Source organism: Pseudoalteromonas phenolica (genome assembly GCF_005886345.1).
In the GTDB taxonomy this organism is placed as follows: domain Bacteria; phylum Pseudomonadota; class Gammaproteobacteria; order Enterobacterales; family Alteromonadaceae; genus Pseudoalteromonas; species Pseudoalteromonas phenolica_A.
Genome location: NZ_PNEC01000021.1, coordinates 288,358 through 346,028, shown reverse-complemented (window position 1 = coordinate 346,028; position 57,671 = coordinate 288,358). Strand labels below are relative to the sequence as shown.

At 40.0% G+C, this 57,671-nt stretch carries 50 protein-coding genes (1 of these 50 running past the window's edge); 22 read left to right on the top strand and 28 right to left on the bottom strand.

Going from position 1 to position 57,671, the window contains the following annotated elements:
• A protein-coding gene (locus CWB72_RS11210) for a serine hydrolase domain-containing protein (RefSeq protein ID WP_171037281.1) crosses the window boundary here: on the top strand, positions 1–196 show its end. Its footprint begins 602 nt before the window's first position; the window shows 196 of its 798 coding nt (coding positions 603–798); its start codon lies off the left edge, out of view; its stop codon occupies positions 194–196.
• Positions 197–313: 117 nt separating this feature from the next.
• Here the strand turns inward: CWB72_RS11210 and CWB72_RS11205 are convergent, their stop codons facing one another.
• The 3 genes from CWB72_RS11205 to CWB72_RS11195 all read right to left on the bottom strand — a co-directional run bounded on the left by CWB72_RS11205 (position 314) and on the right by CWB72_RS11195 (position 3,596).
• On the bottom strand, positions 314–1,765 hold the full coding sequence (locus CWB72_RS11205; protein ID WP_171037280.1) for an amidase family protein: 1,452 nt from the start codon (positions 1,763–1,765) through the stop codon (positions 314–316).
• 349 nt (positions 1,766–2,114) lie between these two features.
• Positions 2,115–2,870 carry a hypothetical protein gene (locus tag CWB72_RS11200; protein WP_138631415.1) on the bottom strand — a complete coding sequence of 252 codons (756 nt, stop codon included), beginning with the start codon at positions 2,868–2,870 and terminating at the stop codon, positions 2,115–2,117.
• 231 nt (positions 2,871–3,101) lie between these two features.
• On the bottom strand, positions 3,102–3,596 hold the full coding sequence (locus tag CWB72_RS11195) for a hypothetical protein (RefSeq protein ID WP_138631413.1): 495 nt from the start codon (positions 3,594–3,596) through the stop codon (positions 3,102–3,104).
• A 570-nt stretch (positions 3,597–4,166) separates the two neighbouring features.
• Here CWB72_RS11195 and CWB72_RS11190 point away from each other — a divergent pair.
• The gene (locus CWB72_RS11190; protein WP_138631411.1) at positions 4,167–5,453 is read left to right on the top strand and encodes a peroxidase, FMP-type; all 1,287 of its coding nucleotides are present in this window, start codon (positions 4,167–4,169) and stop codon (positions 5,451–5,453) included.
• A 42-nt stretch (positions 5,454–5,495) separates the two neighbouring features.
• On the opposite strand, the gene CWB72_RS11185 is transcribed toward CWB72_RS11190, so the two are convergent.
• Positions 5,496–6,212, bottom strand: coding sequence for a penicillin-insensitive murein endopeptidase (locus CWB72_RS11185; RefSeq protein ID WP_138631409.1), 717 nt, complete (start codon positions 6,210–6,212; stop codon positions 5,496–5,498).
• Positions 6,213–6,275: 63 nt separating this feature from the next.
• Positions 6,276–7,151 (bottom strand): LysR family transcriptional regulator, encoded by an 876-nt coding sequence (locus CWB72_RS11180; RefSeq protein WP_138631407.1) that lies wholly within the window; start codon positions 7,149–7,151, stop codon positions 6,276–6,278.
• Between the two features lie 200 nt (positions 7,152–7,351).
• Between CWB72_RS11180 and CWB72_RS11175 the strand changes: the two genes are divergently transcribed.
• The 3 genes from CWB72_RS11175 (at position 7,352) to CWB72_RS11165 (ending at position 10,113) form a co-directional block, all read left to right on the top strand.
• Positions 7,352–8,026, top strand: a complete 675-nt coding sequence (locus CWB72_RS11175) for a type 1 glutamine amidotransferase domain-containing protein (RefSeq protein WP_130256963.1) — start codon at positions 7,352–7,354, stop codon at positions 8,024–8,026.
• A 35-nt stretch (positions 8,027–8,061) separates the two neighbouring features.
• Entirely contained in the window at positions 8,062–8,670 is a 609-nt protein-coding gene (locus CWB72_RS11170; RefSeq protein ID WP_138631405.1) for a glutathione S-transferase family protein, read from the top strand.
• Between the two features lie 738 nt (positions 8,671–9,408).
• A complete protein-coding gene (locus CWB72_RS11165) occupies positions 9,409–10,113 on the top strand; it encodes a helix-turn-helix transcriptional regulator (RefSeq protein ID WP_138631403.1) in 705 nt (234 codons plus the stop codon).
• Between the two features lie 72 nt (positions 10,114–10,185).
• On the opposite strand, the gene CWB72_RS11160 is transcribed toward CWB72_RS11165, so the two are convergent.
• From CWB72_RS11160 to CWB72_RS11140, 5 genes are read right to left on the bottom strand one after another with little or no spacing between them, the layout of a single operon-like run.
• Entirely contained in the window at positions 10,186–10,956 is a 771-nt protein-coding gene (locus tag CWB72_RS11160; protein WP_138568145.1) for a CsgG/HfaB family protein, read from the bottom strand.
• Between the two features lies 1 nt (position 10,957).
• Complete coding sequence (locus CWB72_RS11155; protein ID WP_240700916.1) at positions 10,958–11,392, bottom strand: curli assembly protein CsgF; 435 nt, start codon at positions 11,390–11,392, stop codon at positions 10,958–10,960.
• Between the two features lie 2 nt (positions 11,393–11,394).
• Entirely contained in the window at positions 11,395–11,775 is a 381-nt protein-coding gene (locus tag CWB72_RS11150) for a CsgE family curli-type amyloid fiber assembly protein (protein WP_130254361.1), read from the bottom strand.
• Positions 11,776–11,817: 42 nt separating this feature from the next.
• A complete protein-coding gene (locus CWB72_RS11145) occupies positions 11,818–13,269 on the bottom strand; it encodes a curlin (protein WP_138568144.1) in 1,452 nt (483 codons plus the stop codon).
• A gap of 13 nt (positions 13,270–13,282) precedes the next feature.
• Positions 13,283–13,774: a curlin subunit CsgB gene (locus tag CWB72_RS11140; protein WP_138631401.1), complete on the bottom strand. Its 492-nt coding sequence runs from the start codon at positions 13,772–13,774 to the stop codon at positions 13,283–13,285.
• 368 nt (positions 13,775–14,142) lie between these two features.
• On the opposite strand from CWB72_RS11140, the gene CWB72_RS11135 reads away from it, so the two are divergent.
• Positions 14,143–16,638, top strand: a complete 2,496-nt coding sequence (locus tag CWB72_RS11135; RefSeq protein ID WP_138631399.1) for a S8 family serine peptidase — start codon at positions 14,143–14,145, stop codon at positions 16,636–16,638.
• 302 nt (positions 16,639–16,940) lie between these two features.
• Here the strand turns inward: CWB72_RS11135 and CWB72_RS11130 are convergent, their stop codons facing one another.
• Together CWB72_RS11130 and CWB72_RS11125 are read right to left on the bottom strand one after the other, a co-directional pair.
• Positions 16,941–17,750 carry a transporter substrate-binding domain-containing protein gene (locus CWB72_RS11130; RefSeq protein WP_138631397.1) on the bottom strand — a complete coding sequence of 270 codons (810 nt, stop codon included), beginning with the start codon at positions 17,748–17,750 and terminating at the stop codon, positions 16,941–16,943.
• A gap of 176 nt (positions 17,751–17,926) precedes the next feature.
• On the bottom strand, positions 17,927–18,850 hold the full coding sequence (locus tag CWB72_RS11125) for a histone deacetylase family protein (protein ID WP_138631395.1): 924 nt from the start codon (positions 18,848–18,850) through the stop codon (positions 17,927–17,929).
• 147 nt (positions 18,851–18,997) lie between these two features.
• Between CWB72_RS11125 and CWB72_RS11120 the strand changes: the two genes are divergently transcribed.
• On the top strand, positions 18,998–19,612 hold the full coding sequence (locus tag CWB72_RS11120) for a flavin reductase family protein (RefSeq protein ID WP_138631393.1): 615 nt from the start codon (positions 18,998–19,000) through the stop codon (positions 19,610–19,612).
• 102 nt (positions 19,613–19,714) lie between these two features.
• On the opposite strand, the gene CWB72_RS11115 is transcribed toward CWB72_RS11120, so the two are convergent.
• Complete coding sequence (locus tag CWB72_RS11115) at positions 19,715–20,296, bottom strand: DUF7010 family protein (protein ID WP_138631391.1); 582 nt, start codon at positions 20,294–20,296, stop codon at positions 19,715–19,717.
• Positions 20,297–20,450: 154 nt separating this feature from the next.
• Here CWB72_RS11115 and CWB72_RS11110 point away from each other — a divergent pair, with 154 nt between their 5' ends.
• Together CWB72_RS11110 and CWB72_RS11105 are read left to right on the top strand one after the other, a co-directional pair.
• On the top strand, positions 20,451–21,218 hold the full coding sequence (locus tag CWB72_RS11110; RefSeq protein ID WP_138631389.1) for a DUF3667 domain-containing protein: 768 nt from the start codon (positions 20,451–20,453) through the stop codon (positions 21,216–21,218).
• Positions 21,219–21,603: 385 nt separating this feature from the next.
• Positions 21,604–22,548 (top strand): alpha/beta fold hydrolase, encoded by a 945-nt coding sequence (locus CWB72_RS11105; protein WP_171037278.1) that lies wholly within the window; start codon positions 21,604–21,606, stop codon positions 22,546–22,548.
• A gap of 229 nt (positions 22,549–22,777) precedes the next feature.
• Here CWB72_RS11105 and CWB72_RS11100 read toward each other — a convergent pair whose 3' ends face one another.
• From CWB72_RS11100 to CWB72_RS11090, 3 genes are all read right to left on the bottom strand, one after another.
• Positions 22,778–24,334, bottom strand: coding sequence for an N-acyl-D-amino-acid deacylase family protein (locus CWB72_RS11100; RefSeq protein WP_138631385.1), 1,557 nt, complete (start codon positions 24,332–24,334; stop codon positions 22,778–22,780).
• A gap of 10 nt (positions 24,335–24,344) precedes the next feature.
• Positions 24,345–25,472, bottom strand: coding sequence for a M14 family metallopeptidase (locus CWB72_RS11095; RefSeq protein WP_138631382.1), 1,128 nt, complete (start codon positions 25,470–25,472; stop codon positions 24,345–24,347).
• 65 nt (positions 25,473–25,537) lie between these two features.
• Complete coding sequence (locus CWB72_RS11090; RefSeq protein WP_138631380.1) at positions 25,538–28,381, bottom strand: TonB-dependent receptor domain-containing protein; 2,844 nt, start codon at positions 28,379–28,381, stop codon at positions 25,538–25,540.
• 261 nt (positions 28,382–28,642) lie between these two features.
• On the opposite strand from CWB72_RS11090, the gene CWB72_RS11085 reads away from it, so the two are divergent.
• From CWB72_RS11085 to dgcA, 4 genes are all read left to right on the top strand, one after another.
• The gene (locus CWB72_RS11085; RefSeq protein ID WP_138631378.1) at positions 28,643–30,361 is read left to right on the top strand and encodes a Na+/H+ antiporter NhaC family protein; all 1,719 of its coding nucleotides are present in this window, start codon (positions 28,643–28,645) and stop codon (positions 30,359–30,361) included.
• A 14-nt stretch (positions 30,362–30,375) separates the two neighbouring features.
• Positions 30,376–31,260, top strand: coding sequence for a LysR family transcriptional regulator (locus tag CWB72_RS11080; RefSeq protein WP_138631376.1), 885 nt, complete (start codon positions 30,376–30,378; stop codon positions 31,258–31,260).
• Positions 31,261–31,374: 114 nt separating this feature from the next.
• Complete coding sequence (dgcN, locus tag CWB72_RS11075) at positions 31,375–32,388, top strand: N-acetyltransferase DgcN (RefSeq protein WP_138631374.1); 1,014 nt, start codon at positions 31,375–31,377, stop codon at positions 32,386–32,388.
• A complete protein-coding gene (gene dgcA, locus CWB72_RS11070; RefSeq protein WP_138631372.1) occupies positions 32,385–33,371 on the top strand; it encodes an N-acetyl-D-Glu racemase DgcA in 987 nt (328 codons plus the stop codon). Before dgcN ends, dgcA begins: the two co-directional genes overlap by 4 nt.
• A gap of 93 nt (positions 33,372–33,464) precedes the next feature.
• On the opposite strand, the gene ltaE is transcribed toward dgcA, so the two are convergent.
• Entirely contained in the window at positions 33,465–34,484 is a 1,020-nt protein-coding gene (ltaE, locus tag CWB72_RS11065; protein WP_138631370.1) for a low-specificity L-threonine aldolase, read from the bottom strand.
• 215 nt (positions 34,485–34,699) lie between these two features.
• Here ltaE and CWB72_RS11060 point away from each other — a divergent pair, with 215 nt between their 5' ends.
• Both CWB72_RS11060 and CWB72_RS11055 read left to right on the top strand, forming a co-directional pair.
• Positions 34,700–36,244, top strand: coding sequence for an FAD-binding oxidoreductase (locus tag CWB72_RS11060; protein ID WP_138631368.1), 1,545 nt, complete (start codon positions 34,700–34,702; stop codon positions 36,242–36,244).
• Positions 36,245–36,549: 305 nt separating this feature from the next.
• Positions 36,550–37,131 carry a hypothetical protein gene (locus CWB72_RS11055; RefSeq protein ID WP_165385498.1) on the top strand — a complete coding sequence of 194 codons (582 nt, stop codon included), beginning with the start codon at positions 36,550–36,552 and terminating at the stop codon, positions 37,129–37,131.
• A 340-nt stretch (positions 37,132–37,471) separates the two neighbouring features.
• Here CWB72_RS11055 and CWB72_RS11050 read toward each other — a convergent pair whose 3' ends face one another.
• Complete coding sequence (locus tag CWB72_RS11050) at positions 37,472–38,878, bottom strand: alanine/glycine:cation symporter family protein (protein WP_138631366.1); 1,407 nt, start codon at positions 38,876–38,878, stop codon at positions 37,472–37,474.
• Positions 38,879–39,017: 139 nt separating this feature from the next.
• On the opposite strand from CWB72_RS11050, the gene CWB72_RS20570 reads away from it, so the two are divergent.
• Positions 39,018–39,194, top strand: a complete 177-nt coding sequence (locus tag CWB72_RS20570) for a hypothetical protein (RefSeq protein WP_171037277.1) — start codon at positions 39,018–39,020, stop codon at positions 39,192–39,194.
• A 95-nt stretch (positions 39,195–39,289) separates the two neighbouring features.
• On the opposite strand, the gene CWB72_RS11045 is transcribed toward CWB72_RS20570, so the two are convergent.
• The 5 genes from CWB72_RS11045 to CWB72_RS11025 all read right to left on the bottom strand — a co-directional run bounded on the left by CWB72_RS11045 (position 39,290) and on the right by CWB72_RS11025 (position 44,510).
• A complete protein-coding gene (locus tag CWB72_RS11045; protein WP_171037276.1) occupies positions 39,290–39,820 on the bottom strand; it encodes a GGDEF domain-containing protein in 531 nt (176 codons plus the stop codon).
• A 105-nt stretch (positions 39,821–39,925) separates the two neighbouring features.
• The gene (locus tag CWB72_RS11040) at positions 39,926–40,222 is read right to left on the bottom strand and encodes a PAS domain S-box protein (RefSeq protein WP_138631362.1); all 297 of its coding nucleotides are present in this window, start codon (positions 40,220–40,222) and stop codon (positions 39,926–39,928) included.
• A 171-nt stretch (positions 40,223–40,393) separates the two neighbouring features.
• Positions 40,394–40,621 carry a hypothetical protein gene (locus CWB72_RS11035; RefSeq protein ID WP_138631360.1) on the bottom strand — a complete coding sequence of 76 codons (228 nt, stop codon included), beginning with the start codon at positions 40,619–40,621 and terminating at the stop codon, positions 40,394–40,396.
• 242 nt (positions 40,622–40,863) lie between these two features.
• The gene (locus tag CWB72_RS11030) at positions 40,864–42,126 is read right to left on the bottom strand and encodes a hypothetical protein (protein ID WP_138631358.1); all 1,263 of its coding nucleotides are present in this window, start codon (positions 42,124–42,126) and stop codon (positions 40,864–40,866) included.
• 167 nt (positions 42,127–42,293) lie between these two features.
• Positions 42,294–44,510 carry a TonB-dependent receptor gene (locus CWB72_RS11025; RefSeq protein ID WP_138631356.1) on the bottom strand — a complete coding sequence of 739 codons (2,217 nt, stop codon included), beginning with the start codon at positions 44,508–44,510 and terminating at the stop codon, positions 42,294–42,296.
• A gap of 434 nt (positions 44,511–44,944) precedes the next feature.
• Between CWB72_RS11025 and CWB72_RS11020 the strand changes: the two genes are divergently transcribed.
• The 3 genes from CWB72_RS11020 (at position 44,945) to CWB72_RS11010 (ending at position 50,640) form a co-directional block, all read left to right on the top strand.
• The gene (locus tag CWB72_RS11020; RefSeq protein WP_138631354.1) at positions 44,945–46,219 is read left to right on the top strand and encodes a Xaa-Pro dipeptidase; all 1,275 of its coding nucleotides are present in this window, start codon (positions 44,945–44,947) and stop codon (positions 46,217–46,219) included.
• 298 nt (positions 46,220–46,517) lie between these two features.
• The gene (locus tag CWB72_RS11015) at positions 46,518–48,962 is read left to right on the top strand and encodes a TonB-dependent receptor (RefSeq protein ID WP_138631352.1); all 2,445 of its coding nucleotides are present in this window, start codon (positions 46,518–46,520) and stop codon (positions 48,960–48,962) included.
• 403 nt (positions 48,963–49,365) lie between these two features.
• Positions 49,366–50,640, top strand: coding sequence for a carbohydrate porin (locus tag CWB72_RS11010; RefSeq protein ID WP_252371529.1), 1,275 nt, complete (start codon positions 49,366–49,368; stop codon positions 50,638–50,640).
• A gap of 56 nt (positions 50,641–50,696) precedes the next feature.
• Here the strand turns inward: CWB72_RS11010 and CWB72_RS11005 are convergent, their stop codons facing one another.
• The 3 genes from CWB72_RS11005 to CWB72_RS10995 all read right to left on the bottom strand — a co-directional run bounded on the left by CWB72_RS11005 (position 50,697) and on the right by CWB72_RS10995 (position 52,037).
• Positions 50,697–50,852 (bottom strand): DUF4177 domain-containing protein, encoded by a 156-nt coding sequence (locus CWB72_RS11005; protein ID WP_289508449.1) that lies wholly within the window; start codon positions 50,850–50,852, stop codon positions 50,697–50,699.
• Positions 50,853–50,905: 53 nt separating this feature from the next.
• Entirely contained in the window at positions 50,906–51,571 is a 666-nt protein-coding gene (locus CWB72_RS11000) for a DUF1826 domain-containing protein (RefSeq protein WP_138631350.1), read from the bottom strand.
• 118 nt (positions 51,572–51,689) lie between these two features.
• Entirely contained in the window at positions 51,690–52,037 is a 348-nt protein-coding gene (locus CWB72_RS10995) for a winged helix-turn-helix transcriptional regulator (RefSeq protein ID WP_138631348.1), read from the bottom strand.
• A gap of 104 nt (positions 52,038–52,141) precedes the next feature.
• Between CWB72_RS10995 and CWB72_RS10990 the strand changes: the two genes are divergently transcribed.
• Positions 52,142–52,909, top strand: coding sequence for an SDR family NAD(P)-dependent oxidoreductase (locus CWB72_RS10990; RefSeq protein ID WP_138631347.1), 768 nt, complete (start codon positions 52,142–52,144; stop codon positions 52,907–52,909).
• Positions 52,910–53,205: 296 nt separating this feature from the next.
• The gene (locus CWB72_RS10985; RefSeq protein ID WP_138631346.1) at positions 53,206–54,765 is read left to right on the top strand and encodes a leukocidin family pore-forming toxin; all 1,560 of its coding nucleotides are present in this window, start codon (positions 53,206–53,208) and stop codon (positions 54,763–54,765) included.
• An 85-nt stretch (positions 54,766–54,850) separates the two neighbouring features.
• Here CWB72_RS10985 and CWB72_RS10980 read toward each other — a convergent pair whose 3' ends face one another.
• Positions 54,851–55,798: a LysR family transcriptional regulator gene (locus tag CWB72_RS10980; protein ID WP_138631345.1), complete on the bottom strand. Its 948-nt coding sequence runs from the start codon at positions 55,796–55,798 to the stop codon at positions 54,851–54,853.
• A 253-nt stretch (positions 55,799–56,051) separates the two neighbouring features.
• Between CWB72_RS10980 and CWB72_RS10975 the strand changes: the two genes are divergently transcribed.
• Positions 56,052–57,053, top strand: a complete 1,002-nt coding sequence (locus tag CWB72_RS10975; RefSeq protein WP_138631343.1) for a zinc-binding dehydrogenase — start codon at positions 56,052–56,054, stop codon at positions 57,051–57,053.
• 70 nt (positions 57,054–57,123) lie between these two features.
• Here CWB72_RS10975 and CWB72_RS10970 read toward each other — a convergent pair whose 3' ends face one another.
• A complete protein-coding gene (locus CWB72_RS10970; protein WP_138631341.1) occupies positions 57,124–57,666 on the bottom strand; it encodes an acyloxyacyl hydrolase in 543 nt (180 codons plus the stop codon).
• Between the last annotated feature and the right edge of the window lie 5 nt (positions 57,667–57,671).

Sequence of the window (57,671 nt, the reverse complement as noted above, 5' to 3'; positions counted from 1 at the left end):
CTGGGCGATCGATAGTAACAGTAGAGGTGATAAACGCATTACACATAATGGTTCTAATGGTTACTCTTTTGCTGTGTTTAATTATTATCCAGAGTTAGACGGCTTTGTCTTTATAGGAAGTAATAATATTGATGATTTTCCTGAACAGTTAATGGCAAAGTTAGATGAGCTGGTGATTACACCACTAATAAATTAGACGGTCATTTTAAACCGCCATTTAGCTCTCTACTTAGGTTATTTATTTTAAAGTTAAACCTAACACATTTTAAAAGTGTCAGATTTAACTTTGGATTTTTTCAAATCTGTCTAGAGTTTATAACTTCGGTGGCACGCGTCCTTTGGTCAACTGCTCAATGGCTTGCGATATTGCTAATACTTTTGCATCGCTATTGAGGTTACCAATGATACTTACGGCAAAAGGCAGGTGATTTCTCATCCCTATTGGAATTGTGATACTGGGTGAGCCAGTCACAGCAGCGAGTGTTGAACTACTGCCACTGAACTTATCTCCCCGAATGGGATCAATAGGCCATGCTGGGCCTGTGGTTGGTGCAATTATGGCATCGAGATGATGTAACTTAAATAAGCCATCTAATTGTTGCCTTGCATATTTATCTATGATGTTTAATGCATTTTGATATTTTTCTTTATCAGTCGCTTGTACAGCTGAAAGTAACAAAGCTTGTTTGTTGTCTCCCAGAGCTTTATTGAATTCAGTAAGCGCTTGTAAAGATTTGACCGACACATTATTACCTGTAGACGATAAATATGCTGTCATGCCTTGGTTAAATTCATACAGTAAAACATCAAATTCAGCAGGAAATACCTTATCAAGATGTTTTAACTTAATATCATCCACAATGATTGCGCCTGCATTTTTAAGTTCTAGTAAAGTCTGATTAAATTCATTTTGGTGACGCTCATTAAAGCGGTTAAGCAGAGGGATAACACCGATTCTTTTATTTTTAAGGCCTGGCTTAGGTTTGCTAAATGGCACTTTACTGATTGCGTTATAAGTTAGCTGCACGTCTTCCACAGTTCTCGCAATGGGTCCTGCTGTGTCTTGAGAGTGTGCAATTGGCACTATACCTTGTTGAGAAATATGATGAATGCTGGGTTTGAAACCGACAACACCATTCATAGCGCTTGGACAATGAATTGAACCGTCGGTTTCGGTACCGAGACTGATTAACGTTAAGTTACTTGAAACGGCAACAGCTGAACCAGAGCTAGAGCCACATGGGGTGATATTTAGGTCATAAGGGTTCTTAGTTTGCCCGCCAATGGCACTATACCCGCTGACGCTGGTGGTTGATTTAAAGTTGGCCAGCTCACTGAGATTTGCTTTACCCAAAATAATTGCGCCTTCAGACAGAAGCTTTTCAACAATAGGGGCATTATTTTTAGGAACATGGTTTTTTAAGGCGACACTACCAGCAGTCGTTGGTAAAAAATTGGTATCTATGTTGTCTTTAAGAAGAACGGGTACGCCATATAAAATGCCCTTTTGGTCTATCTTATATTCGCTGTCTTTGATGGCTGCTTCTTTTAAGGCATTTGGGTTTATTGAGATAACCGCATTTAGTGTAGGGTTCTGTTTTTTTATATTATTTAAGTAGTATTGGGTAACCTCTTTAAAGGTAAACTCGCCCTTAGCAACTCCTTCATGTAACTGGTTGATGGTTAGTTCATCAAATTGTTGTTGCTGCGCTACAGCAAAGGCTGAAGCGCACAATAATAGTGGTGTGAGTACTTTTTTTATCATCGTTTTATATCTCATGGGTGTATCTGAGATACTATCTGGTGTCTTCTTGGGCCTGTCAATAAATTTAGAGGCTTGTCTGATTTGAGGCTATGAAATAAACACGGTTTAGAAAGTTTTACGGTTATAGAGAAAGAATACTGGAGGCTAGAAACAGAAAAAGCGCACTGTAGGGTAGTGCGCTTAATTTCTGCGAATGGTGAAGGGGTTTACTAAATGCAAGGACTAGTTATTGGTGAATGCAACACCGTTTCGACCCTTCACACAATTAAACGTATATCTCTATAAAAAAGATCAAAACAAATTAAAAGTTTTAGTTATTTCTTTTTGAGAGCGTTGAACTGTGTGTAGGTCACAACACGGCTTTAGAAACCAAGGCATAAAAGAAAGTGCCATGCTCTGCATTATTTTGTGTTGTTGAATGTGAGTTTTTAAAAGTCCACCAAGGTTGAGCCATCATATCTGACATAACGGTTTCCCATGCTTTTTCTTCTAACTCAAAACCCCTAATTTCACAGAGGGTTTGCTTACATGTAACTGCATCTAACAGCACTTGGCCAGCTAAATCATGAGTGATAAAAAAATCAGAAATATGCTGTTCGGTAATTATTGACCACGATTCATCACGAGGCTCTTCGTGTAGCTTTTTAAATTGTTTGTGCATTAATTTATGGGAATGTAAAAGAGCCGCATCAAAAGGGGATGATAAATGCGTTTTTACTTCATCCTTGCTGACAATTTCCGTTGTGTCAGGGTTTTCTATCGACTTATCGAGAGCTTGTAATTTAGTTTCAGCCAAGGTTAGTTGTTGTCTTACTTTGTTTAATTCATTAATTAGCGCTTGTTTTTCTTGCTGAATTGTTTGTATGTGAGCATCTAAGTGACTCGACTCAGCGTGAGAAGTAGATGCTACTTGCTGACTGCCAGTATCGGAGAGTGCAGTATCGACAAGAAAAGGCTCGTCAGTTTTATCTGTGTTGGCTGCAGTATTGCTGTCCAGAGATATTGAGCTTTCTAGATAAGCTTTATTAGATCCTGCATTTTTACCTAGACAAAACACTACGAAGAGTGAAATTAACCAAAAAATTGCCACGATTAACTTATTCAAATTACACCTATGTATTTGTTGTTTTAATTAAATAGATATGTTTTTGAGCTTTATTTAGCGTGTAAGTTAACATAAGGGTTAATGAAAATAATCATTAGTCACCCTTATAGCTCTTTGCGAGTAATTTGATTGAGAATTGTTAGTTAAACTAAGTATTAAGCCCACATTTTTGCCAAAGAACTTGTTTGTGCATAGTCACAGTTGATGGCTGCAAAATGGCTTGGTCGCAAATTAACGGCTTATGTGAAATAAAATAACAACGAGAAATATCACACTGATTAAACACAATACAACAAATGTCGAATACTGCTCAGCAAGTTGGTTTATTTGATATATCAAGCTGGATTCTCTTTTCTCTTTGCGATACTCATTTGATAGCTCAATAATTTCTTGCGGAACCTCATAGAGTTCATCATCTTCCCCTCTCACTTCTGCTTGAAGTGCTCTTGCAAGCAAATGCATTTTCAATATGGCCTTATCGCTAGGGTTCGAAACTTCTAATTCACCGTTAAGCAGCCTAATGTAAAAGGCATTATCGTTATTACCCCAACGAATGTAGTCATTGAGGTCTATTTCAATTGTATCGTTATCGTGATTGCGTGCTTTGAGCTTCGAGGCACACACCATGTCGGGCATATTAGTTACAATTGATGCCCATTCTTGTTGTGAAATAGGAGAGGCATTATTAGCTAAAAACCTTCGAGTAATAAAAAGCGAATAAGACATAACTGTTTTTTATAATTTCCTTTATAGGCTTCTTTGTGAAGCTATATGAATTGAATATCTATATGCAAGAGTTTTCAACGTGCTCTGCAAGCCAATATATATTAGAGCTCCGTTATTAACTTTTTCTTTTTGATATTGTCAATACTCCGGGTACGTTTACGCTATTAATTTCCCTTCACTCATTTTATAGCGATCACTTAGCAAACCACTGCAATAAAAGGCTTATGTCAAGGCGTGTTGTGAATGGTAAAAGGTATTGGTTTTAGTGGTTAAGCATTTGACTCTCTTATTTGTAGGCGCTGTTCAAGCGCTTTTTATAATTTATTCTCCTTCATATTTTCTTGATCTAAAAAGAGTCAAGAGAGTCTACCGTGTAAGCTAATGTAATTGAATTGTTAACAGGAGTGGGCCATTTTAATTGAGTCACATAGATTGTGTGAGCGAAAGCTCATTAATCAACACGCGATTTCAACACCAAACTCAAGGGCGAATTGTTTGGCTTGAAAGCTAACTTTGTAGCAGTTTAATCAATGAGGCATTCATAGGAAGAATGTGTTAAGGAGAGTTACTATGAGTAAGGAACCACAAGTTTCATCAGTAAAACCCTACCTAGAGTGGGAAGAGGGGCAACCCGCATTACCTCAGTTTGGTATTTTATCCGAGCTTACAGGTACTTGGGTAAATTGGAAAGATGGGCCTAGAGGCTTACATACCACCTGTATGCCGTCACCAGGTACATCGGCTGAAACCATTTTTGGGGTGTTTCATTTTAAGTCTCAAGAATATAGAGAAGAACTAAAATTCACCCAAGTGAATGAACCGGTTCGAAATAGAGCGGGCTCAAACGAGCAGTTTAATGCAGCATTAAAGTACGAAACAGCTATCATTGACAATGAAGATAATTTGCAACATTTTGAAAATGGGATGTATTTGTGGCTGGGTGATAATCAAATGCCTTGGAAAGCCGATAGCCCATATCAAAACCCGCCAACCATGTTTAAGCACACATCGACAGAAGCCTCGGTTAAAGAAGATGATGCCGAGCCAGTAATGGGGGCTGGAGAGTTGGGTCCACAGTTTGTGCCACCACACTCTATTTCACGTTCTGGTGTTATTCCACATGGTACAACTATACATATCACGGGTAACATCACTGAGACCAAGCAACCAAAAAAGCCTTATACGGAAATAAGAGCGCCGCATATCGCTGATCTATGGGAGCAGCAATACTTAGCGATTTCACCGACAATGGGAATAGATCCGCAAAAAGATTTGGTCGAAGGTTCACTTGAGAAACCGCCTTGGACTGAATTACCTCGAGAAGAGCAAGAAGGTGGCGGTGTTAATAGTGCTAGAGCTTATTTTCAGAGGATTTTTAATTACAATCAATTTGGGGCCCAATTTCCTTACACAGTGCAACCAAACCTAAAATTAAGCGACGCAAATAAAGGACTAAAGTTTAGAAAGTTTGCGAAAATTGAATTAGATTCACAACATGATACAGGTGAGCAGGGCGGTACGATTAACAATGTTATGATCCAACGTTTTTGCCGTGTTGCTAGAATGCGTCATCGAATGTGGCTTGAAGAAATTGAGCTGGATGAATTGGATCGTAATGGATATCCGAAGGTAATCCAACAACTGCAGTATGAGCAAATTGTTGATTTTGAGTTTATGTTTGGCTCAAGTGGTGGCACAACACTATGGCCACATATTCAGGTGAATACGTTGCGTCGTTTAGAAGATATTCCTGAAGAAGACAGGCTGCCGCCAATCAAAGTTGACGAGCAATCTGATAAAACGCCAGTGCTTAAAGCTTCATCCCAATATAATAAGATGAATCATTCTAAAGGTTAAAATTCGAGAAGTTGATGAGCCTAGATAAGCAAATCTAGGCTTTTATGCATCACAAGGCACTGCAAAATCCACATGATAGTGCTCATCATGCCTTACCCATGAGCGCTTCTTTGAAAACTGTATATGTGTTTTAAGGTAATCTCCATATTTGGTTTTAAATAAATTGGGTTGTAGTTTTGGATCAAAAATAACTCGCCATAAATCCACGCCATGTTTTTTTGAAGATTTGTGCAATGTAGCTAGATGTGCTGAAAGCGCGTCATAATCAATTTGATATTCATCAAATTGACCTACACTATCAAACTCAATGTTATAACCGAATTTGTTAAAAGGGTGGGTAGGAAGATGGACTGATTCACCATTCTCATTTAATACAGGTGTCATGAAATCTACAGATAAACCATTTTGATGTGTTTTATGAGGTCGAAACTTTCCACCATCAACAAAACCTGTTTCGGCATACTTGAATACTTTATCAGGTTCTGACTTTTCTAAACGAGAATAAGCATCAAGGATGATATCTTTGACTTTTGAATGCACGTATGTGCGCCCAGCTAATCTTGCTATTTCACTATAACCAACAAAGTTATTGCCTTCCTTTGGTAGCTGAACACCGTTTTGCAAACTTCCGTTTGATGTCGTGCCATAGCAAGTGCTTGAACTGGCCAAAGACGAAAAGGTGCTCAAGAGAAAAATAGCGTACACTGACAGCGTTCTGAGTTTATGCAAAGCAAGTAAAAAGAGAGTGTATAAATCCATTTGTATGTAGTTGTTTGAAGACTTACCAATAGTTTAAACACCTAATCTGAATGCATCTTTAATTTACCACTTTGCAAACCGCTCTAGTAAAAAGTCTATGGCTAGGCGTGCCCTGAGTGGCATAAATTGCTTGTTTTGATAAACAACCCAGCTGGTTGCGCCTTTAATGCAATATGAGTCTAAAAGCGGTACCAGCTTTTTCTGTTCGATTGATTCTGCGAAGGTACTTTCAGGCATATAGGCGATACCAAGACCTTGTTCGCAGGCTTCGAGCACCACGTTGGCGTTATTGCTGCGCCAGTTACCTGTGACCTTAACACTTTGTTTAGTTCCGTCGATATGAAACGCCCATTGGTCGTTATTAGCGATAATACAGCGATGGCTTTTTAGTTGGTTGGGGTGGTTTGGCATGCCATAGTTTTTTAGGTACTCAGGGCTGGCAACCACCATCATAGAGCGGCTGATTAATTTACGAGCGATGAGGTTTGAATCATTCAATTCGCCATAGCGAATGGCAAAGTCGATACCATCTTCAACAAAATTAACCAGTCGAGAATTGAAATCTATTTCAATACTGAGCTCGGGGTGCTGTTTGGCAAATTCCATCAGAGCAGGGGCGATATAACTTTCGGCAAAGCCACCTGCCGCACTGACTCTGAGCGTGCCAGATAACTGATATTGCTGCTGGCTTAATTGTTCGTTGGCTTGTTGTAAACCAGTGACGAGTTGCTTGCACTGTTGGTAGTAAAATTCGCCATTTTCAGTCAGGCTAATTTGGCGTGTGGTACGTGCTAAAAGACGTGAGCCTAAGCGTTCTTCTAAGCGAGAAACTTGTCGGCTGACATGGCTGGTGGAGCAGTTTAACTTTTTTGCAGCCGCCGAAAAGCCACTGCTTTCAGCAACAGCCACAAATTCAAAAATGCCTTCAAAACTGTCCATATAGACCTATCTCTCTTTTTTTGCGTACTAACATATAATTTTAAGAGTGTATCTATTATTGCTAAATAGCAAAAGAGTTTCACTGAATTAGCTAATTGTCATTTTTTGGGAAACAATATACAGTGTCCTTAATGTCTTTTTAGCAGTTTGCACAAAGGCATCAAGCAACTTTATGACAACACTGAGTTAAGGTAATCATCATGAAAAAAGTACTTATTCCAGTCACTAATCACGCAACACTAGGTAGTACAGATCAAGCTAATGGTACCTATGCACCAGAGCTGACACATGTTGTTGATGTATTAAATGCGCAAAACATTGGATTCGATATTGTCTCTATTCAAGGCGGTAAAGCGCCACTGTATGGCACCGACATTGAGGGGGACGAGGTGAATAATAAGGTATTAGGTGACGCGTCATTCCAAACGCAGATCAACAATACCGTGCCTGTTTCTCAGGTTAACGTAGACGATTACGATGCTATTTTCTACCCAGGTGGCTTTGGTTTACTGTCAGATTTAGCAAGCAACGAAGAAGTCGCAGCAATGGCAGCCAAGCATTATGAAGCGGGCGGGATCATTGCGGCAGTGTGTCACGGTCCGGCTGCATTATTGCCAATTACACTCAGCAATGGCGAATTGTTAATTGCGGACAAAGAAGTCACTGCATTCACCCGAGAAGAAGAAGTCGACTTTGGCACCATCAATGATATTCCTTTCTTACTAGAAGAAGCGTTAACGCGAAAAGCGGCTCAATATAGCAAGGTACAACCTTGGAATGAATTTGTGATTCAAGACGACCGTTTAGTGACAGGTCAAAACCCAGCAAGTGCCCATGCGGTAGGTGAATTTTTGGTGAAATTGTTAGCTGAGTAATGGTCTAACAACATCTATTAAATAAGGAATGATTTATGATTAAAGTACATCATCTCAATCAATCGCGTTCAACCCGCGTATTATGGCTATTAGAAGAATTAGGTATGCCATATGAAGTTGAGAAACATGAACGCGATGCGGCTACGCGTTTAGCGCCAGCAAGTCTTGGCAAAGTACATCCATTAAATAAAGCGCCGATCATTGAGCACAATGACATAGTGATCTGTGAATCAGGTGCAATTATGGAGTACATTCTTGACCAAGACACAGAGCAGCGTTTACGTCCAAAAAAAGGCAGCAAGGCCTACTATCAATATGTTGAATGGTCGCACTTTGCAGAAGGCTCTTTGGGCTTACCTGTGATCACAAGCTTACTGATGCAAATGGAAGAGCGCAGTGGCACTAACCCGATGGACGGGTATATTGCGAAAGAATTAAATCTAGATTTCTCATATATAGATTCTGTACTAGCTCAGCAAACCTACTTTGCTGGCGATGAGTTCTCAGTGGCCGACATTATGATGACCATTACACTTGAAATTGCAGGTAGCCTAAACTTGCTACAAGGCCGTGAAAATATTGCCCGTTATCTGGCTAATGTACAGAGTCGTGAAGCGTATTTGAAAGCGCGTTCATTCGGTTAAATCGCAGTCAGTTAATTTTTTAAACGTGCGTTGACTTGTTTGTTTCGTACGTTCTTATCCTAGTTGTTTTATGCATCTCTTTTTGAGGCAAAAATGATTTTCATATTTAATATTTAGAATTATTTTTCTTAAAGCTAAGGGGGATGCTTTGGACTATTCTTCGTTGCTTTATTTATGATGGACTTTAAATTCACAGAGGCATAATAAGCATCTATGCTCAAAATTTAGGCTTATCTCTAAGGTACTTTTTATCTTGTTCTTCAAATAATCCTCATGAGGATGTTGAAAAAGATTATTTTTGTAAAAATGAAAGTCAAATATTAGTGATATGCCCTAGACAGAGCGTGTTTATAAGACTCAAATATTTTGTTAACTTTAGAGGTGTTTTTAACACTGCGTTTACACTTGAATTAAAAAACACTCAAATAATACTAATGTTTATTATAATAAACATTGTCCGCTTTGTATCCAAAATTTATGATAAGGTTTCTCTTTAAACATTGAATTTTATATACATCACAATGCTTTAAATTAGAAAAGCAACTCTTTCAAATAGCATGTACTACATGCATAATTTTTGTTTTAATTAAATTCTAAAAAACCATTCTAAATAAGCAAAAGCCCTATTTTATAACAATCAAACAATAGCTTGTATCAAAGTATAGACACAAAATAATTTAATGGTTACATTTGTGTCTTAAAAGTTAACTTTAAGTAAAGGGGTTGAAAAGGAAATTTATGAACTCTAAATTAGCATCTATGAATGCAAAGGTACTTACTTCGAATGACACTATCCAAAACAACTCACACAAAGTTGCTTTAGATAGTTTTGTAAGTTTAATGAAAGTGTGTTCACTTAACATAACATTACAAAGTAGACACTCCGAACAACAGTTAAATGAGTATTATGATATATATTTTATCGACCTGTTTCATTGCGATTGGAGTGAGGCAATTCCAAATAATATTTTACAATTAGCCAAACATAATAAAGTTGTTTTATTTAACGTACATAACGAGCAGTTATGCGAGAGGCAGCTATTACTATCTGGCTTTCAGGGTATCTTTTATTTATCAGATAGGTCAGACATTATATTGAAAGGGTTAAATGAAGTTAAAAATAACGAACGCTGGTTTAAACGCTCATCAATGAATCAAGCGTTTTCTTATTTGCTAAAGAAAAACAAATCCAGTATATCAACGCTTGATAAATTAACTGATAAGGTTATTTTCCCAACATTGACAAAACGTGAAAACACTATTATTGATTTAGTTACCAAAGGGTCGAAAAATCATGAAATTGCTGATCAACTTAATATCAGCACTAACACAGTAAAAACACATATTTATAGTATTTTTAGAAAAACTAACTCAAGAAATCGAATAGAGTTGATTACTTGGTCGTTACAATCAACTAAGCACATAGATCCAACATTAAACTGATGACAGAAAGTAGCACCTACCGTGCTACTTTATAATTCTCTTACTCACATCGCTTGTCTAAAATAGTTTAGCCTATTGAGCTTTCCATACACGCTTTTGTAACCCTTTTTTTACCAGCTCTGTGATTGCCTTTTCTAATGCTTGTTTAACGCAGATATGCATGGGTTCATTGCTTGTATAGCCTGCTTCAGCCTCGGCTAAACGCTTAAAACTAACATAGCGAAAAAAACCGGCTCGAGCTTCTGTACTTAGTACAGTCTTACTTGTTGAAACAGAAACCAGAACTTGCCCTGTTCTAACATCAATCGCACGCATATACACAGATATGACATCTTCTCTGTAAAGCTCAGAGGAGCCAATACCGAAATATTCGGCACCAAATCCACCCGTTTTGATATTTGAATCATAACTAATAATACCGCCCTCTAAAATAATCTTCGCGGTTGTTAAAGGGGGTAATTCAGCTTGAGCGTTATTTTTATTTGAAGCCCGTGTTATCTTTCGCTCAGTTAATATGTTTTGAAGACCCTCTCTCTCAACGGGTAAAAACCAATCTGAGTCGCTCAAAGCTTGCATCAAGATTGATGTTGCTCCTTGAGTGACCGCGGTTGAGAATGAACTAATATTTGCTTGTGGCTTATACTGTCCGGTTTGGTCTCTAAATGCGTATACTGAAACAGGAATGGCGCCTATCGGTTTAGGTAATGCTTTAAGCTCTTTAAAAGTTTCAGATTCTTCTATTTTTATTGCCGTATTAATACTTGGTGGGATGAGACGTTCAATGCTACTACATGCAGATATCATCAAAAGCATTAATAATAGGATTGTTATTCTAAAATTCATGCTAGCCACCGTACCTTGGTACCTCAATAACGGTGACTTCACCAGTAATCGTATTGGTAATTTGAACCGTTATGGCATCGCTATTACTTGTTAACACCAATATCTCATAATCACCACTACTAAAAATAGAGTCTTCTCCAAAAAAATTACTGTCAGCGTCTTCTCCAAATGCCATATCAGTTATTTCTCTCACCATTTTACTGATGTAAGCGCGTTCAAGTGATTCCTGAAATTTTTCAGCATATGATTTATTTGCGACTGGCGCTTTATGCTTATTTTGTGCATTTGCTTTGCCCAAAAGAAAGCTACCATTCATAGGGTTACCACCAAAACTTGGGTTTAGCGGTTTGTAAACAAGTTCAGATGCTTGGGTATTAATTGATATTGTTTGTAATAGCATCAGTGCTACGAAAGTGGTGATATTGACTTTATTCATTACTACCATCCATTTGTTGCTAAGTCGGGATTGTTTTGATCTAATTGTGATTGTGCTAAGGCCTCTATCAGAATTAAAACGGATTGTTCTACGCGAGGCTTTACAGGTGTTTGTCGTCTGCCCAAATGGGTCACATAAATCTTCTTATTATTTAAATTAACGGTTAGCCGAGTTCCAGAACGAGGAATTACGATTTCATTGATAACAACGATATGTCCATTTGTATTTGGTACATCTCGCCATAATTGACTAAATGCAGTGAAGAATTCGTGGCCTTGACGACTTCTTGTGTTGTCTAAAAGTATTCCACCAATTTCAACTTCACTACAAAGTAGCGAAAATGGCAGATTTAAAAGTATTAATAGAAATAATTTATACAGCATACACAAAAAGGGGAGTGGACTCCCCTTAATTACATTACAGTTTTATTTTTGCGTTATGGTTGCGCTATTCCAATCACCAACTTGAGTAATTGACACACTGCCAGAAGCATTAGTGATAGATCCTTCAACGATATTACCTAAACCGGTTTGACTAATACTTAAAGAAATGTCAGAACCTTCAATTAACATAGCTTCGCCATTGCTGCCAGTCACTATGTTATCATCGCCTATTTGAGCGATATCGATAGAGTGATTATTACCTTCGACCAAAATATCTAGGGCGTTCAAATCACCATCTTGATTGACATTGATGATATTATCATTTGTATCAAAAGTTGTGCTCAAATTGATGACAGTGTCATTCATGCTACCTGATTGAGTAACATTAATATCGTTGTTATCGGCAGTTAACGCGTTGTTATCTACCGAGGCTTGTGCGATTGCAACATTCTCGTCACCTGACTGAATGATGTCGATATCGTTATTATCGCCGTTAAAGTTGACAATATGACCTTCATTTGAATCACCAGCTTGGAAAATCGAGAATGAATTAGACTCACCTAATCCACCTACATATGCAGAGTTTAACATACCTGCTTGAGTTGTATTAAAGTCATTGTCTTCGCCAATAACATCAAATGTAGCACTGTTTTCGTCACCAGTTTGGTTAACAGATACTTCATTGTCAGAACCAATAAAGATATTAGACACAGCCGCGTTACTATTGCCGTCTTGATCAATTTCTATGTCGTTTTGGTCACCGCTAACGTCTTCAATCGAAATACTGTTGCGATCACCATTTTGAACAAAGTCTAACTCGTTTGAGCTACCTTGCAGTGCGGTCACTCGAGTAGTGTTCCAATACCCATCTTGCTCAACTTCGATAGTATTGTCATCGCCAATAATGTTGTCTAAATATATTTCATTCCATTGACCATTTTGTGATGTTTCGACAGTATTGCCGCTACCATTTAGGTTTGTATTATAAGACCAATGACCGCCTTCACCTTGTTCAACAGTAATGCTGTTATCGTTACCGTTCACAGAATTAATAGATTCATTACCAAAACCCAAATACCCTTCACCTGACTGTGTTAAAGTAATTGTATTCTCAGTCCCCTCAACAGTGCTCTGCGAGATATTATTTGAACCATCTTGACTGATTATTTGAGTATTCGATTGACCTAAAGAAGTAGTGATAGCGATATTGTTTGCTCCAATTTGAGCAACTTCAGTGATATTATTCTCACCGTTGACGGTTGCACTGATACCGTTTAAATCACCTTCTTGTGATAGCAAGGCTTCATTACCAAGTACAGCTGATGAATCAGATGTTTGAGACAATTCGATCACGTTGCCAGCTGCATTTGCCATTAGTTGGGTATTGATAGGTTTTGCTTCACCTTTAGTGTCTTTATCGGCTGCAATGGCATAGTTGCTTGCGCCGAGAGCTAAAAGTACAGCTGCTGTGATAATTGATTTCTGTAATTTCACTGTATTCTCCGTTCTAGTTTTTATATTGGGTTATATTTACTAGCATTTCGTTACCAATTTGATGAACAACAAAAGTTTGCTCACCTGTCTGTGTTACGTTGACGGTATTAGCATCACCTTCTTGGAAAACGTCAACTAAATTACCGTAACCTTGTTGCAAGAGGTTAACTGTATTATTAGCACCCGATTGAGTAACGTTAGCCAGGTTATGTGTGCCATTTTGAGTAATCTTGACGCCGTTAACCATATCCGCCGTTTGGTTAACAATTACTTGGTTATTAATTCCGTATTGATTTATAGCTAAGTGTTGAACAGTATTGTTCATTGTGACGACTAAGCTAGTTGCTAGACTTAATGACAAAGGAGAGTTTTGTAAATCAGTACCAGAAACAAGATCATCAGCATGACAAGCAAATGTCTTAGTAAGCAAAAGAGGGGCAATGAACAAACTGCAGTTGAATTGCTTTTTAAGTTTAATAAGACGGTTTTTTTTGTCAGTAGTCATATCTTTTTATCAAGTACTAAAATTCAGATAAAACTTTAATATCTTAGAACAATTATAAATATCACCTATTTTTTGTATTTGAAAAAATCAATTAATATCATTGTCTTGCTTTTATATTTGCTTCTTTAATTAATGAGAAAGGGTGGTTTTTGGTTGGTTCCGAATGCTAAATAATTATGGTTTTAGTTCTTTATGAAAAAATTCATACAAAAAAAGTTGTGTTTTATGTTTCGTCGCTAGATTGGTGAATTTGAATCTGTTTATAGTATAGATGTTGCTTAATTCCAATTGAAAAAATTTGTTAGTCATTAAACAAAGGGTCTATTAAACGGGTCAAAATTTTGGCCATGATAAATATGGATTCATAAATGAAATTTAAACTTTCTGCGCTGTCTTTAGCGTTTATTCCTGCTCTTGCAAACGCTTCTGTTGAAATAAGCGCATCAAACAAAGATGCTTACAAAGACGATTCTGTGATTGTTGTCTATAAAAAAGATTCGACATTATCTAACCGCCGAGCAGTTAGAAACTTAGTTTTAGCTAAGATCTCTGATAAGAACAATGACGAAGTTGATGATAAATACAGCAATATCCTAGACGGTCGAATGGCTAAATTTGAGTTAGACAAAATGTCTGTCAAAGATGCATTGTCTAAGATCCGAAACAATTCTGCTGTCTTATATGCAGAGCCAGACTATATTGTGCAAGCAAATGTGATGCCCGACGATACAAGCTTTTCTGAGTTATGGGGCTTACACAATACAGGACAAACTGGCGGCGTTGATGATGCAGATATCGATGCGCCAGAAGCATGGGATATTTCTACAGGTGATCGAGGCATTGTTGTAGGTGTTATTGATACGGGTGTTGACTATACACACCCAGATCTTATTGCAAATGCATGGGTAAACCCAGGTGAAATAGCAGATGATGGTATTGATAATGACGGCAATGGCTATATTGATGATGTTTATGGTATTGATGCCATTTCTGGCTCAGGTGATCCAATGGATGACAATGGTCACGGCACACACGTAGCTGGTACGATTGGTGCTTCAGGTAATAATGGCTTGGGTGTTGTTGGTGTTAACCATGATGTGGCAATTGCAGGTTGTAAGTTCTTGAGTGCATCGGGCTCTGGTTCTACATCTGATGCCATTGAATGTATCGATTACATGGTTGATCTGAAAAACAGTGGTGTAAACCTTCGTGTTCTGAATAACAGCTGGGGTGGCGGTGGTTACAGCCAAGCATTAGCGGATGCCATTACTGCATCAGAGCAAGCGGATATCTTATTTGTTGCTGCTGCAGGTAATAGCGCTGTGGATAACGATGTAAATGACTCATACCCATCAGGCTATGATCATGAAAGCATTTTAGCAGTAGCCAGTACAACATCTAACGATACAATGTCTGGCTTCTCGCAATGGGGCCTGACAACAGTTGATATGGGTGCACCGGGGTCAGCGATTTTGTCTACGGTGCCAGGTGGTGGATATGACTCTTTCTCTGGTACATCAATGGCGACTCCTCATGTTGCAGGTGCAGCTGCATTAGTATTATCAGTAAATTCAGAGCTAACAGCTGTTGAACTTAAATCACTTTTAATGAACAGTGGTGATGATAACGCTGCTTTGTCTGGTAAAACAGTTTCTGGCAAACGTCTGAATGTTCATAATGCGTTATTAGACGCAGATCCCACACCTGGATTTAAATTATCAGTGGCGCCTACTAATGTAACTTTAACAGCCGGTGATACCGCGACTTATACATTTGAAGTAGGTTCAATCGCGGATTGGGATGGCGTTGTTTCGTTAACGCTTACTGGCAACCTAGATGGAGCATCACTTTCTAAAGAGACTGTCAGTCCTGGAGAGAGCTTCCAAGTAAACGTGCCTACATTTGCTGACACTCAATGGGGTGCTTATGAGTTTGAAGTAACTGCAACAAGCGGTGATCTTCTCAAATCTCAAACATTAGGTTTATATGTTAATCCTCAAGGGTTGAATGAATTTACTTACACCAATGACACGCCAGTGGCTATTCCTGATGATTCACCTGAAGGTATATCGTCAGTCATTAATGTTCAAGATGATCTAACTATATTCGACTCAGAGACATATTTGAACATTACGCACTCTTATATTGGTGACTTAGTTGTTACTTTAACCTCACCAGCAGGTACAACTGCCACATTGCACAACCAAGCAGGTGGCAGCAACGATGATATTGATCAAAGTTTCTCTTCTTCAGCATTTAATGGCGAATCTACTTTAGGTGATTGGACATTAAAAATTGTTGATACATACGCGGCTGATACTGGTGATCTTAATAATTGGTCTGTGTCATTTTTAGCTTTAGGCGAAGTAGGTCCAGTTGCACCAAACGCTGATTTTGAAGCAGAGATTAACGATTTAGAGGTCAACTTTACTGACACAAGTACCGATGCAAACAATGACATCGTAAGCTGGAGTTGGGATTTTGGAGATGCTAATTCATCAACGGAGCAAAACCCAACACATACGTATGCTAATGCAGGTACTTATACTGTGACACTGACGGCAACAGACTCAGAAGGATTGAGTGATACTAAAACTATGACTGTCACTGTAACGGATGTAAATATTGAACTTGAAGTGAAACGAGCTTATAAATCGCGTTTAGGAAAATTACGAGTTGATATCGCTTATCAAGGCAGTTCATCTGAAATGGTCGATATTTACCGAAACGGTGAAAAAATAGCGACAGTAGAAAATACGGGGATCTATCGTGATAGAGAACGTCGTGTTGCTGGCACACAATTTGTTTATAAAGTGTGTGATACATCAACGGCATGTTCTAATGAAGTAACCGTTAACTTCTAAGCAGCACTCATTTAATGTAAGTCAAAGCCAGTTGATTCTGGCTTTTTCATACGCTTTGTTCAGCAGCACAAGCCGTAAGTAATCTTGACAGAATTATAATAAGACATCGACCCACCTCAGAGCTTCAATCAAATATGAGATGCCACATACTAAACTGTTGGCATGTTTAAAAAGTGGTAGCTGAAGCCAATTACTCACCATTGTTCGTATTTGACAAATTCATACAGATAAGAATCATTAACCATAGTAGTTTTAATCGCACAAATAATGAATGAGCAGCTTTTTGTTGGCACGACGTTATATTATTTGAAATCAGATTTACTGAGTAGTTTGTACTTCAAAAATAAGTCACTGATCCTGCGAGTTAACAAGCTTTGCTCTGTATTTGGAACGTGATGTAAGTGCATAGAAAGATATTCATCCGAATGGTATAAATCGAGCAAAGCACGGTTAATTTGCTTAATGATTTCTTGGGAATAGGCAGTGTTACTGCAGGCAATATGGCCGGCAATAAACAGGGGGTGTTTTGCAATAGAAACTGACCCAATGTTATCGTTTTGCCCAGTCGCATATTCTTTAAATACAGTTGGATATGTGATCAGGAGATCAACACGCTGGCGCTGGAATAATGCAATCATTGATTGATAAGCGTCACTGCCTGCGCGTCTGAGTATATTTTTTTCTTTGATTTTACTCAGTTGTTTATCTAATGCTTTACCATATGAACGGCCAGATTCAATGCCAATCGTTGCATTTGGGTATTTTGTAATGAGCTTCTGAATGCTTATTAAATCATGCTCTTCTGTTAAAAGATCATCAGTTAAAGGGGTTTTATTATTAAAATAATACAGTCTGTGGCTAGGGTATAGATGAACGGGGTAAGAATAGATATTATATAATTCGCGCTCGGGTGTTTTTATGCGATTCACCGCACACATGGTTCTGTCTTCTTTCAATAGCGCATCGATGCGTGCTGTCGGGGCTATTTCTAGCTCAACTTTAATATCAGGTAGATTTTTTAATAACAGGCGATATGAATCACTGGCAATATCGTGATTACCAGTTGTGTAAAAAAGCTCTAAGTCTTTTGGATCATCACTTAATAATGTCACAGTTTGAGCCTGCGAAATAAATGATGACAACAAAAGTATACACAGTGAAAAAAGAGGCTTCATAAATACCACTAGGCGTTAACTTATTTCATTATAGTCAATAACAGATTAACTGATGTAATTGATTATCTCACGAATAAAGTGGTAGGTGGTGTATTTGCACTATTTTACGCTTATTACAGCTGTGCAGCCTGTTTAACCACAATAGCATGGCGTTTTGCCAATCTTAAATGGTCTTTGTCATAACCGCCACCGATAACAGTGGCCACAGGTACACCTTTGCTTTGGCAAGTTGTTAGTACTAAGGCATCGCGTTTTTCTAATCCTTGCCATGAAATATTGAGCTTTCCGAGAGTATCTTGCTCCCACACATCAACGCCTGCATCGTACAATACTAAATCGGGGTTCAGATCTTCAATTAAGCCCGTTAAGGTTTCTCGCACAATATGCAAATACGCAGCGTCTTCTAAATGGTTTTCAAGACCGACATCTAAATCACTGTCATGTTTTCTAAATGGGAAGTTTTTTTCACAATGAATAGAGCAGGTAAACACATAAGGGTTGTGTTTTAACATAGCAGCAGTGCCATCACCTTGGTGTACGTCTAAATCAAAAATCAGTACATTATTTACCTTACCTTGCTGAATAAGTGTTGTAGACGTAAATGCGAGGTCATTCACCATGCAATATCCAGAGCCAAAATCATAATGGGCGTGATGGGTGCCACCGGCAAGGTGGCAGGCTATGCCATGTTCAAGAGCTAGTTCTGCGGTCTTTAATGTGCCAAGTGGTGCAGTAAAAGTTCGCGCCATTAGTTTTTCAGACCACGGTAAACCAATCCGACGCATCGCTTTGACATCGAGTTGGTTACGCCATAAGTCCCAAATATAGTCTTCGCAATGAACTAACTCGAGTGGCGTAGGCGAGCCAATTTCAGGTTGAACTAAGTTCTCGCCAACTAAGCCCATGTTTTTTACTTCATTGAATAAATTAGCGAATTTACTCATCACAAAGCGGTGTTTAGGATCAAAACTAAACGAGTAATTTGGATGATAAACAAGCGGTAAACGGGTGTTGAGCGGGCTGTGATTTGAGAGCATTAAAGACGGTACTTAGTTTAAATTGCGATAATTTTAACTGATATACGTATTACGTAATAGTTGAGATTATTATCTGCACCTACAGGTTTTTTTACACCTTGGTTTATGCAATCATGTTGGCCTTATTTTTCAAAGTGCTGAAGACAAATGGAACTGAATTTCTCTGACTTTTCTGGAAATCAAATATATCACTTAATGACGCAAACCATTATTCCGCGTCCTATCGCTTGGGTGTTAACCGACTCGGGCGAGCAAAGCTACAATCTTGCGCCATTTTCTTATTTCACAGCTGTATCGAGTGCGCCGCCTTTGATGATGTTTTCGGCTGGCAAAAAGCCAACAGGCGAGATTAAAGACACAGTTAAAAATGTGATTAATACCAAACAGTGCGTTATTCACATTGCCTCAGAGCAAGACGCTGATTTAGTCACAGCCACCGCTGCAACTCTCGAGCATGGCGAGTCTGAAATCACCGCCAACGACATTGAGCTGGTGGAGTTCGCAGGCTTTGGTCTACCTCGCATTAAAAGCTGCCATATCGCTTATGGTTGTGAGTTATATGAGGTGCAACAAATGGGCGAAGCGCCACAGTCATTAGTGTTTGTGAAGGTAAAAACCTTATATGTGAATGATGAAGTCATTTCTTTGGATGCGAAGCAACGTTTAAAAATTCATGCCGATAAAGTTGCCCCGCTGGCGCGTTTAGGCGGTGGGGAATATTCGGGTATTACCAGCCCTTTTGCAATGGCGAGACCTAAATAGAGCTTAGTTTAAATAAAGTTGCTAACTCAGTTATGAGAACAAACAAGCGCAGCATCATGCTGCGCTTTTTTATTGAGAATTTTTTGTTTAGAGAGCTGGTATTCAAGCTGCTTGAGGTTTTAACGCTTTTTGCATTTGTAAGTTTGCCCATCTCTTTTCAAGTACTAAGATAGTAAATAAGTAACACAGCACCACAATAATCGGTTGTAATACAAAGCTGTTCTCAGGGCTTATGATAAAAGCAGCGGTACATAAAACTGTTCTGACAACTGCGTGCGCTACACATACCTTAATCTTACAAATTGCACCATGTACTAACCACATTAAGCCCGACTGTACAGCAATCGCAAATGGCAGGGCGTAAGGATTTTGCATTGCAAAGGTAATGCTGATTGAAAAGGTCAAAAATGTCATCGCAACCGCGGCTAAAAAGATGGTATCGAATGGATTGCGTTCAGCGCCTTTTTTAAACTGAACATCTTCACCAGTTAATTTAGATAGGCCTAAACCTAAATATACAATTGAACCAGTACCAATATAAATCGCCCAAGTTTGCATGTGTAACGACAAAGACATGCCAGTTATAATCAGTAAACTCCAAACAATCATGCCAGCCAGTGGTACAGCCAAAAAGCGGCGGTTTTTATAGTTATGTAAATGTGTGTCTAAATTAATGGTGCTCATGGCAATCTCCGTCTGTTGATGGAGTAAGTATGACTTGAATAGTTGGCGAAGATCAGTGAGCTTTGTCACTTCGTTGCATGACAAATGTCATTGCTGCACTATACATATATAACTCTAAAAGTGATTGACGCTCTCAAAGGACACGATAAGAAAAATGGTAGCTCAAAATACAGCAACAGCATCTAAATGTATGAATTGCAATACACCTATTTCAGGTAATTACTGCTCTCATTGCGGACAGAAACATATTGTAGGTGAACTCACTGTTGGTTTTTTTATCAATACCTTTATTGATGCGTTGACCAATACTGATACGCGCATTTTTAGAACATTCAGAGACTTATTGATTCGACCTGGACATGTCGCAAAGCTATATGTTTCAGGAAAACGTAAGCAGTACGTCAATCCGTTGAGACTATGTTTTGTGATTATTGGTATTTACCTTGCACTTTTAGCTTTGACAGGAGGTATCGCTGCTCTAAATGAACATGCAGTGAATCAACAGCAAGCTGGTATCAGTGAATTCGCGAAGGTTTGGCAAGAGATTTATATTAATCATCGCATTTTAATTTACCTTGGCGCTTTACCATTTGCAGCATTAGTTGTCCGATTTTCCTTTTATAAGTCAGGTTATAACTATATCTCAACTCTGATTATGTTGCTTTACAGTAGTGCACTCTATTGCTTGTATGGCATTGTTATGGTGTCTGTTTTTAAATTATTTAGCTTAGATTACTTTTCTGAATATAGAAGATTGGTAGAAAGTGCTATTGGCTTAACCGTATTTTACCAGTCAGCAAAAGTCTTTTATGGCTGGAATTGGTTAAAAGGGCTCATATTCGTGCCATGGATTTTCTTGAGCTTATTTTTCTCAGCTTATTTAGCAGCATTTCTTATTACTTCGGCTATTACATTGTTTTAATCTTGGGTAATTAAGGCCATGCAGATTTGGTGTGTTATGCCTGATTTCAGATAATAAAAGCGACACTCATAGAAAGGTGAAGAAGAGGAAGCCAGTTGCCGAAAGTGGTGCGATCTTCTTGCTAAAGAAATAAGCAATACTACTATGAGTTATCAGCATTTGACTAAGGGAAAACACATCAGACTTATACCATTCCGGAACTGGAGTTTCAATCTCTGAAATTGCCAAAAAGTGCAATGCTGCCTTGCAATGGTATATTGTGAGTTAACAAGAAATCGAATTCATGGAGAGTACTGCCTTCAGAATGCGTATGATTTTTCAGTTCGCAGGCGCAAAGTATGCGTACCATCTCGAATGTCTTGAAGTTACATCAAAAAGGATAACTATGAAGAACATCACAAAAATAACTTTGGGTCTATTGTTTACTGTACTTTTCGGATATTTTGCTCTCTCATCAGAGCAACTATTTTATGCAGGGCAATCAATTGAACGAAAGCTTGCAGGTCTCAGTGTCAAATCAATAAAGATTGATGAGGGAGAAGTTGCTTACCTAGAAGGCGGAAAAGGCGACGTGATCGTTTTTCTTCATGGCTTTGGCGCGAATAAGGATAATTGGGTCAGGTTAGCTAAGCACCTCAAAGATGATTATTCCATAATAGCGCTAGATTTACCTGGGTTTGGCGATAGCTTTAAAAAGATGGACCTGAAATATGATGTTGAGTCTCAAGTTAGACGAGTAAATGAACTCATCAATCAATTAGGTATTAATAAGTTTTATATCGCTGGAAATTCAATGGGAGGGTACATAGCTGGAAACTATGCAATCAAATACCCTGAAAGAGTAACTGGTTTATGGTTATTGAATGCGTTAGGGGTTGAATCTGCCGACGAAAGTGAGATGTTTAAAGATATTTCAAACAATAAAAAGCCAATCGTACTTGTGCAGGACAAAAATGACCTTCAAAAACTGACGTCATTTGTCTTTCAAAGTCCACCTTACATACCTGAATTTGTTATTTCTGAGCTGGCTAAAAAAGCCGAGAAAGATTACCAGATTAATCAGAAAATATTTTATGAAATCCATAAACAAGACAATAACAAAGTAAAATTTGCTTCTCCCTTAGACCGGGGGCTAGCCAAGTTTAGTAAACCTGTGTTGATTACATGGGGAAAACAAGATCGCGTGCTTCATTACTCTGCGGCAAAGGTGCTTTCTCAAATAGCGCCCCAAGCTGAAATGGTTGTTATGGATGATATTGGACATTTACCTATGATAGAAGCGCCCAAGGCCACTGCAAAACAATTTATCTCTTTCAGTAGTCGAAATTAAATCATGTGTATTTGTACCTTCTTCTAAGTCTATGAATTAATGAGGTGTTCTATCAAACGTTCCTACTTAATTTATTTTTCGCATTTATCGAGATTTATTCGGCCTAGTGCATTCAGTAGCGTGTGCTAAGAAGGTATTAATTTGCAAATAAATTACAGTTATTAAGCGAATTAAAAAAGCCTAGATATCATTTATCTAGGCTTTTTAGTAAGGGAGATTTTTTACTGCACTAATCTATAACTTTACCAGCATGAATATTCGTAAATTTATGATCGTTAATGACAATTTCACCATTAACAAAGACATATTGCATTCCTTCGGTTAATACATTCCAATGAGCGAATGATGCGTTAACACTTATCTGCTTAGGATCAAATACGATGATATCGGCAAAATAATCAGGCTTAATTTGACCTCGTTTTTTAATATTAAAATACTTTGCTGTGTCTGCACTGCTTCGCTGTATAAAGGTCTCAAGAGACATTAAGTTTTTATCTAAAACATAGCTTTTTAACTTTTTTGGAAAACTAGCGTATTTTCTTGGGTGCCCATCGGTACCATCTGATGAAGTAACAACCCAAGTTTGTTGCATAAAGTTTTCGACATCTTCCGCAGACATGTTAAAAGAAGCAATACGAACTTGACCCATTAACACCAGTTTTTTTGTTGCGGAAATAGCTGATAAATTCCACTCTTTGGCAACTTGTTCAAGTGTCTTACCTTCTAAGCTTTTATCATAGAATTTAGTGATTAAAATGGCTTTAGCTCCACCGCGACGACGCAAGTTTTCTGCAAGCTCTCGGTCAATTTGATCTTGTAACCTTGGATCTTTGAGTCTTGCATGAAACGCTTTTTTGCTATCTGCCATGACCCATTTAGGCATCAATGCACTGTGTAGTTTAGTGCCAGATGCTAACCAAGGATATTGATCGGCTGAAATACTTAAACCTCGCTGCTGTTCAGACTCGACCAGATTAATGATTTGTTCACTTTGCCCCCAAACGTCAACGCCTAGTGCTTTTATATGTGCCAGATGCAAGTGAATATCTGCAGCTTTGGCAATATCAATCGCTTCTTGTACGGCAGGAATGAGGCCGATTGAAAACGTACTTTCATCGCGAATATGGGTGTCATAGATGCCATTGAATTTTGCAGCGACTTTAGCTAAACGAACTACCTCGTTGGTATTTGCATAGCTGCCGGGAACATAATAAAGACCACTAGATAAGCCTAGTGCGCCTTGTTCCATGGCTGTTTCTAACAGGGCTTCCATTTGCGACATTTCTTTTTCTGTGGCGTGACGCGCCACTTTTCCCATGACTTGTTTTCTAAGAGAGCCATGACCAACTAACAAACCTACATTGGTACCGATACCATTGGCATGTAAAGTATGTTTGGTGGCATTAAAGTCAACAGGGCCACCACCATCATTGCCATTTATGACAGTCGTGACCCCTTGAGTTAAATAGTTTATGTTGTTATTTCGGGTGCTACTTTTTAAATCTGATAGTGAATGTGTATGTGGATCTATAAACCCTGGGGCTATCACCTTACCAGACACATCAATGACTTGTTTTGCTTTAATATGTGTGCTGTCAGGTGCAAATATTCCACAAATTTTATCTTTACAAATGGCAACCTTTTTAGCATTTGCGGCGGAACCATCCCCCGAAATGAGTAAACCACCTGTCAGCAAAATATCGGCATTGAAAGTTGGTTTGCTAGCACAGCCCGTGAGCGCCATCAACATCACTAAAGTGCTCAACTTTAAAGTATTAGTTTTCATGTTAGTGACTCTACTGTTTTTGCTTACTGAGCAGTGTTGACATGAGCGTTTCTGCAGCCTCGATCGCAGCTTTATCGATCATAGCCCTGTCAGTGTTGTCACCCATTTCATAAGTGACCGCATGCACTTTATATTTATCTGCTATAAATTGCTTGAAAACGCCGCGATTTGGGTTTTGTCCAGCTTTTCTTCGAACTTCAAATTCAGGTAGCGTTTTTTCAAGTTTATCTAGCCAATCATTCGTTAATGTGTGGTTATGGCTTAAATAATCTTCAGGGATGGTATAAAAAATATCTTTGTAAGTAGAATGAAAATCTACGGCGTATTTAATTTCTCCACCATTTTCGACTATGTTATCAAGATACTTTACGACGCTCGCTACTTCAGGTTGCATAGCAGTTTTCCAATCTCGGTTGAGATCTTTTCCAGCTACATTGTGACGCCAATATCCATGGTAGACACCATCAGGGTTTATATTTGGCACAACCAGTATATTGAAGCGTTTGCGAAATGTATTTGCGATTGCTGAATCTGAAAATACATGGTCAACAAAGGTAAGCATGGCTAAGGCTCCGGTTACTTCAGGCGGATGTTGCCTGCCAACAAGGATCAACCATTGATTACTCTTAGTTCGGCTTTCAAGTTTAAAAATAGGTCTGTGTTCGATAGACCAACCGATTATGTCATGGTTGAGAAAGCTTTTTTGTGCATGTGCTTTTGCCCAGCGGTGATACTCCAGACTATCAAGTGATTCCTGCGCAGAGATCCAAAGTGGCTCAGAAGAGAGGTTGATCGAAAAAGAAATGTCTTTGTCATGCTTCTCAAAAGGGATTAATTGCCAAGTATTGTCTTTAAATACTTTCGGGCTGTAGCGCATTTTTCCGCCATCCGCTTTGATAGAAATCTTAACTTGCTTTTGTTCTTTAGCTGAAATCTTAAAGCCGAACCAAGGGCTATTATTGATGGGGGTGTTTTCTGGTAATAAGGTTAATTGTATATGTTTATCATTAATTTGTTCACACTGACCAATTCGTGCTGTTGCAAATTGGGTATCTATGGTTATATCACCGTTTAAACAGGCGTTTGCAATATTTGAGAATATTGACAGGGGAAGTAATAAGATTAACTTATATATCATAATTTAATGCCGTAAAAAGTTAGGCTTACCCATATAGGTAAGCCTTTGATTGAGAGACAGTTACTTTAAAATGATTTGCTATAGCTTAGATAAAAATAGCGCCCTTGGCTTGAATGCAAACCACTTTGATAACCGAAGTGTGCATCTGCCAGTGGTGGTTGCTTATCAAAAAGGTTTCTAACCCCGAATGTCACCTTGCTATTGTTCAGCCAACCTTCTTTTGTAAGGTTATGATTAACGTACGCATTAACCGTGGTCCAGCTTTCTACTGGTAAATAAATTAATTCACCTTGCTCGTCAGCATAATTCGTACTGGTGTCTACAAACTTGCCGACATATCTAGCACTTATACCTGCTGCCCAATTATTTTGTTTCCATCCCATAGAGGCATTAAAACGCCATTTAGGTCGACCATTCTTCTCGACTAAACTACCACCGCCAGTCAGTTCAATATTTTCACCGTCAAACAAAATACTTTCGTTACCAGCTGCTTGAGCTGCACTTATTGTGGCAGTAATGGCATCTATATCTTGATAAAACTCTAATAGTCGCGCTGCGTTAACTTTGAAGTCGAACCGACCAAAATCAGATTTAATATCGTAGTTAATGCTTAAGTCGACACCACTGACTTTTCTTGGATTCAAGTTGGCATAGTCATTTTTAACATGGAGAATTTCAAGATTTTCATCGCGAATTACAAATTCATTTTTACTGTCCTGACTGCGAAGTAAAGCATCATAGAGTAGGTGAGTCTGACTGCTTAGTAAGCCAACTAAATTCTCCTGCTCAACTTGCCACCAATCAGCAGTTAATAGCAAGTTATCAGTGGGTTTTAAGACAATACCAAAAGATTTGTTTATATCATCTTCTGGTTTTAGTGTGTCACTGCCACTTCTCAGTTCTAATACACCACCTCGAATGCCAGTTACAGGGTCGCGCCGGGTATTTGTACGGGCAAGGTTATCAGCAACTACTTGCGGTAAACCAGGGGCTCTAAAACCTTCTGCATAGGCAGTACGGAATTGTAGCCAGTCATTCACTTCCCAAGATAATGCCAGTTTAGGTTTTAAGACGTCTCCAACATCACTGAACCTTTCATATCGAGCAGCAGCTTGTAGATTGATGTTTTTTGCAAAAGCTGCATCTTCAACTAAGGGGACATAAAACTCAGCATATGCAGACAACACATTGCGGCTACCACGACTGTCTTTTGTAGGGCTATTACCTAGTACATCACTTTCGGTGAGCAGTTTTCCGGTGTTCTGATCAACAAATGGTGAACTGGTGTCTAGCAAGTTATCTCTATTTTCTTCATAACTTTCATGACGGTATTCAACGCCTGCAGCAAAACCTAGTTCTCCGGCAAATATAGGCATTAACTCACTATTTGAGATCTTGAAATCCCACTGTGATAAGGTCGTTTTACTTTCTCTATCAACGGTTGTGGTAAAGCTATCTATTACAGCCTGTGGATTTGTGCTGCTGTCACCTTGAGTGACATTGTTGATGTCGCCACCTGTGAATATATTATAAGCTGTATTTTTATCTGTGCTGTTAATTGCAGCCTGGAATTTACTGGCCTGCACCCAGTTAAAAGTTCTATCAAGTGAGTTGGCCTCAGTATGAAATATCGCTGACTCCCAATCCCATTCATCAATGTAACCCTTTAAGCCTGTCAATAAGCGATAACTGTGATCGGTTACTTCAACTTGTCTGCGACCAGCGTCTACAGGGCGATAATTTCGCACCGTGATAAGTTCGTCAAACGGGTTGTGATAGGCATCGGCTGCGATACTGAAACGTTGTGATGATAAGTTGTGTGCTTGAAAGCGGGTTCTTTCTGATTTGGCTTGGTAATAAAGGGCTTCACCGAATAATTCTATTTCATCAGTCAACTCTTGAGTATAAAGCGCATAGGCATTAAATCTTTCAACATCAGACGTTAAAGAGTTATCGTAGTTTCGGTTATATCTCAAATCTCGAGGCTGGCTGCCACCACTCGCGCAAACACCATTTTCTAGAATTACTTCACAGTCTCCCATCGTTTGCGGGCGAATGTGAAACTTGCCAATTTCTTTACCGCTGAACTCACCCCATGGTGAAGCCGAGTGTCGATTATCTAACTGTGTATCGCCAATAAACTCTTTTGGGAGAGTAGGGTAATTTGATAAATCAGCTGAGCGAGCATATTCTCGTTCATTGGCCATCATGCCATTTTTAAAATAAGCGTTAAAAGAGGTAGTTAAATGAGATTTTTCGTCGTTGAAGGCAAAGCCTGTAATGCCGCCAATGGTAAGTTGATCTTGTGATGTGCCTTCTGAACTACCGTAATTAAAACTCAGTTCACTGCCTTCATAGTTGTCTTTTAACACATAGTTAATGACGCCAGCGACAGCATCTGAACCATATATTGCTGCCGCACCATCACGCAATACTTCGACTTGCTTTAAGCCTTTCACTGGCAAAGTGTTACTGTTGACGGTTGTAACTGGTACTAGGCCTTCTGATTGAGTGCCTGGGTGCAATACTAAGCGACGGCCATTCAGTAGAGTAAGTGTATTACCAGTGCCCAGACCTCGCAGATTAATAGACGATACATCGCCTCGAGCATCATTAACCCCTGCTCCAGAACGACCTTGGTTAAATGACACTTCGCCCATTTGTGGAATTTCAGCGAGTAATTCAGCACCCGTCATTGCGCCAGTTTTTTCGATGTCTTCGCCTGACATAACAGTAACTGGCAGCTCTCCTCTGTCTTGATTCACTTTAATGTTTGAGCCAACTACACTGATTTTTTCTATTTCTTTATCATCACCCTGCTGAGCGAGTGTAGTTGATGAGACACATGCAAGAGCAACACAAACACTTAAATATGCTGGCTTCATCGCGAGATTGGCTTTGAATGTCATGTTTTCACCATTTTAGTCGTTGTTATATTTGGAACGGGCTTGCTGAGTAATGATTATTAGTTCAAGCCCTACTTGCTACAGGCTAAACAATAAATAAATTAATTTAGTTAACAATTTATAGTTCGTAGCTCGTCCATAACCTTAGGTTATAGGGTGCTAGGTTTAATGATGTGAAGTTAAACTTTGAGATGTGTTAGCGTGAAAAAGTAAAAATGAAAAACAATTAATTAACTTTCAATTCAAATTTCGTTAGGAATTGTTATGACAAAGTCTAAACCATTGGCACTGCTTATCTTTTTGTTTGGGATATGTACTGCAATCTATGTGGGGCAGGGCGCAGGTGTGCACTGGGTAGAGCAACAATATAACTATGATATTCATAAATCAGATTCTGGGCAGCTCAGTTATTATTTTAAAGGAGAGCAGCGGGTAATTTTGGATGTGGTGCCATATGACAGCTCCCCCCTCAGGCAAAGCAACTTAGATGAACTGCAAGCAGCGCCCGAGTTGTCGCAACAATGGGTAAAAAAAGCGGAGCAAGTTTTATTACTCAAACCCGCTTTTCATTTTGGTGCTTGGTCGTTATTACCTGCAGTGATCACAATCGTTTTGTGTTTAATGACTCGTGAACCGTTAACAGCTTTATTAGCGGGGGTGATTGTTGGTGCAATGATGTTAGGGCGATATGATCTGACGGATAAGGTGTTAGTGCCTAATTTGGCAAGTGAGAGTGCAGCAGCAATTTTATTATTATACCTTTGGTTGCTCGGTGGTTTATTAGGGATTTGGTCTAAAACGGGGGCTGCTCTAGCATTTGCAAATTTTATGACTCAGCATTTTGTCAAAGGGCCGCGCAGCGCTAAATTAATTGCTTGGCTTATGGGGGTGCTATTTTTTCAAGGTGGCACGATGAGTACTGTGCTGGTAGGAACAACCGTCAGGCCTCTTGCTGATAAGGCCAAGGTCAGCCATGAAGAAATGAGTTATATTGTTGATTCTACAGCTTCACCGATTGCATCAGTAATTACCTTTAATGCCTGGCCGGCCTATGTACAGGCTTTAATATTTGTACCTGGCGTAAGCTTTTTGGCGACAGAGGCTGACCGAATTAGTTTTTTCTTCAGCAGTGTCCCTTTTAGTTTCTACGGTATCTTGGCTGTTTTAGGCACTTTATTATTGAGCTTAAATATCACCCACTTTTCAGGAAAGCGTATTCGTGCGGCGCATATTCGAGCAGCTAAAACAGGTCAATTGGATGCAGAAAATGCCAGGCCGCTCAGCGCAAAAGAATTGCAGGGGGCAGATAGCCCTGATTATTACACTGCAAATATTTGGGAGTTTTTGCTGCCTTTGGCAAGCATTATCGGTATCGCCATTGGTACATTTTATTTTTTAGGATCACCGAAAGTAAATTGGGCGTTCGCTTTAGCCTTAGTGCTTGCAGCTTTTATGGCTATGGGTCGAGGTATGACGCTTGAAGACATCATGGAGGGGTTTGGTAATGGCCTCAAAGGGGTTGTTGTGGCCTCGGTTATTTTGATGTTGGCTATTACCATTGGCAGCATCAGTAAAGAGGTGGGTGGGGGATTATACCTAACGCAATTACTTGGTGAGCAAATGCATTTTTGGATGTTACCGGGTTTTTTGATGGTGCTAACCATGTTGATTGCATTTTCAACGGGCACCAGTTGGGGGACCTATGCAATTGCTTTTCCATTAGCTATGCCATTGGCTTGGTCGATTGCTGAAATGCAGCGTTTAGCTGACCCGTATATGTTTATGACTTTATGTTTTGCCGCGGTATTAAATGGCAGTGTATATGGCGATCAGTGTTCTCCTATTTCTGATACGACTATACTAAGTGCAATGACAACCGGCTGTGATTTGATGGATCATGTGAAAAGTCAGCTTGTCCCTGCAACTTTTGCTGCAATGGCTGCGATGTTGTTGTGGACCGGTTGTGCTTTCGTATTAGTTTAACTCAGGTACTTTTTATGCGACTTAGGCACATTGAGATCTTTCATGCCATCTATACAACCGGCTCCATCACTAATGCAGCGAACTTACTCCATGTATCCCAGCCCTCGGTAAGCAAAGTCCTAGCGCATGCTGAATTACAACTGGGCTTTGATTTATTTCATCGTGTTAAGGGTCGCTTAATCCCTACTGAAGAGGCGGAAAGCTTGTTTGGAGAGGTTGATAAAGTTTATCAACAAATACACTCTATTCGAAATAAAGCGAAAAACATTAAACGGGCAGAGTACGGTAACATTAATTTAGGTATCTCACCCGCGTTAGGTTTCACAGTTTTGCCTGAGGCGCTGGGTCGGTTCACAGCACAATATCCGAATATTAGTTTTAATATTAGTACGATACATAACGATACTGTGTTTCAGTCGCTGATAGAGCATACCTGCGACATCGCGGTGTTATTCTCACCAAAAGTATTTCCTGGAGTTACAAGCCTAGAATTAGCAGAGTCTGAAATGGTGGTGGTTTACCCTAAGGCATATTTTCCTGAAACCCCGAAAACATTGAATATTGAGCAACTGGCTGAGTATGACTTTATTGATATCAGTGAAAGTGGGCCTTTGGGTGATTTGTTATGGAGCCGAATAGTTGAAAATAGCGTTGAACTCAACTGCATGATTAAAGTACAAACATACTTCATTGCAACACGGCTTGTTGCTCAAGGTATGGGGCTTTGCGTGGTAGATAAGTATACCGCAAATGCAATGTTGACGACTGATACGGCTATGGCGTCATTTGATCCACCACTGACGTTTAAAGTTAATGCATTACATTTACAAAACCGTCAGTTAAGTAAAAGTTCTGAGCAGTTTATATCAGAACTAACCTATTCTTTGTCAGGGAGTTAAGAAACCCCATAACATAAGGTTATGGATGTTGAAACCCTTGTCACTTTATCTAATTGTGTTCTGAGATAAGCTCAGAATTAAGTTTCTTAAAGACGTTTAGCAAAGGACACAATTATGATTCTCTCTCCTCCTTATCTGTTATTTATTGGTGATGCAACTGACTTGTTGTCAATTAAAATGGCACGAGGTCTTGCTGATTGGCGACCAGAGCTATGCGTTGGCGAGTATCGTCTTGATGGTTGTACCGTTTCTACAGGGTTAGCACATATAGAAATTGAGCAAGCAGTTAAACAAGGCGCAAAAACCCTAGTTTTAGGGCTGGCAAATTCAGGTGGAATTATTAAAGAAGCTTGGTTGCCAGCAATTATGCAAGCTCTTGATGCGGGTATGGATATTGTGAGTGGCATGCATGATAAGCTATCTGATATCTCTTCAATTAAGCAAAGAGCAGACAAAAATGGCTGCCAATTACATGATATTCGTCATCCTACTGCTAAGTTCGTAACAGGCACAGGTGAAAAAAGATCGGGTAAACGTATCCTAACGGTTGGTACAGATTGCTCTGTAGGTAAGATGTACACCTCTTTAGCCCTAGAAAAGGCGATGGACAAAGCAGGGTTCAATGTTGACTTTAGAGCCACAGGTCAATCGGGAATTTTAATCGCAGGGCAAGGGGTGGCGATAGACTGTGTGGTATCTGACTTTATAGCTGGTGCAACAGAGAGTTTATCGCCTAATAACGAGGCTGAACATTGGGATATCATTGAAGGTCAAGGGTCACTTTCGCATCCCGCATTTGCTGGCGTGAGTTTAGGTTTACTGCATGGTTCTCAACCTGATTATCTTGTCGTATGTCATGCTTTAAATAGAGTATCAATGCGAGGTTTACCTCATTGCTCGCAACCAAGCATAGCTGATACGATCTCACTTAATATTCAAGCTGCAAAGCTGACCAATGATAAGGTGCAGTTACTAGGTATTGCGGTCAATACTTCTGCGGTTGATACAGAAGAAGCAAAACAAATCTGTGACAAACTAGAAAGTGAATTTGGTGTACCTGCTTTTGACCCATTACGAGATGGCTGTGATCGTGTTGTTCAAAGTCTTGTTAGCGAGTCTACCCAATGATCGAACTATCAGTAGAGACACAATGCTTTGCACTAAAGCAGGTATTTAAAATTTCGAGAGCATCTAAAACGTCTGCGGATGTCATTGTCGTGACGCTTAAAAGTGGTGGATATATTGGTTTGGGAGAAGCGGTGCCTTACGCAAGATATGGCGAGTCACTTGATTCAGTTATGTCTCAAATTAATAAGATTCAAGCATATCTTGATAACGAGGGTATGCTTTCGAATGCAATTCAAAAGATGCCCGCAGGCGCTGCTAAAAATGCACTTGATTGCGCATATTGGGATTTGCGAGCACAAATGGCAGATAAGCCCGTCTATGAGCTATTAGGCCTGCCAAAGCCTCAATCATGTGTATCTGCGCAAACACTCAGTATAGACAGTCCAGAAAACATGGCTCAAGCGGCTGCTGATATGGGGCACCCTCCGCTTATCAAAGTTAAATTAGATAGAGAAAACATCGTCGAGAAAATGCAAGCAATACATGAGGCCAGCCCTTTATCTAAATTTATTGTTGATGCTAACGAAGCTTGGACAATTGAAGATCTATGTGAGGTTGCACCGACGCTTGCAGAGCTGAATGTGAGTTTAATTGAACAGCCTTTACCGGCAGACCAAGATGTTGAGCTAGCTGCATATAATGGGCCTGTTGCAATTTGTGCCGATGAGTCTTGTCATACTCGTGAAGGCTTACAAGAGCTAAAAAGGTATTACGATGCCATTAACATAAAACTAGATAAAACAGGCGGTATCACAGAAGCCGTTGCTTTAATGAGAGAAGCACAGCTTCTTGGTTTTACTATAATGGTTGGTTGTATGGTTGGGAGTTCGTTAGCCATGGCTCCTGCTTTTTTACTTTCTTCTGAAGCTACATTTGTTGATTTAGATGGCCCTTGGTTATTGGCTGCTGATAGAGCTGATGGTTTTGATTTTAAAGATGGTGTTATGACGCCAGCTAAGCCTTTATTATGGGGTGAAGTATAAATTTTATTTCTTGTAGCCTGAGTGCTTGTTAAGCAAAAACCAATATAAACGGCATGCACGGCCGTTTATATTTTTGTTAAGGAGTATGGCAGGTTAAGTATTAAGAATATTTTTAAACGTGTTAATGACTTTTTTACAATCCTGTTTACTCACATCTTTATGCAATACAAAACGCATTTGCTCATCTGCGCAAATTTTGATGCCTTTTTCTAACAGCTTATCAGCAAGCTCTATGGGTGAAAGCGGGCCTTGATATTCAACAAACAACATATTGGTGAATTGCTTTGTGACTGTCAGTTCATCGAGCTCATTTAGTTCTGAGGCTAAAAACTCGGCGTTTTGATGATCTTCAACCAGTCTATCAATATTGTTATCTAACGCGAACATACCTGCAGCTGCTACAATACCTGCTTGGCGCATGCCACCGCCGAGCATTTTGCGCCACTTATGGGCTTCATGAATAAAGTCTTTCGGGCCACATAAAATACTGCCAAGCGGCGTGCCTAAACCTTTCGATAAACAGATAGAAATCGAATCCATCGGCGACGTAATTGCCGATACAGGCACATTGTGATGCACCGATGCGTTGAATACCCGAGCACCATCAAGGTGTAAACCAAGTCCTGTGTTGTTACAAAACGCGCGCACATCATCGAGGTAAGACATAGGCAGTGCTTGCCCGCCAACCGTGTTTTCGATTGATAACAAACGAGTGCGTGCAAAGTGATGGTCGTTAGGTTTGATTTTCTTTTTCGCTATATCCAGTGGAATGGTGCCATTTGCTGCAAACTCAATTGGCTGAGGTTGAATACTGCCTAATACCGCTGCGCCACCGCCTTCATATTTATAAGTATGGGCGTCTTGACCAACAATATATTCGTCACCGCGCTGACAATGGGCAAGTAGGGCAAGTAAGTTGCTTTGCGTGCCACTTGGGGCAAATAACGCCGCTTCATGGCCGGTAAGCTCCGCGGCTTTTTTTTGCAGGGCATTCACGGTTGGATCATCACCAAACACGTCGTCGCCAACAGGCGCGTTGGCCATTGCATCACGCATGGCTTTGCAAGGTTGAGTGACAGTATCACTACGCAGGTCGATTAATTTATGGGTCATCTTGTTGTTATTGATCTTTCAAAAAAGTGATAGTTCAGTCTAGCGCGTGCAGGGTGGTGATTCAATTACCACGCTGCTTTTTAAGGGAAGGTGAAAATTATTAATAATCAATGAAATAGCTACAGTTTACCCTGTTTAAATATAAAGGTTTATCATAATGTAGGTAATTCAAAAGGTTATAAAAACAACAAAGTAAACAATACCAAGGGATCGTTATGGACCGTCGACAGTTTCTCAGCTTTTCAGCCGCCTCTGTATTTTTAACTGCCTGTGGTGGGGGAGGAAGTTCAGCGCCTGAAGTTATACCGCCACTGATAGATAACAGCCCAGATACCGGTGTGGTGAGTAAACTCGCAAATGAGCAATGGCAAACGCTGAAAGATAATGTCTCTGGTCGCGTTATTCTTCCCACTGACGAGCAACCTTACTCAATGGCGCGTTTAAGCTTTAGTACACGATTTGATCATATTTACCCGCAAGCTGTGGTGAAGTGCGCTAATGCACAAGACGTGCAGGCTGCGATCCGCTTTGCAAAAGAGCATGAGCTACATATAGCGCCGCGCTCTGGCAGCCATAGCTATGGTGGTTATTCGACAACCGAAGGTATGATAATCGACGTAACAGATTTGAATGACATCTCATTGCAAGCTGACATCGCTACTATAGGCTCAGGAGCAAGGCTTGCAGACGTGTACGATCAACTAACACAGCAGGGCGTGTCTATTCCTGCGGGCAGTTGTTTAAGTGTTGGCATTGCAGGGTTAGCCATGGGCGGCGGTTTCGGCGTAGTTGATAGAGCGCATGGCCTAACGTGCGATACGCTGCAAGCGGTTGAAATTGTCACTGCCGACGCTGAAATTATTAGTTGTGATGCAAACAATCACAACGAGCTATTTTGGGCGCTTAGAGGTGGCGGCGGTGGCAATTTTGGCATTGTCACGCAATTTAAATTCAAAACTCACGCCGCCAACGACATCACCGTTTTTGAAGCGAATTTTAGTTTTGATGATTTTGAAGACGTGTTCGCGGTTTGGCAAACTCTGGCAGAGAAGTGGCCGAATGAAATGTGGGCGCAGTGCCTGCCAACTTGGGCGTTTGGTGGCCCGAGAGTCAATGTTCGGGCATTTTGTTTAAACTCAGTAGGTGAAGCAAAGATTTTATGGGACGATTTTATTGTCAAGACTGGAGCAACCCCTGAATTTAATACTTTTAATACGAGTGACTATAGAAGAGTTATGCTCGGAACATGTGAAGGCAATGTCGCATCTTGTCATCTAAGCACGCAATTTGAAGGGGGCACGATGCAGCGCAGTGCGTTTGGCGCCAGCTCTGATTTTTTTAACTCTCTCATTCCGCCAGCAGGTATAAATGCATTAAAAGCTGAAATTGAGCAGCAAAATAGCGATGGTCATAACGGCATGATTATCATGAATTTGCTCGGTGGTAAAATTGATGAAATAGGTGAGGATGAAACAGCTTATCCACATCGTAAAGCCATAGCAAGTGCCGAATATTATTTACCACTTCACCCCAGTGCCAGCAATTCACAGATAGATACCGCGCAAGCTAAGCAAAATGGCTTTAGGCAAGTTATGGCACCATGGAGCACAGGTGGTGCATACGTAAATTACATCGACCCTTTAATTACAGACTGGCAACAAGCTTACTACGGTGAGCATTATTTTAAACTTCAGGCTGTGAAAAGTCAGTACGACCCAAACAATGTCTTTAATCATGGGCAGAGTATTCTGCCTGCTTAATAAATTTTTTAACATTAAGCAGAGTGTTGTTTCCTAGCTCTCTGCAAAATAAATTTAAGGCATTAGAGAGTCTGCTTAATCTACAACGGAAAAATACTTATTTAAACTTTTTGAGTGGATTGTTAGATTTAGCAATCTATTTATAGAGTGGCAACTATTGAGACCTGAGGTTGATAAACTTAGCAATAGTATGCAAAGTGTATAGCCTCTCATTTCTATTGCTCATTAAAATCTGAAATGAGCAGGTAACATCTTATTGGTTGTGAATATGGCAAAAATAATTTTATTAAGTGATGGGATATGAAATGAAAAATATTTATTTAATTTTAACCTTTTTGACCTTGGTGTCTTGTGCATCTGTTAAAAATATCGAGTCAGCTAATAATGATTTAAGTATTAATTCATCTAAGTATAAATTAGCACTTGATACCTATATGAAAAAAGACTTATTGAAGGCGTTTGCAATTGCAGTAGATGATAATGGAGCGTTTGCTTTTGGCTATTCATTCGAATATTCAAATCAACAAGGAGCTGATGATAGAGCATTAAAAGAGTGTATTGAAAGTCGAAAAATGTTTAAGGTTATGGCTCAATGTTCAATTTATATGCGTGGTAATGAGCTTTATAAATCTACTAAGAAAAGTGATTGTACCTCTTTGGGTAGTCTGAGATCATTAAATAGTGCAATTGAAACCTCATTGATTTTTGAAAATGGAACACACTCAGAGATTAATATCTATTGGGTTGACTATGATGGTGAGGAAGTATTTTATAATAGCCTTAAGAGATTTGATTCTTACACACAGCAAACTTATTTAAAACATCCATGGGTAGTTAGAGATCAAAATGGAAGTTGTATCGCTGTAGTGGAAAGCGCAGAATTGTAATTGCTTTTAACCTAAAGCTAATACGACCTATTCATAGGAATTAACTCTACTGTTTGGTCGATTCTGAACTTTGCATGACTAATTCCAGTCAGAAATAAAGTCGATTAGCTCTCGATGGTAATTGTATGATTGAACAAAAGAGAAGTACACGGTAAAGCTAGTGGGTTAAATTACTTTTTGTTGGTAAATCATAAGTTTAAAACATTCCAATATGAAGTAACGTGGCATATAAAGTCTACATATAGCGTTAAATCACTAATTCAGCTCATAGTTTAAATAACAGCTAGGTTTGAGTAGTCTTCCTATCAAACCTGACTGCAGACACGCGACCTAACCCAGTTTATTCCCACATGCCTTTTTCTGTTTTACCCTGAATTTCAACATTGTCTAATTTGAACTCTGGGGTTTTATTGGCTTTTAACTGGCTTTGATAGTCTTTGGTAATACTAACAATGGTTGGGGTGAGCAGCACAATGGCGTAAACGTTCACTAAGGTCATTAAACCAAGGGCGGCGTCGGCCATGCTCCATACCTCTTTGAGTGATGCAGTTGCTCCCCAAAACACCATAAATAAATATAAGGCCGTATAGGCTGCGCGACCCAGTTTATTGTCGAGTTTGAATAAATGAAGGTTACTCTCTGCGTAAGCATAGTTTGCAACTACTGAAGTGAAGGCAAATAAGGTAATGGCCGCAGCGACAAAATAATGACCAAATTCACCAAAGTGACTGCTCATGGCGTTTTGTGTCATGCCAATGCCTTCCATTTCGCCACTGATAGTAATGTCAGACAGTAAAATGACGAGGGCGGTACAGCTACATAAAACAATGGTATCGACAAATACTCCAAGCATTTGCACATAGCCTTGCGCAACAGGGTGATTTGGAACTGGAGACGCACCTGCTGCAGCATGGGGCACGCTACCTGCGCCTGCTTCATTCGAATATAATCCCCGTTGAATACCATTTTTAATGGCTGCACCGAGTGCACCCGCACCAGCTTCTGTTAAGCCAAATGCCGAGGCAAACATATCTGCAAACATAGTAGGGAGGTGATGAATATTCATTGCAGTAATTATCAACGCAACGGCCACAAAGGCCAGTCCCATAAAGGGCACTATGAGCTCGGCAAAACGGGCAATACTGCGAAGGCCGCCTACCACAATGAAACCTGCGATAACGGCAATCACCGCCCCTGAATAAGTTGGGTCGATAGCAAAAGTATTGTTCAACGCATCTGCAATGGTGTTAGCTTGCATTGCGCTAAAGCTCACCCCGTAGCCTAAGAACAAACACAGCGCGAACAGTACTGCGAGCCAAGGTTTGTTAAGCCCTTTACGAATATAGTAGGCAGGACCACCACGAAATTCATTGTTGCCGTCTCGAATTTTATAAAGCTGACCGAGTACGCTTTCAGCGAACCCAGTCGCCATACCTAATAGCGCAATCAGCCACATCCAAAATACCGCGCCACTGCCTCCTAAAGAGATGGCAATGGCAACGCCAGCTAAGTTACCAGTGCCAACCCGAGCCGATAAACCAGTACACAAAGCTTGAAACGAGCTGATACCAGATTTATCGCCTTGGGTGCTGTCTTTCATCACTTTGAACATGTATCTAAAGTGGCGAAACTGCACAAACTTGAGCTTGAATGAAAACCAGAAGCCTGCAAATAACAGCAAATAAATGAGTATTTGGCCTTGGCCCCACAGTAAATTGTTAATGGTACTAATTGCGCTATTTATCATTGTTATATGGCTCGTTAATAATTATTCGCTTGTAGTAAATACAGAAATTCAATTTTGCAATGTAAACTAAACGTAAAGTGTTAGACTTTTTGCTTTTTTCATTGTAGGTTGAAATTTCAACAATATAAGGAATGTTAAAATGAAGCTACAATTAAACAAGAAACCACTTAAATCTTTAATAAATAAGCAGCTACCTCGTGAATTAACTGCGGCATTAGCTGGTGGTACTGAGGATGTAAACTTTACGCTCTATGAGGGATGTAACACTCGCCCGAGTGATCCGCGTATTTGTTGGGGTAATACGCAAACAAAATAGCATTTTAAAAAATGGCCTTTTTATAAGGCCATTTATGTTTATTAACTTCTTTTTCAGAAAGACTTCGCTACTGTTACAAAGTTAGCAAATGCACTTTAAGTGCCTCTATTTCCTTTTATCTGCGCTTTATTTTTATACATTTTCTTATCAGCATGAGATATGAGTATTTCTAGTGTATCACCATGTTCAGGGTAAGTTGCTACGCCAATACTGCCTGAAACAGTGAGTGATTGGTCTTGATAGCTTATGGGATGGCTGAGCGCATTATTCAATTTCTGATGAATAATGGACTCTGATATCTTGTTGCTCAATAAAACGATAAATTCATCACCCCCATATCGGACAACTAAATCATGCCTCCTTACGCTTTGTTTCATGCGCTTAGCAACTTCTTTTAGTACCATGTCACCAGTTTCATGACCAAAGCTGTCATTAATAGGCTTAAAGTTTTCTAAATCTATGAATGCGAGAGAAAAAGTCGAATTTTTTCTGGCAGAGCGTGCAACTTCATATTTAAAACGTTCAGCGAGTAAATGACGATTCGCGCATTCTGTTAGACCATCGTATAGCGCGAGTTGTTTGAGAATTTCTTGGTTTTGAATTTTATCGGTAATATCAGAGACCAAATAAATAAACTGGCTCTGACCAGCTACATTAATACTCGTGACTGTACGTTATACATAAAATAGGTGACCATCTTTGTGTTTTGCTTGAAGCGTATCAATCAGTCCTTAGTGATGTTTATTCTCTGAATAAGACTCTTCTATTTCATTTAAAAGCGTATTGATATTTACGCCTATTAGATCTGTATTACTATAGCCGAACATTAATACAACCGATTGATTTGCTGATAAAATACTGCCCTTGTCATCTGTTCTAACCACCACATCCATTAATGAGGCTAAGGTTGCTGTATTTATTGATTCTTGTGATCGTAAGGCGCGTTTTACTAATTCTAGCTCAGGTTTGTCATTAGAATTTAGTTCTCCCGCAGAGATCCTATCTGTCAACATTGAACGGATCTTCAAGGCATCCCAGGTATGTTTAAGCTTACTCTCAACAATTAGTTTAAGTTGTTGGAGCGCATCGATAAGTGCGTCACTATAGTTTGTTGACTTAGTATCTATGACACAAAAGGAGCCAAATAAACTGCCATCAGGCCAAAATAGCAGAAAACTAAGGTAAGAGCGAACTGGCTCTTATTGTAATGGTGTAACACAGCACCATTCATCAGATGCTTCGGTATCACTCACATAAAGTTTATCTTTAGTTTCCATTATACGGCGACAGAAACTTATCATTTCCCAAGGCCAGTTGACATTTTTTACTAAGAAGTTGTCAACATTTGAATTGGTAGAAACGACATTGAAAACACCTTGGCGGTACTGAAGAATGACGCCTGAAGATGACTCATACATTTGTGCCATCATATCTACTAGGCGTTGCCATTTGCAGAAGTCTAATTTTTCAGATGGAATTCAACAACAAACTAAGAAGTATCAAACATGTATCGCCATTTTTGTGCTGTTTACTTGTATTGAGTTTAGTCTTACTTCAAGCAATATGCATATCACTAATTTAGTTTTATTGGCTTTTTGGTGAGATTTAAAATTACTGATTTAAGAAAAAATAGGCTAGGTGTTACACCTAGCCAGATACATTCATAATTTTATTCGATGATGAGCTCAAATTTACCTTCAACTTGCTCGCTCGGAGCATTAGAGACAGGAAGTGTAAATCTGAAGTCTGCATTGATGTTAGATAGGGTATTACCAAATTCGAAGGTAATTGTACCCGAACTACTTTTAACAGGATCACTGATTTCAGGGTAAACTTCAGTAATGAGTTTAGCGTGATAAGCACCACCACTCATGAAGCTATCTAAGGATCCAAATAGGCCAGTTGGCGCTGTGTCAGTTGAGAAGAATAACTCAAATGGACTACCCTCATATTCAGTCAATAATCGAATCGCTGAGGAAACAGATTGGTCAATTTCAACATTATTTGCAGTGAATGCTTTGGCTGTTGAAGTTGCGACTAAACCACATAAGTTATTGTCGGTTTTTAGTTCAGGGTAATTGTCGAAAGTTAACTCTAAACTACCGAAACGTGTAACTGAATCATCACTGTGTTTCTTAAACTCACTTTTCGCAACAACAACGCCATCACACAATTTTGTAACACTGAAAGAGTCTTCTTGCTGGGTTAAAACAGTCTCGCCTTCACCTTCAGAGCATTGAACAGGGTCAAACATGGCTGTAGGTGCTATTTCTAAAATATCTTCAAACCCACAATAATCTGCAGTGAAATTAGCCAGCTCTGTATTAGTGCTTTCAATAATAAGAGGCCTAATAACCTTTGTTTCTACTGTGGTATAGCTACTATCTGCAAGTACTGTTTTTACATATAGTTGCTGTGTTTCAATCCAGGTGCTGCCATTGTTTAAGTTAGATAAATCTAACTCAATTGTGGGCGGCGTTTCAGGTGCAACAATTGGAGGCTCTACAGGTGCTGGATTTAAATCAGTCACAGAAATAAGGGTTGATTGATCCCTAAAGCCTATGGTGTTCGAGCTGTCTAGAGAAACATTAATGATGATGGTCGAGTTCTTATCAACATCAGGGGCTGTGAAAGATATGCTATCAGTACCTTGACCGGTAAAAGTAACATCTTGATTATCTAGCTTTACAGACCAAGTAAATTTTAAATCTGAAGCACCAGTGCCCTGAGTGTTTAAACTTAAATTTATTGTGTCACCTTCATCAGCACTTGAAGTTGATGGTAAGGCAGTATAGGTGATATTTTTTATTCCTGGAGGTTCAGATTTATCATCACCTCCGCCTCCGCCGCATGCAGACAGTGATAGGGCAATTAGAGAGCTAAGTAATAGTTTTTTTACCGTCTTTTCCTGACGGTTTTTTAGTAAGTCCATTAGACATCCGTGGTTATAAAAATTTGCAGGATGCTACTTTATTATTCATATATAAATCAACTCGCTTTGTGATGAATTGTGAACAGAACGTCAATAATAGATGAGAATTAAAGTTGCATTGCCAACGAGACATTGGCAATGCGGTATTAATTTAAATTTGCTTTAAATTAAAAAGTGGCGCGGTAGCGAACACCAAACTCGCTTGCATCATTACTCTTGATAACAAGCAAGTAATCTCCTGTGTTTAAGCGCGCATCATCATAACGCTCATCAAAGATGTTACGACCGTAAAGTGATACATCCCAGTTTGCATTTGCAGGCGCGTAAGAGATATCGAAGTTTACTGTTGTGCGGCTATCAACTTGCGTCATGCGAAGTGGATCTGAGCTTGGCTCACCGTACATGCTGTCACGGAAAGATACGTCAAAGCGGCTTGTTACTGTCGCGTTGTTTTCAAGTTCAAACGTGTATGACGGGCTAAGTGATGCAGTCCACTCAGGTGTAAGTGGTGCAACTGGCTTAATGCCATTTTGCTCTTTAACGTCCACGTCCATAAAGCCAAAGCTTGAGTGAAGTGTAAAGTTATCAGTCACGTAATACGTGCTTTCAAATTCAACACCACGAGAGGTTTGCTCAACGATCAGGTTATTAGTATCAAAACCTGTCTCTGTTGACGTGTTTACTTGGTAAGGTAGATCGTCATACTCGGTGTTAAAGAATGCCACACTCATGCTGAAATCATCTGTTAACTGGCCTTTGAAACCTGTTTCGTAGTTGATTGCGCTGATGTTATCACTCGCCATAAATGCGTTGTTTGCACGCACAATTGCAGCGGCTTCTGGGTTATCAAAACCACCTGCACCGAAGAATTGACCGATTAAAAAATATGGGCGTGCTGGGTACTGGCCTGATTGGTAACCAGTTTGAACTGTACCGTACCAGTTTAGACCGTTTTCAAACGTGTAGTTTGCAGCGACTTCATAAGACACTTCGTCCCATTCACGGCTTGAGTGAATTGTACCTACTGGGTCAAATACGTTTGTTGACGCTGATTTCTCATCTTCGGTGTAACGCACACCGCCAGATAGACGTAACTCATCAGTTGCATCGTAACCTACGTTTACGAATATGGCGCGGCTTGTTGTTTCTTGGTCAAGTTCAAGTTTTGTTGGGCCGCCATTGAATTGTGCTTCAGTGTCGCTTTGACGGTTACTACCTTCTTCATTAAACCAGTAAACACCCGTTACGAAGTCAACAGAGCCTAAGTAACCCGTTAATTGCAGTTCAACAGAAGTTTGATCAGCTGTACCACGCTCCGGGTAGTGGTCCAGTTTTACTGCTGTGCCATCATCATCAAGACCCGCTTTGTATTCTGATGAACGCTTAGAGAAGATGAACTTAGTACCAAGATCAGCGTTGATGTCGTATTCAGCCGTTAAAGAGATGCCGTTTGCTTTGTTTGAAACGGTTGCAGTTTCAATGGTGCTGGTTGCGTTGTCATATGGGTCAGCTGCAACGTCAGCGTTTGTTAAACCGCTTTGCGCTAAACGACCATTTGGTAGTTCGTCAATTAAAGTTGTGAATGGGCGTGTACCACCTTCACCATCGTTTGCATCAGCTGTGAATACGAAACGTAAGTCTTCGCTTGCATTGTATTTTACAGAAAGACGACCGTGGAATTCTTGGTTTTCGCCCACATCGTATTCAGCATTTGGCAAGTTGATGAACTCACCTAAACCACCGCGACGGTTAAAGCCCATGTTAAAGTTAAACGCTAAATCTTCAGTCACAGCTTGGTTAGTGAAGATGCTGCCTTTTAAGCGACCACGAGTACCCACTTCAGCACTTACTTTAGTGACTGCAGCTTGATCTGGCTGTTTAGTGATGATGTTGATTGCACCACCGATTGAGTTACGACCGTAAAGTGTGCCCTGAGGACCCCGTAATACTTCGATACGTTCGATGTTTGCTAGGTTCCAGTTTTGACCTACTTGGCGACCTAAGTAAACGCCGTCAACGTAAACACTTACGCCCGGATCTGTTGTGATTAGGTGATCTTGCAGACCAATACCACGGATGAACGGGTTTGCAGATGAGTTGTGGCCTGCAGAGAAGCCCGTGATATTTAAGTTAGGAACAAATTTTCCTACATCAGTGATGTCAGAAATACCTTGCGCATCAAGATCATCACCAGAGAATGCACTCATTGCAATTGGCACTTCATAAATAACCTGCGAACGTTTCGTTGCTGTTACTGTAATAGCTTCAATTTTTTTGTCTTCCGCTTTGGCTTCGTCAGCCATTACCGAAGTTGAAGAGAAACTTGCCAGTGTTAAAGCCATCGCAGCTGCGATAGGGGATAAAGTACCTACAGGGGTGCTCATATTTTTACCTCAAGAAACAGTATATTTTAAATCTCGTGTGTGTGGGTTTCTTGCGAGGAGACTCGCCAACCTATTGGAATAACAGAGGAATGAGACCTGAATTTATAAAACACGCGCGCACAAAAACGCCATCACCTCAAAAGGGCGATCGCTTCCATGACAAATGATATTTATAAAAAGAAGGCCAGCATCATGCTGCTATTCGGTTGGGCGGGCATTATAGGGGAGGGTGTAATAAATCTGCAATAAAAAATTAGATTTTATTTCCTATACCTGGACCTATCTTGAATAATTAAATTGTTTTCTTCAATAAATAAACATTTTTACACTATGTTTCAATGTGTTGTCAAAGTCGCAAAAACGTGCAATGACACAAAGTTTATGGATTAATGAAAAACAGAGAATAACTACACTTAAAACAATAAAGGCCTAATATGAAACTCACCTCAATAGCGCTAAGCATATTCGCTTTAACTGTGAGCATGTCGGTGTTAGCCGAAGACTTAATTATTCATGCTGATGCGGCTCTCGATGTTAAAACAGGCAAATTGCTCAAGCCTGTTACGCTGGTCGTTGATGACAACAAAATTTCTGAGATCAAACGTGGTCACACGCATTTAGCTGGTGACTACAAAATCATTAAATTACCGGGGCACACATTATTACCAGGGTTATTTGATATGCATGTGCACTTAACCAGTGATTCTCAAGTACATGGTTATAAGCGTTTACAGCGCACTTCTCAACGCGCCGCGATTACTGGTGTACGTAACGCAAAACGCACCTTAGAAGCGGGTTTTACCTCAGTACGTAACTTAGGCGCTGTCGGGTACTCAGATATCGCATTAAAACAAGCAATTTATGACGGCGATGTACCAGGGCCACGTATTTTTGCTTCAGGCCCGTCACTGGGGGTAACAGGTGGTCATTGTGATAACAACCTATTGACTCACGAACATGCCGTAACAGCAAAAGGGGTTGCTGATGGCCCTTGGGCGGTGCGTGCCAAAGTACGTGAAAACATTAAATTTGGTGCCGATGTGATTAAGTATTGTGCGACCGGTGGTGTGCTCTCTAAAGGCACTAAAGTAGGAGCGCAGCAATATACTCAAGAAGAAATGGACGCCATTGTTTCAGAGGCACATTTACGTGGTTTGACTGTTGCTGCTCATGCTCATGGTACAGAGGGTATAAAATCAGCAATTAAAGCGGGTGTAGATTCAGTTGAGCACGTGAGCTTTTTAGATGATGAAGCCATTAAGCTTGCGAAAAAGCACGGCACTTATTTCTCAATGGATATTTACAACACCGAGTATATTTTAGGTGAAGGCGAAAAAGCTGGCATTTTAGAAGAAAGCTTAAATAAAGAGCGAGTCGTAGGTGCTAGGCAACGTGCGAGTTTTGGTAAAGCAGTAAAAGCGGGTGTAAGAATGGTATTTGGCTCAGATGCGGGTGTTTATCCTCATGGCGACAACGGCAAACAGTTCAGTCGTATGGTGAAGTTTGGTATGACCGAATTGCAAGCCTTACAAGCGGCGACCATCACACCAGCAACTTTATTAAAACAAGAGCAAAAACTAGGTTCTTTAGACGTTGGAAAATACGCGGACTTTATCGCGGTTAAGGGTAATCCTTTAGAGAATATCTCTGTTATGGAGCAAGTCAGCTTGGTAGTGAAAGATGGCGAAATAGAAGTTTATAACCGCTAAATCATTCATTGAGCGCTTCATTCTTTTTAATAAACTGAAGCGCTTGTTACTTTGTTAAAAACTTTACTGATCATAACCCTTCGCTTGCAAAGAATTTGCTTTGTTTTTATTTGGGCTTGTCCCTGTCTCTATATGTACTTATCTGTATTTAATACATTTTCATTACATTAAATTTGTTAGACATTGACAAGTTAGTTTAAAAATTGCGCGAATAAAAATATTCTATAAATGATCATTGCAATGATAATTGTTTTTATTTAGCCTGTGCGCGATTTGAAACTAGAGCACATATTCCAACATGAAAAAATTTAGCTTATCTCTCATCGCAGCCGCTTGTGCGGTCTCACCTTTCACTTCTGCGCAAGCAAAAGCAGATGCAAATAATAGCTCGGCAACCGATAACTCTGACATTGAAGTGATCAGTGTTTATGGACGCCAAAACCAAGTTGTCATGAACTCGGGTCTAGCCACTAAGTCAGACATGTCTCTGATGGAAACTCCTGCGGCAGTTGTGATTGTCGACAGCGAACTCATCAACGCACAAGGCGTTTCAAATCTGCAAGATCTTGTGCGTAATATCAGTGGTGTGACGCAAGCGGGTAACAACTATGGCATCGGTGATAACCTAGTGGTGCGAGGTTTAGGCGCCAACTATACCTATGATGGCATGTATGGTGGTGCAGGTTTAGGCAATACTTTTAACCCAACACGATCTTTGACCAACGTTGAGTCAATCGAAGTATTAAAAGGCCCAGCAACAGGTTTGTATGGTATGGGCAGTGCCGGCGGTGTGATCAACTTGATTGAGAAAAAGCCAGAATTTGAAGAGCAGCACGCCTTAACCGCAGAGCTTGGTCAGTGGAACACATACTCTGTAGAAATGGACTCAACTGCTGGTATTACTGACGATCTAGCTTACCGTGTGCTTGTTAAAACGGAGCGCAGTGATGGCTATCGTGATTTAAGCAATGACAGAGATGAAGCGTATGTCAGTTTCAAGTATGTGCTTAGTGATGCGCAAGACATCATGCTTTCAACGGCTTATATCAAAGATGCCATTGCGGTTGACTCAATTGGTCACCCAATTCGAATTTATAATGCTGAATCTGTTGATGGCAAAACCGCAGGTGAAGCTAGCTGGCAAGATTTAATTAATGATCCTGAAGGCAAAGGCGTGCAATTATCGGATGCTCAGCGTCAACAACTTGCAAACTCATTGGCAGCCAATGATGGCTTAACGCCTTATACATTTGGTCATAACGGTATTATTTCGCCAATGGCAAAAGACAATGAAGGCGAAGAGTTACGTGTAAAACTGACGCATAACATTGCTTTCACTAATGACTTAACGTTAAACCACCAACTGCAATTCCGAAACTATGATTCTGGCTTTGCCCGACAAACCGGTGCGTATAACTATGTATACTGGAACCGTCGTGGCACCATCAATGCTGATCCGCGAGCGCCTTTAGTGGTTGATGATGTACTTTACCCTTATGCTGCGCGTCGTCAGGAATATCGCAAAGTAGAAGCCGAAGAGCAATCTTGGCAGTACTTTGCCGATCTTCGCTATGACTTTACTTTAGGCAATGTTGATAATGAGTTTTTAGTCAACGCAAACTACGAAGATCGCGATATCCGCTTTAAGCAATACTCAATTTACGATGCTGATAAAGTCATTAAAAACAAAGAGGGTGACGTGATTTACCAAGGTAAATTACCTTACATTTTTGATATTCGAAACCCGAATTGGGCAACGGGCAGCTTTGAAGATCACGATCCGTTAAAAACCAGTGATTACAATAAAACAGTGAATGCGTGGGGCTTAGGCGCACAGCATGTTGCTTATTTTGAAAATGGCATTACAACGCGAGTAGGTGTGGCGTATAACCGTATTAAGCAAAGTTATGAGCACTTTGGTGTAGATGCAAGGTACCGTGCAAGTGCTGCAGAGCCAACGCCAGAGCAAGATACCTCAGATAGCGGCTTAACGTTTAACTTAGGTGCGAGTTATAAGTTTACTGATGATGTATCTATGTTTGTTAACCATGCCAAAGGCCGCACGGCATATAGCGTATTGGGAACCATTTACGGTAATGAGAATGACCGTGAAGATTCAGAGTCAATCTCAAACGATATCGGCTTACGTGTTAAAGCATTTGATGATCAACTTGTCGCTTCATTCATCGTTTTTGATAGCAGCCGTACTAATTTAGAGTATGCCAACCCGGATTATGAAGAGGGGGTGTCGGCCGCGAGCGTACCAAAGAGCTTCTTTGATGGGAAAGAGCAAACTAAGGGTGTAGAGCTTGACCTAAACGCAGTATTAACTGATGAGTGGAAGCTTAACTTTAACGCGGTTTTTCAAGATGCGCGAGATAAGAAAGATCCAAACCGAGACTCATTCGATACACGTCAAAAAGGGGTGCCTTATATGACGGTAGGGAGTTGGGTTACTTATTCAAAAGAGCTGTTTGATTTCGCTGAACCAATTAACTTCAGTTTAGGTCACAAGTATGTTGATAACCGCAGCACGCACTCTACTTCATTTGGTATTCCTGACGGATATGTACCAAGTTACAGCGTCTTTGATGCAGGTGTCAGCTACAGCAATGACAACTGGAAAGTCCAAGCGAATATCTACAATTTATTCGACAAAGTGTATTACAACAAAGCCATGTTCTTAGGCGGTATGCCAGGGGACGAGCGCAATGTGAAATTAAAAGTAACGTATGCTTTCTAATTCATAAAACTGAGTACAATTAAGAGCGCTGCGGCGCTCTTTTTTGTTTTTGATTAAACCTTGAGCAAACAGTCAATTTGGATTTAAGTGGTTGAAAATCAAGCATTCAGAGTGGTGAAAGTTACAGAGAATTTACGGTTGATGATCGATTACGTAAAAGAAGATATCAAGCTCATGATTTTTAGTGTATTTAATTGTATAACTTTGGTTTCTTATCTTCTTGTGTAGCGGTGCTAAATAGCACGAGTTTTCTTTTCATTTACATTGTTTACGAGTTTAAACAGCCTTTAAATTCTTCGCTTACATCACTAGCAGTTTTGCAATTTTCCCCAATTTGAATACACAAAAAGAGTAGGCTAGGCTTGCGCGAATTTTCTTACTCTCACCTCGGAAATTCGCTTTTATGTCTCTTTTTTCACCTCGCTTTTCGGCCTGTACAGTGGCACTTTTTAGCACCACTATGGTGTCGTCATTTTTAGTATCAACTTCTGTTGAGGCTGCAGGCAATACAGCTAATACTGAGCTTGAAAAGTTAGAGCAACAAATCACTGTGCTAGAGCAGCAAGTAAAACAGATCAAAGCACAGAACAGCAAAGAGGTGGTGGTTAATGCTGCCCCAGATATTCATGTCGGTGGTGCTATTCGGTTTAACTACAACATGGTGTCGTATGATGATGACAACGAAAAGCGTGGCGGCGACATCGACTTTGATTTAGTGCGCTTGAACTTTTCAGGTGGCATTGCCGACATCGGTGTAAATGCAGAGATCCGCTTCTTAGATTATATGCGTGTGGTTAAATTTGCATATCTAGATTACGACTTCAGTGATGACTGGCATGGGCAACTGGGCTTAGCGCCAGTGCCATTTGGCAATGCACCCCATAGTGGCTTTCATAGTTACTTTATGAGTCCGAATTACTTCATTGGCTTGCAAGAAGATTATGACTTAGGATTGGTACTCAAACATAAGGCAACCGAAAGCAGCGTATTAGACATCGCATTTTTCAAAAACGACGAACATGGTGGCGTTGATGGCGGTGCTGAAGAGCGCAAAGATCGCTATTCGGTCGATGCGCTAGGGATAAGGTTACGTGGTGAAAACATCCATGATGCACCAACAACGACTTTAGCGGAATATAATACGCTAGTGGGCCGCTATACTTATCAACTTGAACATCAGTTTGGCACAACCCATGTTGGTTTTTCAGCGCTTGATGGCGGTTTGCATGATGGCGTGAGTCGCATAGGCGACCATGAAGCTTGGGCGCTGCATGCTTCGACGCATATCGGCCAATGGCGCGTGCATTTACAGCATACTCAGTATCAATATCACATAGACAATGTGAGACAAATCGTTGTAGGTGCTAACTCCATGTATGACACCATCGCCAGTGAGGCGACCAGCACTAACCTTGCAGTGTCTTACGATCTATCGGTAGATATTGGCCCTATTTCTCAACTGAGTTTCTATAACGACTTTGGCAGCGTTTATAATAAATCAGATGATACTGCCAATACTTGGATGAATATTACGGGTATGTCGATTTCAGCTGGCGCGTTGTTTACGTATGTTGATTTGGTGCATGCGAAAAACCAACCTTTTGTTGGCGGCTCGATTGCTGGCAACAGTGACAATTTTGAAAGAAGGCTGAATATTAACGTAGGTTATTACTTCTGATAAAACTGAGAGTTAGTTAAGCTCAAGAGGCGCTTATTTGCGCCTCAGTTATTTTATCAGTGAGTGATTTCTCGCTGGAAGATAGCAAGTAAGTTTCCGGTTTTTCCAACTAATGCATTTTGTGCGAGTTCAGGTGTGAGTATTTGAACGAGCGGCCACCCATCTTGTCCTTCTTGATTTAAGATTGACTGTAAATCAGGTAGCTTTGCAATTTGAATGGCTGCAAAGCTAAGATCAAAAGGGGTTTTAGAAAGTAAAAGTGAGGTTAATCAATCAAATCGAGTGTGAGTAACAAACGTTTTTTACCTTCGGCTAAACCCGGGGAGCGGTGAACTAAGCCTTTACCTTCATTACCTGCCCAACCTTCACCTTTTAGCAAGGCAACATCGCCGGCTTCAAGTGTCTGAATGGCGTTCAGCACGGTCATAATACCTGACTGTTCGTCATCAAGGCCTTGGCTGCCCGCACCGAGCTTTGAACGTTCAACATGTTCGTTAAGGAGCCATTCTGTGGCCACACCTTCAAAAGTGGTGACTAAACGACAAGGGATTTTGTCGACATGAAATTTAGGGCACATTGCCTTGTCTAAAACCGACAAACGCACACCAGCACGCTTGGCTTCAAACAAAGTACAGAACATATCGACTAGAACTGCGATGTGATCACACAGAGCTGGACTTGCTTTCAATGCACGATGGCTGCTGCTTAATTGCTCAAATGCATGTTCAGGTTCAGCGGCAATCACTTCTTGAAGGCTTGGCGCGTTCTCAATGATGTTTTGCGACTCTTTTAAAATGTCAGAAGATAAAGTGTGTTGCCAAATCGCAATATTGATGTGTTCGTTATAGATGTCAGTGAGTATTTGAAACTCGTCAGACACAGAGACGCTTGATGCTACTTCAAGCTGCTCGGCGGTATTTGAGTAAGCCATGTTTATTTACAATTTAAGTGACGGTAATTTTGATTGTAATGTTATAGAGTATCAATTTCTAGTTGCGATTTGTTAAACCCATTACACAAATGCTTTTATGCATCTAAAAAGTTTGACTCTACTCGTTTTTTAGTAAATCTATCTCAGATTGTAAGTTTTCTAACTGCTCAAGAATGGCTAAAAACTTTTCGCCAAACGGAGTCACTTGATATTCAACACGAGGAGGGAGTTCGTTGAATACTTGCTTTTCTAAAATACCAAACTCGACATTACGCTTAAGACATTGATTAAGCACTTTGGTGGTTAGCCCCTCAACTTGGCGTACCATTTCACCGGGTCGGTTTATTCCTTCATCTAATAATTGATACACAGTTAAAGACCATTTACAGCCATAAATGGTTTCGACCATGCGGGCGCTAGATTGAGGCGCTAATTTTCTTGGAAATATTTTTTCGTTTGCTGTCATAAAGATGTACCAAAAAGTACCTACCTAACCAAATTGTGCTTACTATTCAGAGGCTTTTCGTAAAACTAATATTATCACGACTTTTACAAACAAGAGATGTGATTATGAAATTTTCAAATGCAGACACAGTGATGATTATTGGCGGTTCTAGTGGTATGGGTTTCGAGACGGCAAAGGCACTATTAGAGCTCGGACTTAATGTAGAAATATTAGCGAATAATGCAGAAAAACTCGATAAAGCCGTCAGTGAGCTGAGCGGTCTAGGTCAAGTATCTGGCACACAGATCGATTTATATGACATTGATGCTGTAAAGGCACTAGCGAGCAAGATTAATGCATCGTCTACACACTATGGTTACTTAGTGAATGCGGCTGGCTATTTTTCACCATTGGCTTTTGTTGAGCACACTTTAGCTGATTACAATCAATACCATGATTTAAATAAAGCAACATTTCTACTGACTCAAGCTGTTGTCAAGAATATGCAAAAAGCGGGTAGCGGTAGCATAGTGAACATAGGGTCTATGTGGGCAAAGCAAGCCATCAAAGCCACGCCTTCGTCGGCGTATTCAATGGCAAAAGCTGGCTTGCATGCTTTTACTCAGCATTTGGCTATGGAACTCGCTGACGACAAAATCCGCGTTAATGCGGTGTCTCCGGCTGTGGTTAAAACCCCGATTTATGGCTCTTTTATTGCGCCTGAAGACATAGACTCTACCTTAAACAGTTTTAATGCATTTCACCCAATAGGACGAGTGGGTGAGCCAAATGATATTGCTAACAGTATCGTCTTTTTATTATCAGATGATGCAAGTTGGATCACAGGCAGCACTTTAGATGTGGACGGCGGTGTGATGGCGGGTAGGAATTAGCGCAATATTTAAATTTGAACTTCAAAATACAGGTGTTTAGGCTCAATGTTGAATTTTTAAAATAGATCGTATTTTGTTTGTCGGCTTGCTTAATTAAAAGGCAAGGCTAACAAGTATTTAAGAGTAAATTCAGGTTGAGCTTGAGCTTTATTGTTGCCTTTTTATTAACATTTAATTAAATTTTTATTGATCTTTAGTATGGCTTTGGGTAAGTTTTCCGTGTCTAAACTCATTCATTTGGATTGGTTTGGCGTTAATTTTTAAATAATTTAAATTTGAAGGATACGGGATTTAAAATGAAAAAATTAAATTTAATTATGATGGGTCTACTGTCTGTAGGTATGCATTATGCGCCTCATTCGAAGGCAAATACTGATACGGTTATTTCTATTGGAGGTTCTGAAACTCCTTTAAGTGCAAACTTGATGGTGGGAGTAAAAAACGACATGCATATTAGTGCAGAGGGTTTTGAAACTCACTCAAATATCGAAAAGCATGTAGCTTCGGCATCTATCATTCATGCTAATTTGGCTGACTTTTATGGTGAAGCTAAAAAGCTTAATGGCTACATTGCAGAGGCGATGAAGCAAAATAAATTGATTATTCTTGAAAACACTCAGTTTGCTAAAAATGTCTTTCTTGACGAGATGCCTTTTACTGCTGATGCTGAAGTGATGATCTATAAACCCGACTATAACCAAAACGGCGGTATGATCCACTTGTTTGGCAGTACAGTTAGCGATGTTAAAGCAGAAAAACAACGAATTGCTTCTGGAGGAGACAATAGAGGCTTTCAAGATATTTACGATGGCCAAGTTAATACGCTTGAAGAGTCTTCTATAGCTTCGCATGGCTTTTCAATCCCTGAAACATTCGATCGCGAACTAAAAAATAGTTTAGTGAAAATGGAGGGGGCTAAACTAGAAGAAGCATTGAGTTCAATTAAGCAGTCTATTTCTCTATTAGAGTCTGGAAAGCCTTTTAAATCTGGTAATCATGAGTTTTTTGGTCAGCAAACTAATAATTCATTTATATCGACTTCTAGTACACCATCTGGAGGTGCTCTAGGCTATTCATGTCCAAAAGCAGCAAAAGATGAGAGATTATGCTGGGCTTCTATTGTCGTAAATCGTCCTTATCAACATATTAATGGTCAAGCAGACATAAATATTTTAAATCATTACTCTTTTGGAGCATTCAGAACGGATCAATATACGGCGATTGCGGTGAGCCCCAATGGCAGTGTGAATCCTAACATGAAGGTAAATTCGGAGTATGAAAAAGCCTATTTTCTAAAAAACCATTCGGTGAAGATTAATATTAATGACGCTGACGGTCTTCAATTATATCGACGTATGCCTCAAAATGCCGTTAATAGTAGCAGTGTTGCTTCTACTTCTGGCTTCGATTTTAGTATTTCAGGCGGTGTAGACAAAGATGGTCCTTCATTGGGTGCGAGTATTGGTTATTCTGAATCAAAAACCATCACTGAGAATTTAATTGATTGGGAAACAAGTACCACATCAAATGGCAGTAATGCTGTTTGGAACATGAGCTTGAATAAATATAAAAGTATCAACGACTGGGTGTACCAGGATATTTTTCGTTGGGCTAGATTAAGAGGCACACCGAGCATTTCTAAAAATGGCTTGCAGTATACAACTGAAGCTATTTGGTTAGGCGATAAGTACCGCGATGGTCAATTTAGAGTGACCATGAATACGACAACACAGAACAGTAAGCTTTGGTTCACTGACAATAGCATTTGGGGATGGAGTGCTAAGCAAACAGGGTGGATACATAGTCTATATGTTGGCTCTCAATCATTTAATAACGCTTGGTTGAAAAAGCTATAATTTTCAGGATAGATTACTTGTTGGTAAGCGCATCTTTGGATGCGCTTTTTTGTATAGTTAGCAATTTAGAATTGTATGAGATTTTTTAACTTGCTTGATATAATTCATTTATATTTGGAATGTTTCTCTCCCAAATAGGTGTTTTATCACCAATATAATGTCTTGCAGCGTCTAAAAATAATCGCGTTCTAACAGGCAAGTCACGGTGCGGATACACGGCATACATGGCACTGTAATCAGGTAAATTCACGTCAGTCAGAATTGGCACTAAATCACTTTCTTCCATGGGTTTTGCAAAAAAGAAAGCGGGAGCAGTCATAAAGGCATTATGTGAAAGCACTTTTTCAACTAATGCTTCACCGTCGTTTGATTTAAACACTGGGTTAATAGGCTGCTCTTGAGGTTCGCCTTTTTCATCTATGTAACTGATAGATTCAAAGCGGATATGTGAACTCGAATAGGCTGCAGCAGGTAGCTCTTCTAGGTCAGCCATGGTTTTTGGCTCACCATAAATTTCTAAAAACTGTTTCGTGGCTAGAATAAGCATACGATTACGAGCAATTTTCCGTGCTATAAGCGAAGAGTCGCGAGGCTCACCAATTCGAAACGCTAAATCAAAGCCTTCAGACACCATATCTACGACTCTGTCGTCGTGTCTCAAGTCTATGGTGACTTGCGGAAAACGCTTTTGAAAGTCATTAATGACAGGCATGAGATAAAACTTTCCAATGTAACTCGACGCCGTAATGCGCAGCAAACCGCGAGGCTCTTGGTGGTAGTTTTCAGCCAGTTGCACTGTATCTTGTAACAATAATCTAAGTTCAGCGGCTTTTTTTACCATTTCAGCACCGGCAGCAGTCAAAGAGAAAGAGCGGGTTGTTCGGTTGAGTAAACGAACACCCAAATCTTCTTCTAATTTACTCACTTGCTTTGAAATAACAGAGCGATCAATGTTTCTAAGCTCGGCAGCTTTTGAAAAAGAACCTTGTTCAACAACTTCAAGTAACATGATCAAACGACTGGTTGTATCCACGATGCGATCCTAAAAATCAGTATTGATGATAGTTTGGCACCAATGAAAGCGTAAAACTAGATAAATAATCTACAAATAAAGCATAAATTATAAATTTAATGGTTTCATTACCTTATGTTGACAATTGTCGCAGTGAGGTTGTTGAACTTGAATTGACGTGTTTTAATAGCAAAAAGCGACAAATTAGCAATTATTTTGCAATAATTGACGTGTTTTGATATCACAAACTGATTCTTTTAATGACAGGAAATGTATGTCTGCAGTTAACAATTCAATGAAAGTCATAGAACTCGTTCAGGCCGGAGAGGCTTTCGACTTGCAATGTGCTGAACGTCAAGTACCGCAGTTGGGAGCGAATGAATTGCTGGTGGCCATCGATTATGTTGCTTTGAACCATGTTGACGCGCGATTAGCTCAGACTGGCTTTTCACAATGGCAGTACCCGCATGTCTTGGGACTCGATGCCGTGGGCACTGTGGTTGACGCGCCAAAGGGCGTTTTCCCTAATAAAGGCTCACGTGTGTTATTCAATGCCTGTCTATCTCAACAGGGCATGTTAAAAGAATATGCGGTGGTGCCTAACCACAGTGTTTCTGTGATCCCTGATGAAGTACCTAGTGACGTTGCCGTATCTTTACCCAATGCAGGTATGGCCGCACTTATCGCCTTAAACAAACTGCAGTTGCAATCAGGTGAATCTTTACTGATCAACAGTGCTCAAGGCGCGGTTGCCCACTTCGCGATTCAATATGCCAAACAGCAAGGCGCGCAAGTCTATGCATTTGCACAAAAGCCTCATCAGAAGCGTCTTGAAAAGTTGGGGGCTGACTTAGCGTTCGATTGTGAGCAGGAAGGTGTGTGTGAGCAGATTAAAAGAGAAATTGGCAATGCAGGATTTGACTGCATCATTAATACCCAAGGCGGTGAAACTTTCTTAGAAGATTTACAACATCTGCGTTTTTGTGGTCGTATTGCGTGTCTAAATGGTTTTAGCACTATTCCTGAGCAGTTACTTTTTGAAAAAGCGCCGAATATTGGGGTGGTCTCAGTATCAGGTGCTTGGCTTTCAAATAGTTTATGTGCACAGCAACATTTGCGTTTTATGGGTGAGCAGCTGTTACAAGACGTGGCACAAAAGCGTATTCAGGCGCCAGAATTAAACATTATCGATTTCGAGGTGGCCGCAGTGCGCGACGCCTTGTCTATGTTGTTAACTCAAACTTGTACAAAGCGACCGATTATCAAAATTAGATAAGTTATGGTTATTATTAAAAAAGGGTTGATCGGCCAAGCCACACAACCCTTCAACAGCTTTTGGGAAAAAATCAAAAAAAGCTGGAATACGAGAGTGAAATAAAATCGAGTCCTGGATTTGGGCTTTTGAACCCCGCATTTGAGTAATGCATATACCTTACGGCCACTTTGGCATCTCCCAAGTCATAAACCAGTCCGAGTCTGTCTTCAAATTGATAATGGGTACTAACGTTTTTACCAGCAAAATGTGTGTCGTCTAGCAGTGCCAGCCCAATACCCAGTTCTAAATAAAGGGGTTTTTCATACCAAGTTGAGATTGGGTATTTGAATACAGGGGTAAGAGCCAATACAAAGTTAGTATCGTGGTTGCTTTTTGAACCTTTGCCAGCAGCTGAATAATTCCAAAAGTTAATGCTGGTCTCAAAATGTAAGTCAAAGTTTTTCCAAGCATCAGGCAGTAAATTTTCAGGATGATACTGATAAGCCAGCTTGATCCCATCTACGTCTCCTTCGCCATGAATATAGTGAATAGCATAACCGTGTTTTTTATCTGCAAATGCTGTTGAAGTAAATGTTAGTAAGAAGGCGAGTGCCAATAAACGCAGTAAATTCATAGTTA

What these genes read in the sequence shown, in the direction of transcription:
- CWB72_RS11055 (WP_165385498.1), top strand. Translation starts at nt 36,550, where the DNA reads ATGAAAAATATTTATTTAATTTTAACCTTTTTGACCTTGGTGTCTTGT.
- dgcN (WP_138631374.1), top strand. Translation starts at nt 31,375, where the DNA reads ATGATTCTCTCTCCTCCTTATCTGTTATTTATTGGTGATGCAACTGAC.
- CWB72_RS11030 (WP_138631358.1), bottom strand. Translation starts at nt 42,126, where the DNA reads ATGGACTTACTAAAAAACCGTCAGGAAAAGACGGTAAAAAAACTATTA.
- CWB72_RS11150 (WP_130254361.1), bottom strand. Translation starts at nt 11,775, where the DNA reads ATGCTGTATAAATTATTTCTATTAATACTTTTAAATCTGCCATTTTCG.
- CWB72_RS11085 (WP_138631378.1), top strand. Translation starts at nt 28,643, where the DNA reads ATGACAAAGTCTAAACCATTGGCACTGCTTATCTTTTTGTTTGGGATA.
- CWB72_RS11180 (WP_138631407.1), bottom strand. Translation starts at nt 7,151, where the DNA reads ATGGACAGTTTTGAAGGCATTTTTGAATTTGTGGCTGTTGCTGAAAGC.
- CWB72_RS11140 (WP_138631401.1), bottom strand. Translation starts at nt 13,774, where the DNA reads ATGACTACTGACAAAAAAAACCGTCTTATTAAACTTAAAAAGCAATTC.
- CWB72_RS11115 (WP_138631391.1), bottom strand. Translation starts at nt 20,296, where the DNA reads ATGAGCACCATTAATTTAGACACACATTTACATAACTATAAAAACCGC.
- CWB72_RS11205 (WP_171037280.1), bottom strand. Translation starts at nt 1,765, where the DNA reads ATGATAAAAAAAGTACTCACACCACTATTATTGTGCGCTTCAGCCTTT.
- CWB72_RS11020 (WP_138631354.1), top strand. Translation starts at nt 44,945, where the DNA reads ATGAAACTCACCTCAATAGCGCTAAGCATATTCGCTTTAACTGTGAGC.
- CWB72_RS11090 (WP_138631380.1), bottom strand. Translation starts at nt 28,381, where the DNA reads ATGACATTCAAAGCCAATCTCGCGATGAAGCCAGCATATTTAAGTGTT.
- CWB72_RS10970 (WP_138631341.1), bottom strand. Translation starts at nt 57,666, where the DNA reads ATGAATTTACTGCGTTTATTGGCACTCGCCTTCTTACTAACATTTACT.
- CWB72_RS11035 (WP_138631360.1), bottom strand. Translation starts at nt 40,621, where the DNA reads ATGGCACAAATGTATGAGTCATCTTCAGGCGTCATTCTTCAGTACCGC.
- CWB72_RS11195 (WP_138631413.1), bottom strand. Translation starts at nt 3,596, where the DNA reads ATGTCTTATTCGCTTTTTATTACTCGAAGGTTTTTAGCTAATAATGCC.
- CWB72_RS11060 (WP_138631368.1), top strand. Translation starts at nt 34,700, where the DNA reads ATGGACCGTCGACAGTTTCTCAGCTTTTCAGCCGCCTCTGTATTTTTA.
- CWB72_RS10975 (WP_138631343.1), top strand. Translation starts at nt 56,052, where the DNA reads ATGTCTGCAGTTAACAATTCAATGAAAGTCATAGAACTCGTTCAGGCC.
- CWB72_RS10995 (WP_138631348.1), bottom strand. Translation starts at nt 52,037, where the DNA reads ATGACAGCAAACGAAAAAATATTTCCAAGAAAATTAGCGCCTCAATCT.
- CWB72_RS11135 (WP_138631399.1), top strand. Translation starts at nt 14,143, where the DNA reads ATGAAATTTAAACTTTCTGCGCTGTCTTTAGCGTTTATTCCTGCTCTT.
- CWB72_RS11015 (WP_138631352.1), top strand. Translation starts at nt 46,518, where the DNA reads ATGAAAAAATTTAGCTTATCTCTCATCGCAGCCGCTTGTGCGGTCTCA.
- CWB72_RS10990 (WP_138631347.1), top strand. Translation starts at nt 52,142, where the DNA reads ATGAAATTTTCAAATGCAGACACAGTGATGATTATTGGCGGTTCTAGT.
- CWB72_RS11010 (WP_252371529.1), top strand. Translation starts at nt 49,366, where the DNA reads ATGTCTCTTTTTTCACCTCGCTTTTCGGCCTGTACAGTGGCACTTTTT.
- CWB72_RS11100 (WP_138631385.1), bottom strand. Translation starts at nt 24,334, where the DNA reads ATGAAAACTAATACTTTAAAGTTGAGCACTTTAGTGATGTTGATGGCG.
- CWB72_RS11185 (WP_138631409.1), bottom strand. Translation starts at nt 6,212, where the DNA reads ATGGATTTATACACTCTCTTTTTACTTGCTTTGCATAAACTCAGAACG.
- CWB72_RS11175 (WP_130256963.1), top strand. Translation starts at nt 7,352, where the DNA reads ATGAAAAAAGTACTTATTCCAGTCACTAATCACGCAACACTAGGTAGT.
- CWB72_RS10985 (WP_138631346.1), top strand. Translation starts at nt 53,206, where the DNA reads ATGAAAAAATTAAATTTAATTATGATGGGTCTACTGTCTGTAGGTATG.
- CWB72_RS11050 (WP_138631366.1), bottom strand. Translation starts at nt 38,878, where the DNA reads ATGATAAATAGCGCAATTAGTACCATTAACAATTTACTGTGGGGCCAA.
- CWB72_RS11105 (WP_171037278.1), top strand. Translation starts at nt 21,604, where the DNA reads ATGAAGAACATCACAAAAATAACTTTGGGTCTATTGTTTACTGTACTT.
- CWB72_RS11000 (WP_138631350.1), bottom strand. Translation starts at nt 51,571, where the DNA reads ATGGCTTACTCAAATACCGCCGAGCAGCTTGAAGTAGCATCAAGCGTC.
- dgcA (WP_138631372.1), top strand. Translation starts at nt 32,385, where the DNA reads ATGATCGAACTATCAGTAGAGACACAATGCTTTGCACTAAAGCAGGTA.
- CWB72_RS11125 (WP_138631395.1), bottom strand. Translation starts at nt 18,850, where the DNA reads ATGCTCTCAAATCACAGCCCGCTCAACACCCGTTTACCGCTTGTTTAT.
- CWB72_RS11160 (WP_138568145.1), bottom strand. Translation starts at nt 10,956, where the DNA reads ATGAATTTTAGAATAACAATCCTATTATTAATGCTTTTGATGATATCT.
- CWB72_RS11165 (WP_138631403.1), top strand. Translation starts at nt 9,409, where the DNA reads ATGAACTCTAAATTAGCATCTATGAATGCAAAGGTACTTACTTCGAAT.
- CWB72_RS11155 (WP_240700916.1), bottom strand. Translation starts at nt 11,392, where the DNA reads ATGAATAAAGTCAATATCACCACTTTCGTAGCACTGATGCTATTACAA.
- CWB72_RS11120 (WP_138631393.1), top strand. Translation starts at nt 18,998, where the DNA reads ATGGAACTGAATTTCTCTGACTTTTCTGGAAATCAAATATATCACTTA.
- CWB72_RS20570 (WP_171037277.1), top strand. Translation starts at nt 39,018, where the DNA reads ATGAAGCTACAATTAAACAAGAAACCACTTAAATCTTTAATAAATAAG.
- CWB72_RS11110 (WP_138631389.1), top strand. Translation starts at nt 20,451, where the DNA reads ATGGTAGCTCAAAATACAGCAACAGCATCTAAATGTATGAATTGCAAT.
- CWB72_RS11170 (WP_138631405.1), top strand. Translation starts at nt 8,062, where the DNA reads ATGATTAAAGTACATCATCTCAATCAATCGCGTTCAACCCGCGTATTA.
- CWB72_RS11095 (WP_138631382.1), bottom strand. Translation starts at nt 25,472, where the DNA reads ATGATATATAAGTTAATCTTATTACTTCCCCTGTCAATATTCTCAAAT.
- ltaE (WP_138631370.1), bottom strand. Translation starts at nt 34,484, where the DNA reads ATGACCCATAAATTAATCGACCTGCGTAGTGATACTGTCACTCAACCT.
- CWB72_RS11080 (WP_138631376.1), top strand. Translation starts at nt 30,376, where the DNA reads ATGCGACTTAGGCACATTGAGATCTTTCATGCCATCTATACAACCGGC.
- CWB72_RS11025 (WP_138631356.1), bottom strand. Translation starts at nt 44,510, where the DNA reads ATGAGCACCCCTGTAGGTACTTTATCCCCTATCGCAGCTGCGATGGCT.
- CWB72_RS11190 (WP_138631411.1), top strand. Translation starts at nt 4,167, where the DNA reads ATGAGTAAGGAACCACAAGTTTCATCAGTAAAACCCTACCTAGAGTGG.